Raw genomic sequence first — 57027 nt, forward strand, 5'->3', positions numbered from 1 at the left:
CAGGGACAGCGTGACCGCAAGTTTCGGCGGCAGGAACAGCCGGTCGCCGTTGAGCGTGAAGCGGACATGGCCGTAAGGGCCGAGCTCGGAGATCAGGAGGTCGCGAATGTCGCAGCCGGCCTTGTCGATCCGTGAGATCAAATCGTCGGTCGCGGCAAGCGACCGCAGCCGCGGATCGATCCGGGCCCAGATCTGCGGCTGATCGTGCAGCACCTGATGCAGCACGGCATGCACCGTCGACAGCTTGTTCTTCAGCCGGTGCTGGAGCTCGTCGACCAGCAGCTTGCGGTAGTCTTCTTCCTCGATCAGGCGTCTGGAAATCCGCCGCTGCTCGACGAGGAGCGAGCGATAGTGCTCGACGCCCCAGATGGTGAGCGCGCAGACCGCCCAATAGAGCGCCAGCAGGGCGAATCGCGCGTTATCGGCAAAGGCATCGCCGAAATTCACGACGACGCCGAGCACGCCGCCCACCAGCGCCGTGATGATGCCGATGCGGAAGCCGCCGAACGCGGCTGCAAAGAACACGGCCGGGAAATACGGCGTGAAATAGACGTCGGGCCGCACATGGGCGAGGGCCCAGCGCGCCAGCGTCGCAACCAGCAGGCAGGCGACCGCAAACGCAAGGCTCAGGCCGAGCGACGGCGGTGCCACGCCCTGCCAGCCCTTGCGGAATTCGTCGATCAGCTTCCCCATGCGCAGTCCGGTCGCGATATCCGTTCGACAATCGAGCGATCGCCAGGAATGTTACGCATGTCGCCGGCCCCAAGCAAAGCTTGCCTTGTCGGAAGCCGGCAGGAATAGTGCCTGCCGCGGCGCCGACCGTCGCGGCGCCGTCGTCGATCGGTGTCCGCCATTTGGCGTCAAGGGGTTCGAAAACAGGGACATTCCATGGGCAGGCTGGATGGCAAGGTCGCGGTGATCACGGGCGCGACGAGCGGGATCGGGTTGCGGACCGCAGAAGTCTTCGTTGCCGAAGGTGCCAAAATTGTGATCGCGGGCCGGCGCATACCGGAAGGCGAGGCCCTGGCGAGCAGCTCGGGGCGAATTGCGTCTTCCGCCAGACGGATGTGACGGCCGAAGCGCAGATGCAGGCGCTGATCGCGCTCGCGGTGGACAAATTCGGCCGCATCGACTGCCTGTTCAACAATGCCGGCGGTCCGGCGCAGACCGGCGGCATCGAAGGCCTCGAGGTCGAGCGCTTTGACGCGGCGATGGCGACCCTGCTGCGCAGCGTCATGCTCGGCATGAAGCACGCCGCGCCGCACATGAAGAAGCAGGGATTTGGCAGCATCATCAACAATGGCAGCATCGCCGGCCGTCTTGCCGGCTTCTCGTCATCGATGGTCTATGGTGCAGCCAAAGCGGCGGTGATCCATCTCACCAAATGCGTGGCGATGGAGCTCGGCGAATCCAACGTCCGCGTCAACTCGATCTCGCCCGGCGCCATCGCGACCGGCATTTTCGGCAAGGCGCTCGGGCTTTCGACCGACGCGGCGGAGAAGACGCCGGCCGTGATGCGCGAGGTCTACAAGACCGCGCAGCCGATCCCGCGCGCCGGCCTTCCCGATGACATCGCCCATGCTGCGGTGTTCCTGGCCAGCGACGAATCCAGCTTCATCAACGGCCATGACCTCGTCATCGACGGCGCGATGACCGGCGGCCGCAACTGGAGCCAGCAGCAGCAGGGCTACGTGGCCTTGCGCAAGGCGTTCGATCAGGGGGCCGGGTAGTTTTCGTCATTGCGAGGAGCGAAGCGACGAAGCATTCCGCAGAGGAAGTCAGGATTGCTTCGCATCGCTCGCAATGACGACTGCGATGCTCAAACCGCCTTCACCCGCACCCGCAATCCGTCGCGCGGCTTGGGGATCGGCCACATCTGCCAGTCGGGCTTGTAACCCGGCTCCAGCGATACCTCGATGTTCTGCAGGAAGTGCCGCGCGAAGCATTTGGCCTGCATGTAGGCGAAGTGCAGGCCGAGGCACATATGCGCGCCGCCGCCGAACGGCACCCAGGCGAAGCGGTGGCGGTTGCGCTGGGCCTCTTCGGTGAAGCGCAGAGGATCGAAGCGGTCCGGCTCCGGCCAGATCTCCTTCATGTGGTGGGTGTAGAGCGGATTGACGCCGATCGCGGTGCCGGCCGGAATCGAAAAACCCTTGAAGCTGAAATCGCGCATAGCGCGGCGCGGCATCGAGGGCACCGGCGGCTTGATCCGCAGCGCTTCCTTGAACGCCATCTCCGACAGCGGCATCTTTTCGAGATCGTCGAAGCTGCTTGGCGCGTCAGGGGCGAGCCCCAGCGCCATGACTTCCGCGCGAAGCTTGTCCTGCCAGCCGGGATTTGCCGCGAGTTCGCCAATGAACGACGTCAGCGACGAGGTCAGCGTGTCGTGCGCCGCCATCATCAGGAAGCTCATGTGGTCGATGATGTCCTGTTCCGAGAGCAGCGCGCCGTCCTCGTGGGTTGCGCGGCAGAGCTGCGAGAACAGATCATCACCGCCGAGATTGCCGCGTCGCAGCGGAATCTGCTCGCGGAAATAAGCCACGATGCGCTTGCGTCCCCTGACGCCGGCCGCCATCTGCGTGCCGGGCAGCGGTCGGCGGATCGGGGCGACGGCAGCGGCGACCATGTCGATGAAGGCCCGGTTGATCTCGTCGACCTCCGGCCCGATATCGGCGCCGATAAAGGACGCGGCGGCGAGATCGAGCGTGAGCTGCTTCATCGCCGGATAAAGCTGCATCTCGCCGGGCTTGGCCTTCCACTGCGCGACGCGGGCGGCGATGCCGCGGTCGAGATCGCTCAGATACGACTTCATCGGGCCGGACTTGAATGCGACCGACAGCGCCTTGCGGTGCAGCCGGTGCTCCTCGAAATCCAGCAGCATCAATCCCCGCGGAAACAACAGGCCGAGCACCTTGTTCCAGCCATGGGTCGAGGAGAACAGCTTTTGCTGGTCGAACAGCACGAGCTCGTTGGCCTCGGGGCCGAGCAGCACGATATTGGTCTCGCCGAAGAAATGCGTGCGATAGACGAGGCCGTATTTGGCGCCGTTCGCCTCGATATGCCCTTTGGGGTCCGCGAGCACCTGGAAGGTCTTGCCGATGATCGGCCAGCCTTCGTCGCCGGGGATGTGGGTCAGCTCGTTGCGCTTGGGCGGAGTGAAGCCGTGCGCAGGGGCGGCCACATTCTGCATCGACATGACGATTGCTCCGGTTGGCTGGACCCGGCCAACATAACACAATCCAGCTGCGATGACTCCGCGCCTACCGCTTCGCCGCTTCCTTCTGCAAATCCGGCGCATTGACGGCCGGAATCGCAACGCGGCCGGCGCCGGTCACCTTCAGCGCCTCGGCGGCCTTTTCGTTTTCCATAATCTTGGCCATCACGGCCTGTCCCGCGCGCTCGAAGATCGCGCGGTTCTCGATCACGAATTTTTGCGACTTGCGCAAGCCGTCGATGTAGCCGTTGATCTCGGGCACCACGTAGCGCGCGACCATGTCCCAGCTCCGGCGCGTGTTCTCCGGATTGGCCCAGTCGTGCACGAAGCCGATGACGGCGCCGATTCCGCCGGAGACCTGCATCACGTTCTTGATCATCTTGACGAGGTCGTCGGGCGTGCCGATGACGGAGGCCGCGCCGTCGACGAAAGCGGTCTTGTCCACGGCCTCGTCGGGTGAGGCGAACGCGGTGAGCCCGGGCCGTTGCAGCGTGCCGACATTATATTCATTGTGCCAGCGCATTAGGCCGGGGCCGGCCTCGCGGCGCGCCTGCTCGCGGGTCTCGGCGATGTGCCAGGTCAGCAGCACGCGCCAGTTCGCGCGATCGACTTTGGTGCCGTGCTTTTTCGCCGCGTCCTCGGCGAACTGCCATTGCTGCTGCAGCGACATCAGCCCCTGCGTCGTCATCGAACCCAGCGAAATGATGCCGATCCCGTATTTTCCGGCGAGCGTCATGCCGGAGGGCGAGATCTGCGAGGCCACGACGAACGGCATCTCCTCCTGCAGCGGCAGGAGCTGCAGCGCAGCGTCGTTCATGGTGAACCAGTCGCTCTTCGCCGTGACGCGCTCGCCGTCGAAGAGGCGGCGGATCACGCCGATCGCCTCGTCCTGGCGGTCGCGCTGCGTCATCGGATCGATGCCGAGCGTATGCGCGTCGGAGGCGAGCGCGCCGGGGCCTGAGCCGAAGATGGCGCGGCCGCCGGTCATGTGGTCGAGCTGCACCATGCGCTGCGCGACGTTGTAGGGATGGTGGTAGGGCAGCGACACCACGCCGGTGCCGAGCTTGATCCGCTTGGTGCGCTCGCCGGCGGCCGCCAGGAACATCTCCGGCGAGGCGATCATCTCCCAGCCGGAGGAATGATGCTCGCCGCACCAAAACTCGTCATAACCGAGGCTATCTAACTGCTCGACCAGGTCGAGATCGCGCCGGAACTGGAGCATCGGATGCTCCCCGATCGGATGATGCGGGGCAAGGAAGGCTCCGAACTTCAGGCGCGCCATGGCGTTCTCTCCGGCTTACATTTTTTTGTTTGTGGCGCGAAGCTACGTGCTGGAGACAGCGAACGCAATCGCGCGATGTCCCGCGCGGCGGAATGCAGCCATGCGTATGTCGTCTTCCTCTCCCGGCACGCTGAGAGAGGCGGAACGCGCGAGGATCCTACCTTCGAGGTAATCGCGGCGCCGCATGCGGTCTGAGATGATCGGCAAGGACATCCGAGGATCACGCGCCGATGCATCAAACCGTCACAAAGCAGGTCGACACGTCGCGTCGCTGGTGGGTGCTGGCGATCGTCGTGGCCGCCCAGTTCATGTTCGGCGTCGATGCCTTCGTGGTCAACGTCGCCATTCCGACCATCGCGGTCGAGTTGAAGGCGTCGCCGGCTCAGATCGAATCCGTCATCGCGATCTACCTGATCGCCTATGCCACGCTGGTCGTCACCGGCGGCCGGCTTGGCGACATTCACGGCACCAGGAACGTGTTCCTGGCTGGCCTGCTCGGTTTCACCCTGACGTCGCTGTGGTGCGGACTGGCGCGATCCGGTTCGGAGTTGATCGTCGCGCGGTTGACGCAGGGTGCCTCCGCCGCGCTGATGGTGCCGCAGGTGCTGGCGACGCTGCATCTCCTGTTCACCGACGAACAGCGCAACCGCGCCTTCGCCATCTACGGCATTGTGCTGGGGCTCGCGGGTGCCGCGGGCTTTCTGCTCGGCGGTCTCCTGGTCACGATCGATCTCGCCGGCACCGGCTGGCGCTCGGTGTTCTTCGTCAATGTGCCGTGCGGTCTCGTGATCGCGGTGGCGGCCTGGCGCATCATGCCCTCGGCACCGCATCGCGCCGACACGCGGCTTGACATCACGGGCAGCATCGTCCTGTTCGCCGGATTGCTGTGCATGATCGGTCCGCTGCTGCTGGGTCACGATGTCGGCTGGGCACCGTGGCTGTGGCTGGTGATGGCGGTCGGCGCCGCGATCCTCCTGGCGTTCCCGAAGCTGGAGCATGCGGTGGCACGCGCCGGCGGCATGCCGCTGATTGATCTCTCGCTGCTGGCGGACGCCGCTTTCCTGCGCGGCCTTGGCGCGGCGTTCTTTTTCTTCTCCGCCAATCTCTCGTTCTATCTGGTCATGACGCTGTTCATGCAGCGAGGGCTGAAAATCCCGCCGCTCGCGGCCGGCATGGCCTTCATTCCGCTCGCGCTCGCTTTCGTCGTGGCCTCGCGCCATAGTGGCGCACGGGCGCGCCATCGCGGCACCAGGGTCTTGATCGAAGGCTGCGCGCTTCAGATCGCGGGCCTCGCGGCCCTTGCGCTGGTCGCGTTCTCTGTCGACGCGCCGTCCGCGCTCCTGCTCGCGCTCACCATGATCGTGTTCGGCTACGGTCAGGGGCTGGTGATGGCGCCGCTCTCCGGCGCGGTGCTCTCGACGGTGAAGCCTGTGGCCGCCGGTTCTGCCTCCGGCATGTACGGCACCACGGCGCAAGTCGGAAATGCGGCCGGAGTGGCCGCAATCGGCGCCATGTTTTTCGCCGTCGAAGCGGTGCAATCAGCGCGCGCAGGATTTCTCGTCTCGCTCGCACTGTTCGCAACATTAATCATGATCTGCGCCGCATTCCTGGCGTGGATGCGCCGGGTATCTGCACGAAGTTGAGGCATTGCGGTTAATGCGTGCTGATTTCTGCAGGCTTTCCTGAGATTTAGCACCTCATCGACAGCACACGGTCTTTTTATTTTGCGCTGCAGCAACTATTTGGTTTGGGTGGACGTTGAACGTCGCCTGCTAGGAGCTGCCGTGTCGTTAACCAGAAATGTCGATCTCTTGAGACGTCTGCCAAAGCTGGACGGATTGCGCTTCGCCGAGTTTGGCCGGAGCGCCGATGCGTCCAGTCCGTTGCAAGAGGTCACGGGCTTCGGCGACAATCCCGGCAATCTGCGCCTGTTCGCGTTCGTGCCGCCGCAACTGCAGAAGCCGCGCGCGCTCGTCGTCGTGCTGCACGGCTGCGGCCAGACGGCGGCAAGCTACGACCTCGGTGCCGGATGGTCGACGCTCGCCGAGCACTACGGCTTCGCGCTGTTGATGCCCGAGCAGCAGCGCATCAACAACAGCAACACCTGCTTTAACTGGTTCAATCCGGAAGACACGGCGCGGGACAGTGGCGAGGCCTGTTCGATTCGCGAGATGATCGCGCATATGACGGAAACGCATCGCGTCGATCCCAAGCGCATCTTCATCACGGGCCTGTCGGCCGGCGGCGGCATGACGTCGGTGATGCTCGCGACCTACCCTGAAGTCTTCGCGGCCGGTGCGGTGATCGCGGGACTTCCCTACGGCATCGCGACCAATCTGCGCGAGGCGCTCGACGGGATGTTTCATTCCCCGGTGCGGCCGGCGCGTGAACTTGGCGATCTGGTGCGGCGGGCCTCGAATCATCGCGGGCCCTGGCCGAGGATCTCGGTGTGGCACGGCAGCGCCGATCGCACCGTCAATCCCGGCAATGCCAATGAGATCGTCAAGCAATGGCTCGACCTGCACGATCTGCCCGAGGCGCCGATGGCGGAAACTGACATCGACGGCTATCCGCGCCAGGCCTGGTGGAACAAGGACGGCGAGACGCTCGTCGAGTCCTACGCCATCACCGACATGGCCCACGGCACGCCGCTCGGCCTTGCCGACAACGACCAGCGCTATGGCGTGGAAGGCGCGTTCCTGATCGAGGCCGGCATCTCCTCGTCCTATCACATCGCCAAATTCTTCGGCCTCACCGGCTGGATTCCCGACGCTGCGAAGAAGGCGGAGGCAAAGCCGACGCCGGCCCGCTCGCCCGCGCCGCATCTGGCGCGCTCGATCCGCGCCGCGATCGCCGAAGAGCCGGCCGAACCGAAGCGCGAGGAGGCCCGCGGCTTCGATCTCGGCCAGATCATTACGCGCGCGCTCACGGCCGCGGGATTGATGAAGTAACTCAGGCCGTCGCGCCGATAAGGCAGGAGTTTTGTGCCCGTCGTCGCTGCGATCCGCGAATGGGGTGACCGCAACCTGAGCCAGCCCGCGGCGTTCGCAGACGCCGCGGAATAGGCGCTCACATCTCGCCGGTGATGAACGGATTTGTCATCCGCTCCTGGCCGATGCTCGAGCCGGCGCCATGGCCGCAGATGAAGCCGACATCGTCGCCGAGCGGCAGCAGCTTGGTCTTGATCGAGTCGATCAGCGTCGCGTGACTGCCGCCGGGCAGATCGGTGCGACCGACCGAGCCCGCGAACAGGACGTCGCCGACATGGGCGAAGCGCAAGTCCTTGTTGAAGAACACCACGCTGCCGGGCGAGTGGCCGGGGCAATGATAGATCTCGAACTGGAGATCGCCGATGGCCACGCTGTCGCCTTCGTCGAGCCAGCGGTCCGGCTCGAAATTGCGCACCCCCGTCATGCCGAAGCGCGCGCCGCTCTCGACCACGTTGTCGAGCAGGAATTTGTCCGCGACGTGCGGGCCCTCGATCGGCACCTTCAGCGCGTCGCGCAGTTCGGCCGCGCCGCCGACATGGTCGATATGGCCGTGGGTGAGCCAGATCTTCTCCACGGTGACGCCGGTCTGCTTGATGGCGTCCAGGATCTTCGGCACGTCGCCGCCGGGATCGATCACCACGGCCTTCTTGGAAGGCTCGTCCCAGATGATGGTGCAATTCTGCTCGAACAGCGTCACGGGGACGATGATCGCGCCTGCCTTCGCGCTGGCCTCAGCTTGTGTCTCGTTTTGCTCGGTCATGGCGCCACAATGCCGATTTTTGCCATGCCGCCAAGCAAAAGATTTCTCCCCGGGGCCTGGGAACAACCGCAGACATCGTCACACGGCCGTCCCAATTCGCCTGCTGGTTTGAACCGGAGCGCTCCTTCCGCGTTCTCCCGCGCAACAAGCAGTTTTGGATGGATTTCCCGCATGGCTCAGGGCGGCAGCGATTGGTGGCGCGACGGCATCTTCTATCAGGTCTATCCGCGCTCCTTTCAGGATTCAAACGGCGACGGTGTCGGCGATCTCGCCGGCATTTTGCAGCGGCTACCTTATGTGAAATCGCTCGGCGTCGACGCGATCTGGCTGTCGCCGATCTTCCCCTCGCCGATGGCCGATTTCGGCTACGACATCTCCGACTACACGGGCATCGAGCCGCTGTTCGGCACGATGGCGGATTTCGATGCGCTTCTCGCCGCCGCGCACGACAACGGCCTTAAGCTGATCCTCGACCTCGTGCCGAACCACACCTCGGACCAGCATCCCTGGTTCGTCGAGAGCCGTTCCTCGCGCGACAATCCCAAACGCGACTGGTACATCTGGCGCGACCCGGACGAGGGTGGCGGCGTGCCGAATAATTGGCTGTCCGAGTTCGGCGGCAGCGCGTGGCAGTTCGACGAGACCACCGGCCAATACTACTATCACGCCTTCCTCGCCCAGCAGCCGGATCTCAACTGGCGCAATCCCGATGTCCGCGCGGCAATCTACGACGTGATGCGGTTCTGGCTGGAGAAAGGCGTCGACGGCTTTCGCGTCGACGTGATCTGGCATCTGATCAAGGACGCCGAGTTCCGCGACAACCCGCCCAATCCGCATTATGCCGAGGGCCGGCCGCCGAACGAAAAGATAATGACGCAATATTCCACCGACCAGCCGGAGGTGCACGACGTCATCGCCGAGATGCGCCGCGTCACGGATGCCTATGATGCCCGCGTCCTGATCGGCGAGATCTATCTGCCGCTGCATCGCCTCATGGCCTATTACGGCAACGATCTCACCGGCGCGCAGATGCCGTTCAACTTCGCGCTGCTCTCGACCTTCTGGAGCGCGCGCTCGATCGAGAAAATCGTCGAGGATTACGAGAAGGCGCTGCCGAAGGGCGCCTGGCCGAACTGGGTGCTCGGCAATCATGACCGTCCACGCGTCGCAAGCCGCGTCGGGCCGGAGCAGGCCCGCGTCGCCGCCATGCTGCTGCTGACGCTGCGCGGCACGCCGACGCTCTACTATGGCGACGAGATCGGCATGCATCAGCTCGCGATCGCGCCCGAGGACGTGCGCGACCCCTTCGAGAAGAACGTGCCCGGCATCGGTGTCGGCCGCGACGGCTGCCGCACACCGATGCAGTGGGATTCTTCCAACTTCGCCGGCTTCTCGGACGTCAGGCCATGGCTGCCGCTGCCGGAGGATCACATCCGCAACAACGTCGTCGATCTCGAGGCCGATTCACGTTCGATCCTGACGCTCTATAAGCGTCTGATCGCGTTGCGGCAGGGCTGTCCGCCGCTGGTCGCGGGCGACTATCATCCGCTTGCCGCGCAAGGCGATCTCCTGATCTATCGCCGCGAGGCCGAGGGCAGGGCGGTGACCGTGGTGCTCAATCTCGGCCCTGAGCCGATCGCGGTCACCACCAGCGCGATCAGGTTCGGCAGCGAGATTCTGCTGTCGACATTCCTGGATCGCGAGCGAGAGCGGATCGAAGGCGTGCTGGATCTGCGCGGCAACGAGGGCGTGATCATCACGCCACCCTGACCGTCGTCCTGGACAAGCGAAGCGCAGATCCAGGACCCATTGCCCCAGGGAGTGGTTTGACGAAGATTCGTGGTGATAGCTTCGTACAACAATCACCTATTGGGGTAATGGGTCCTGGCTTTCGCCAGGACGACAACGGAGTGCGTGGTCGCACTGACTACCCCGGATGCTTGTTCCCTCGCACCGTCCCGTCGATATCGCTCCGCTTCAACAGATAGTCCAATCCGCCGACGCGGTACCAGCGATAGCCATAGGGCTCCAGCACGACGCGGTGCTGGCCGCGCTTGTCGGCGTGGCTGTGGTCCTCCGCGAGCAGATTGATCAGGTGCGCGCCGGCCTCGCCTGGCAGCCCCGCCGAGAACGCGATCTCGCGCGGCTTCTCGTCGAGATTGTGCACGAACAGCACGGAATTGTTGCGCCAGTCATAGCGCATGATGAACACGGCGGGATCGCGCGTCGCGATGATCGAAAAATCGCCCCAGCCGATCTCCGGCACCTCCTTGCGCATGCGGACGATGCGCTCGGTCCAGTTCAGCATCGAGTTCGGATCGCGCCGCTGCTTGGCGACGTTGACGTGCGGATAGCCGTACGGTCCTTCGTCGATGACGGGCAAGGCCGGCTTGTCGCTGGTGGTGAAGCCGCCATGCGGCTCCGTCGACCATTGCATCGGCGTGCGCGCGCAATTGCGCTCGGGGAGCGAAAGATCATCGCCCATCGCGATCTCGTCGCCGTAGCGGATCACGGGCGTTCCCGGCAGCGTGCACATCAGGCTGTAGGCGAGCTCAAGCCGCCGGCGGTCGCCACCCAGCATCGGTGCCAGGCGGCGGCGAATGCCGCGGTCGTAGAGCTGCATGTCCTTGTCGGGACCTAAGCGCTTGAAAACAAGGTCGCGCTGCGCCTTGGTCAATCGCCCGAGATCGAGCTCGTCGTGATTGCGCAGGAACAGGCCCCATTGCGCCGAGGCGGGTCGCGGCTTGGTCGCCTTCAGCGCTTTCCCCAGCGGGCGGGAATCGGACGAGGCCAGCGCATAGAACAGATGCTGGTTGACCTGGAAATTGAACATCATATGCATGCGGTCGGCATCACGGCCGAAATATTCCATGTCCGTCTTCGGCAGCACGTTGGCCTCGGCGAGGATGATGGCATCGCCCTGCCGCCATTGCAGGAATTCACGGAACGTCCGCAGCATGTCGTATTGTTCGGCCGGCTTTTTCACTTTGGCGCCTTTGGTCGCGATGACGAAAGGCACGGCATCCATCCGAAAGCCTGAGACGCCGAGTTGGATCCAGAAGCCCATGATCTTCAAAATCTCGGTCTGCACGCGCGGGTTCGAGGTGTTGAGGTCGGGCTGGAAATCGTAGAAGCGGTGGAAGTACCAGGCGCCGGCTTCCTTGTCGCGCGTCCATGTCGATTTCTGAACGCCGGGAAAGACCATGCCCTGATTGGCGTTGGCCGGCTTCTTGTCGGACCAGACATACCAATCGCGGTAGGGCGAATTCCTGTCGCTCCGCGCCGCCTTGAACCAGGGATGCTGGTCGGAGGTGTGGTTGACGACGAGATCGATGATGACGCGAATGCCGCGTTGCTTGCAGCCATGAGTGAACTCGACGAAATCGCCGAGCGTGCCGTAGCGGGCATCGACGCTGTAATAATCCGCGACATCGTAGCCGTCGTCGCGGCCGGGCGAGGTCTGGAACGGCATCAGCCAGATCGTGGTGATGCCGAGGCCGTGCAGATAATCGAGCCGGCGCAACAGGCCCTTGAAATCGCCGATGCCATCGCCGTTGGCATCCATATAGGTGCCGACGGACAGGCAATAGATGATGGCGTTCTTGTACCAGAGATCGTCGATCATGCGCGCGCAGCCTCGGTGGTTCCGCCGAGGTGCGGCGGCTGCGTGATAAGTGTTAAGAGCGAGAGCGGTTCCGTACCCCGCCGTCGTCCTGGACAAGCGAAGCGCAGATCCAGGACCGAATACCACAGGCCGAAATTTGACGAGGACTGGTGGTGATCCCCTCGTGCACCAACGATCCCTTGGGGTCATGGTCCTGGCTCCCGTGCGCAATTGCGCACTAGGCCAGGACGACGACGGAGGAATCGGCTATCCTCCCCCGATGGACAACACCGCCCGCATTGCCCTCGTACCGCCGCCGGACCGCCGACAATCCGAGACGGCGCTGGCGATCGCGCGCGGGACGGCGCGGTTGCTGCGCTCGCTCGGCTTCACCTGCATCAGCGAATTGCCGCTGCCCTCGGGGCGACGCGCCGATCTCGTCGCGCTGAACGAACGCGGCGAGGTCTGGATCGTCGAGATCAAATCGTCGGTGGAGGATTTGCGCGCCGATCAGAAATGGCACGAATACCGGGCGCATTGCGACCGGCTGTTCTTCGCCTTCACGCAGGACCTGCCTTGCGAGATCTTTCCGCAAGATACCGGCTTGATCATCGCGGATGCCTATGGTGCGCACCTGCAATGCGAGGCGCCCGAGCACAAGCTCGCTGCGGCCACGCGCAAGCAGATGACGGTGCGGTTCGCCATGGCGGCGGCGTTGCGGATCAACCGGCTGGTCGATCCGCAGGGGCATGCGGAGTTTTGGGAATAGCGGCGCCGCGAGCGCGATGCCGTAGGGTGGGCAAAGCGGAGCGTGCCCACCATCCAGGTCAAAGATTGAAGCAGACATGGTGGGCACGGCGCTTTGCGCCTTTGCCCACCCTACGGCACCGTTATCGCGGCGCGCGCTTGGCCAAAATCCGCTGCAACGTGCGCCGATGCATGTTGAGCCTGCGTGCCGTCTCCGAGACGTTGCGGTTGCACATCTCGTAAATGCGCTGGATGTGTTCCCAGCGCACGCGGTCGGCCGACATCGGGTTCGCCGGCAACTCGGACTTGTCCGAGCCGGTCGACAGCAGCGCCGCGACGACGTCGTCGGCGTCCGCGGGTTTCGAGAGATAATCGACCGCGCCCATCTTCACCGCGGTGACGGCGGTGGCGATGTTGCCATAGCCGGTCAGCACGATCGCGCGGGCGTCGGGGCGCTTCTTCTTCAGCGCCGAGACCACGTCGAGACCGTTGCCATCACCGAGCCGCAGATCGACCACGGCGAATGCCGGCGCCGCCTTGCCGATCTGCGCCAGACCGTCCGAGACGGTGTCGCATGACGTCACCGCAAAGCCGCGCGTTTCCATGGCGCGCGACAGCCGCTCCAGAAACGGCTTGTCGTCCTCCACGATCAGCAGCGAGCGGTCGGTCTGTTCGTTCAGTTCGGCGATGGCGTTCAAGGTTTCGTCCTCTCTCCAGCGCGTCTACATATGGCGGCGCAATCGGGCGGTGCCAAGGGCGCCAATGGTCGATCGGCCCCGTTGTGCGACGCAAGGTCGCGGCTATCCTATTGTTTCTTCGAAGGTCTCGATAGCCTCAAAACGGTCTCGCGGCCACGTGATCTGGACCACTGCGCCATGGTCGGGAAAGGTCCGGTTGGTAAACGAGACCTTGGCGCCGGTGCGCTCCAGCAAGGTGCGCGCGATGAACACGCCGAGCCCGAGGCCGCCGCCTTCGTCCTTGCTGCGCCGCCGCGACAAATAGGGCTCGCCGATCCGGTTCAGGATGTCAGGCGGAATGCCGGGACCATCGTCGGAGATCACGAGCTCGATTGTGTCCTTGTTCCACCACGCATTCACCTCGACGGTGGTGCGGGCGAAATCGACCGCGTTCTCGACGATATTGCCGACGCCGTAGAGGATCGCCGGATTGCGCGAGCCGACCGGTTCGGCCACGATGGCGACGGCGATGCGCACCTTGATATCGACGCCGAAATCGCGGTGCGGCGCCACCACCTCCTCGATCAGCTCCGACAGCTTCATGCGGTCGAACGGCGCGCCGGTGGAGGAGAGCTGGGTGATCTTGCTCAATATGTCGCGGCAACGCTGCGTCTGCTCGCGCAGGGTCTTCAGGTCGGCGGCAAAGTTCGGCTCCTTCACCGTCTTCTCCAGCTCGCGCGAGATCAGGAAGATCGTCGCGAGGGGCGTGCCGAGCTCGTGCGCTGCGGCTGCGGCCAGGCCGTCGAGCTGGGTCAGATGCTGCTCGCGCGTCAGCACCAGCTCGGTCGCGGCCAGCGCGTCGGCGAGCTTGCGCGCCTCCTCGGTGACCTGGAACGAGTAGAGGCTGGTGACGCCGATCGCGAGCGCGATCGAGAGCCAGACGCCGACGAGATAGATCGGCGGCAGCACCAGCGGATCATCAGAATCCCAGGGCAGCGGCAGATGGAAGAAGAACAGGACCGAGGCGCAGGCGACAGCCAGCACGCCGAGGCCGAAGGTGAAGCGGGCCGGCAGCGCCGTCGCGGAGATCAGCACGGGCGCGAGGAACAGGAACGAGAACGGGTTCTGGAGTCCGCCGGTGAAGAACAGGAGACCCGCCAGCTCCACGATGTTGAGCGCGAGCAGTCCGGCCGCCTGCATCGGCTCCAGCCGCTGCAGCGGATTGGACACGGTCTGGAGCGCCAGATTGAGCGCCGCCGACAGGGCGATGATGCTGACGCAGGGAACGATCTCGACATTGAATTCCAGCCCCTGCGCCACGATGAAGATCGCGGCGAGCTGGCCGAGCACCGCGAGCCAGCGCAGTCGCAGGATCGTATCCAGGCGGATATGCCGCTGCGCGGGGCGAAAGTCGGAAGCGGCAAGTTCGGTCATTTCGGCCAATGGGGCGGTGCCTTCTCGATCACAAGCGCGCGGCTCACGGAACCGCCGGATTACAAGCCTTGCGCTCTCCGCTGCAATAGCAGAAGAACGCCCAGCATGACGGAGAATGACAAGGCTTCAAGCTGGCCGACTGTCGCGGATCGCAGCCTCTCCGCGGCAATCGCGGTCGATCACCTGGTCAAGGTCTACAAGCAGACCCGCGCCGTCGACGACATCTCCTTTTCGCTTCCGCGCGGCAGCATCACGGGGCTGCTGGGCGGCAACGGCGCCGGCAAGACCACGACCATCGCGACGATCATGGGCCTCGTGCTGCCGACCTCCGGCCGCGTGCAGGTGCTCGGGCATCGGATGCCGGAGGACAGCGCGTCCGTGCTGGGTCGGATGAACTTCGAGAGCCCCTATGTCGACATGCCGATGCGGCTCACGGTGCGTCAGAACCTCACGGTGTTCGGCAAGCTCTATGCGGTGAAGAACCTCTCCGATCGCATCGCTGAGCTCGCCGACGATCTCGATCTCACCGAGTTCATCGACCGCGCCAACGGCAAGCTCTCCGCAGGACAAAAGACGCGCGTTGCGCTTGCCAAGGCGCTGATCAACCAGCCCGAGCTGCTGTTGCTGGACGAGCCGACCGCCTCGCTCGATCCCGACACCGCCGACTGGGTGCGGGGGCATCTGGAGCGTTATCGCATGGCGAACAACGCCACCATCCTCTTGGCGTCGCACAACATGCTCGAGGTCGAGCGGCTCTGCGATCGCGTCATCATCATGAAGCGCGGCCGTATCGAGGACGACGATACGCCCGAAGCCATCATGGCCCGCTACAACCGCACCACGCTGGAAGAGGTGTTTCTGGACGTCGCGCGCGGAAGGGTGAACGGCGCGCAGGAGGTGGCACGATGAGCCAGGCCGTATGTTGCGACCGTAGCCCGGGTGAGCGAAGCGATACCCGGGAACGCCGCCAGCAAGGTCCCGGATATCGCTTCGCTCATTCGGGCTACGCGGTGCCGCAATGACCGAACTCTCCCTCCACCGCGGCATCTCCGTCCACCGCATTGGCGCGATGATCCTGCGCTATTGGTACCTGTTGCTGTCGTCCTGGCCGCGGCTGCTCGAGCTGCTCTACTGGCCGGCGCTGCAGGTCATCACCTGGGGCTTTCTGCAGCTTTACATCGCGCAGAATGCCAACTTCTTCGCGCGTGCCGGCGGCACCCTGATCGGCGCCGTCATTCTCTGGGACATCCTGTTTCGCGGGCAGCTCGGCTTTTCGATCTCGTTCCTGGAAGAGATGTGGGCGCGCAACCTCGGCAATCTCATGATGAGCCCGTTGAAGCCGATCGAATTTCTGCTGTCCCTGATGATCATGAGCCTGATCCGGCTCGCGATCGGCGTCATCCCCATGACGCTGCTCGCGTTATTCCTGTTTCACTTCAATGTTTATGCGCTCGGCGTGCCGCTGATCGCGTTCTTCTGCAATCTGATCTTCACGAGCTGGTCGGTCGGCATTTTCGTCTCCGGACTGGTGCTGCGAAACGGCCTCGGCGCCGAGAGCATCGTCTGGACCTTGATGTTCGGCATCATGCCGCTCGCCTGCGTCTACTATCCCGTCAGCGTGCTGCCGGTCTGGTTGCAATACATCGCCTGGACGCTGCCGCCGACCTACGTGTTCGAAGGGATGCGCGCGCTGCTGATCGAAAACACCTTCAGGACCGATCTGATGCTGAGCGCGTTGGCCATCAACGCGGTGCTGTTGCTTGCATCTTTTGGGGCATTCCTTGCCCTTTTGCGCAGCGCCAGGATGCAGGGCTCGCTGCTGTCAGGCGGCGAATAACGTCACTTTCTCGTGGATTCTGCCCGGTTTGGGCACCTCGGCCACGTAGATGTACGGAACCATGCATTGACGCAATATTACGCATTCGGCAGTATGCTGCGATGCGAAGAGGAATATAGCGATGCCGATTGGTGAGTTTGGCGGCGCGCCGCCCCTGGTGGCCGAAGGCAGTCCTGTCCTGACGACGCCGATGTACTGGATGTACGAGATGGGGCAAGCCTCTCTCAATCCGGCGCGTGCGATCACGGACGCGACCAAGCTCCTGTTTCAGAATCCGCTGAACCCCTGGGCACGCACCGAGGTTGGCAAGTCCGTTGCCGCGGCCTGCGAATTGTTCGAACGCACCACCCGCCGCTACGGCAAGCCGGAATGGGGCCTCAACGACACCGAGGTCAACGGCATCCGCGTTCCCGTCGAGGTCCGCTCGGTCTGGGAAAAGCCGTTCTGCCGCCTGCTCTACTTCGATCGCAAGTTCGCCCGTCCACTGCGCAGTCCGCATCCACGCGTGCTGATCGTCGCTCCGATGTCCGGCCATTACGCGACGCTCCTCCGCGGTACCGTCGAGGCTTTCCTGCCGGCGCATGAGGTCTACATCACCGATTGGGCCGATGCCCGCATGGTGCCGCTCAGCGACGGCCGCTTCGATCTTGACGACTACATCGACTACGTCATCGAGATGCTGCATGTCCTCGGCGGCAACACGCATGTGCTGGCGGTGTGCCAGCCCTCGGTTCCCGTCGTCGCTGCCGTTTCGATTATGGAAGCGCTACGCGATCCCTTTGTGCCGACCTCGATGACGCTGATGGGCGGCCCGATCGACACCCGGCGCAATCCGACTGCGGTGAACAACCTGGCCCAGGAGCGCGGCATCGACTGGTTCCGCAACCACGTCATCACCAAGGTGCCGTTCCCGCATCCGGGTATGATGCGCGACGTCTATCCGGGCTTCTTGCAGCTCAACGGCTTCATCAGCATGAATCTCGACCGGCATATGGATGCCCACAAGCAGCTATTCGCCAACCTGGTGAAGGGCGACGGCGACCTCGTCGACAAGCATCGTGACTTCTACGACGAATATCTCGCGGTGATGGATCTCTCCGCCGAGTATTACCTGCAGACCGTCGACACCGTGTTCGTGAAGCATTCGCTGCCGAAGGGCGAGATGACCCATCGTGGAACACGCGTCGATCCCTCCAAGGTCACGCGCGTCGCGTTGATGACCGTCGAAGGCGAGAACGACGACATCTCCGGCATCGGTCAGACCGAAGCAACGCACACATTGTGCAGCTCGATTCCCGATCACCGCCGCGTTCATTATGTCCAGAAGGGCGTCGGACATTACGGCGTGTTCAATGGCTCGCGCTTCAAATCGGAAATCGTGCCGCGCATCCACGACTTCATGGTCTCGGCGGCGAATCCGAGCTCATTGCAGGCTCTCGCGGCCGAATAATCGCGTTTTTCGGCTTTCCCGCTGAAAATCGACGCCCTGTCGGAGGCTCCGACAGGGGCGAGTTCCCGCTAGATTCGCGGTATTTAGGTAGCTTTGTAGGAGTGAGTCCAACCTCACCCCTTGGGGGTGCCACATGCGCCGAACGGGGGCGAAAAAAGCCGGTTCCAACCCCAGTCTGTAGGGTCTCCCGGACGCCAGACCCCTGTATATTGGGCAAATGATTTGTTTTTGCGCCGAGCGCTTTCCCTGGCGGCGGTTATGGCAGAATCCGGGCGCTCTCCTGCCCCCCGGACTGACAGACATGGCCACTCGCGCACTCCTCTATCGGCGGCCCCACGAGCCGAAGACCCTCCTGATCACCCATGGATCGCAATATTTTGCGATTCGACTGCGCCGGCATCGCCGCGCGCGCCGTTACACGCTCAGAATTCATCCGAGCGATCGCGAAGCCATCCTCACCATGCCGCCGCGCGGCACGCTCGCCGAAGCAAAAGACTTCGCGCAGCGCCACGGCGCGTGGATCGCGGCACGTCTCGGCCGTTTGCCGAAGGCCGCGCCGTTCCAGCCTGGCACAGTCATACCACTTCGCGGCACGGCCCATCGCATCGTTCATCGCGCCGGCACGCGCGGTACGGTGTGGACGGAAGTGCGCGACAGCGGGGAGCGCATTCTCTGCGTCGCCGGCGGCGTCGAGCATGCGGACCGTCGCATCAGCGACTTCCTCAAGCGCGAGGCTCGCCGCGACCTTCAGCGTGCGGCGGAATCCTATGCCGCCGAGCTCGGCGTCAAGGTCAAGCGGCTCTCGATCCGCGATCAATCCAGTCGTTGGGGCTCCTGCACCTCGGCTGGCTCGCTGTCGTTCTCCTGGCGCCTGATCCTCGCGCCGCCCTACGTGCTCGACTATCTCGCCGCCCACGAGGTCGCCCATCTCGTTGAGATGAACCACTCGGCGCGGTTCTGGCGCGTCTGCGGCAAGGTCTGCCCGTCGATGGAGCGCGCCAAGAAGTGGCTCGATACGTACGGCAACGACCTGCACCGCTACGGGGTCGAGGATTAGGCCCTCGCTGCCAACCTCCATCTGACGCTGTCATCGCCCGGCTCGACCGGGCGATCCAGTGTTCCGAGGCGGTTGTTATTGAACCGAGAGGCCGCGGCGTACTGGATTCCCGCGTTCGCGGGAATGACAGTTGAGAATGCAGCGACGTCCGCGCGTACTCAATTCATCCCTCTGCTCAGGCGCTGACATCCGCGCTTGTCCCCGGCTGCGTGCGCGAGGCGAGATAGGATGACTGCAATTGCACGCCGGCCTTCTGGCCCTCGGCCAGCATCGCCTGGAAGGCTGCGTCGAGTTGATCGCGGCTATAGGTTGCGGAGCTGCTTTCACGCGGGGTCCATTGCGATTGCGTGATCGCGGTGGAAGCTTTTTCAACGGTGCCACCGAGCCGCTCGGCGTATCTGTCGGCCCGCCACTGCGCCAGATCTGGTCCACTCAGATCGGGTGGATCCTCCAGCTTGCCGATCTTTCCAGCCGCCTCGTTGGTCATCGTTGAGGACCCGCCATTGTACAGGGTGGCGACCACCTTGCCGTCGACCTTCACCTGAGCATAGGTGTTCTCAGTGGCATCGTCCGAGACGACCGACTGAGTTGCGCTCGTGTCATGGGTCATCAGCCAGTTCGTTGCCATGAGGTCGCGCAGGTGAGGATTGTCCGCCGCCGATATCGACTTGGCGCCTGTCAGGGGCTTGACCTGCGAGACGTCAATCCGAAAGCCGTCGGTCGCAGCATCAGTCGCATCCGGTCCCGCCGGCTGAAGACTCGATGTCCTATTCGAAGCGGACGTTGATGCGGGTCGCAGATGAGGCAACGCCGCGCTGGATACACCCGACATCATGGAACGCTCTCCGATACTTGCTCAACCTGTGAGAGCAAATCCCGGGCCGCCGACCGGAGCTTGAAGAGACTGGTGTTTTTGCGTTCCGGGAGCTGCGGGGATCGGCCGATTTTGCCATGGTAGGCAGGACTTGCCGAAGACGACACCGGTGGCGAACCGGGAGAGCCGAGATAGCGGCCGCGTTCGGGATGATGGCGGAACGGTTCTGTTTTGCCCGAGGTGTCAAATGGCTTTGCTGTCAGAATCAGTCGTCTTGCGACTCACGCAAGCCGTTGATTTCGTTATCCTCGGCTACTGTGCATGGGGTTGTTTTCGCTTGTTTTTGTTTTGAGGTCACCCGGACCTCAGGTCGGCGCTAGCGATTCCCGCCGAACAGCCGGTCCATCAGCCAGCCATCGAGTCCTGCGGCTGCCTCCGGTCGCGCATTGGCGCGCGTGGGGGGTGGGCGATAGCCGCCGTTGCTGGCCGGTGCGGGTCCGGGCGCTGCCGCTGTTGGCGGCGACACCTGCGACGTCGCCTGCGCCAGGTTCGACAGGCCCCAGCCCCCTGGAGAGCTCGGCAAGGCTGCTACCGGCACGCCCTCGTGCGCTGTGCGCATGAAGCGCGACCAGACTTCGACCGGCAAGCCGCCGCCGGTGGCCTTCTTGGTCGGCGAGTTGTCGTCATTGCCGAGCCACACGCCGGTGACGAGGTTGGCGGTGTAGCCGATGAACCAGGCGTCGCGGTAGTCCTGGCTGGTGCCGGTCTTGCCGGCCGCTGGCCAGCCCGGGATCTCCGCCTTCTTGGCGGTGCCGCTGATCAGCGTTTCCCGCATCATCGCGTTCATCATGCCGACATAGCGCGGGTCGACCACCTGGTTGTGCTCGTCCGCCTGGCGCATGTAGAGCAGCTTGCCACTGAGCGTCCTGATCCGCGTGACGACATGCGGCGTCGCCGTGAAGCCGCCATTGGCGAAGGGTGCATAGGCGCCGACCAGCTCGACCATCGAGACTTCGGAGGTGCCGAGCGCGATCGAGGCGTTGGGCTCGAGTTTCGAGGAGATGCCGAGCCGGTGCGCGGTGCGCACCACGTTCTTCGGCCCGACCTCGAGGCCGAGGCGAATGGCGACCGTGTTGAGCGACATCGCGAGCGCCTGGGTCAGCGTCACCGCGCCGAAATATTCGTGGGTGTAGTTCTCAGGCCTCCAGCCCTTGACCTCGATCGGCGCGTCCTGGCGGACCGTGTCGGGCGTCAGCCCCTGCTCGAGCGCGGTCAGGTACACGAACGGCTTGAACGAGGAGCCCGGCTGGCGCCTGGCGGTGACCGCGCGGTTGTACTGGCTCTCGGAATAGTTCCGCCCGCCCACCATGGCGCGAACCGCGCCGTCGGGCGTCATCGCCACCAGTGCGCCCTGGCTGACATTGAATTTCACGCTCTTGGCCGCGAGCTCGTCGATGATGGCGGCTTCCGCCACGCTCTGGAGCTTCGGATCGATCGTGGTCTCGACCTTGATGCTCTCGTCGATCTGGCCGACCAGATCGTCCAGCACCTCGCCGATCCAGTCGGCGACGTAATTGACCGTGCCGGCGCCGACCGGCTTCACATTGTAGGAGGGTTGGCCGATCGAGGCCTGCGCCTGCGCTTCGGTGATGAATTTGGCATCCGCCATCGCAGTGAGCACGATTTTCGCGCGCGCTTCTGCGCCCTCGGGGTTGCGGTTAGGCGCGAGCCGCGAGGGCGATTTGACGAGACCGGCCAGCATCGCCGCTTCCGCGACGGTGACGTTCTTGGCCGATTTGCCGAAATAGCGCTGCGCGGCGGCCTCGACGCCGTAGGCGCCGGAGCCGAAATAGACGCGGTTGAGATAGAGCTCCAAGATCTCGTTCTTGGAATGCTTGCGCTCCAGCCAGATCGCGAGCTCCGCTTCCTGCAGCTTGCGCGCCATGGTGCGCTCCTGGGTCAGGAACAGGTTTTTCGCCAATTGCTGCGTCAGCGTCGAGCCGCCCTGCGACACGCCGCGATGGAGCACGTTGGTGACGAGCGCGCGCAGGATGCCCACGGGATCGATGCCGAAATGCGAATAGAAGCGTCGATCCTCGATGGCGATGAACGCCTTGGGCAGATATTGCGGCAGATCCTTCAGCGAGACGTTGGCGCCGGCCATCTCGCCGCGTTGCGCCAGCATGCTGCCGTCCATGCCGACGATCTGGATCGTCGGCGGCCGCTTGGGGATTTCCAGCGACTGGATCGGCGGCAGATGAGCGCCGACATAGATCACGACGCCGATCACGGCGATCGCGCCCCACAGGCCCAGCACCGCGCCCCAATAGACCAGGCGGCCGAGGCTCGCGCCGATGCGTGACTTGGATCGGCGCTTGGCACTGCCGCGGCCGGCTGGCGCCTTCCGCTCGCGCGGCGGCTCGTCGCCGGCATCCTCGCTCTTGCGCTTGGCAGATGATTTCGTTGATTTCTTCGGCTTCTCATCGCCGCCAGGAATGCGGTCGGCCGCGGTCAGGCGCAGATCGGCGAGTGCCGCAGGCAAGCCGAACAACGGCTCCTTCCGCCCACCCTTTTTCTTTCCCAACCCCATACGCAAACGCCCGGTCAGCCCGCCCCGCCGCACGCTAGCGGTCGCTGTTTAAGGCCCGGTTACCCAGAGCTTAACGCGCGATTAGGAGGTGCGGCATTCGCTGGCCGCAGTTCCGCTGGGAGGTCGGCAGAGCTAGGATCGCCGGCATAAAAGAAAAGGAAACTCAGATGGGCCACATCGATCCAACCAAGGAGATTTTCGCGCAGTTCCGGGACAACGACCGTCCCGGCCCGATCCACATGCTCAACCTGGTGCGCTTACGCAAGGAGGCAGCCTATCCAGATGGCCGCAAGGCGAGCGGCGCGGAAGCCTATGCGGCCTATGGCCGCGAGAGCGGCCCGGTGTTCGAACGCCTCGGCGGCCGCATCGTCTGGCAAGGCAAATTCGAGTTGATGCTGATCGGCCCCGAGACTGAGCGCTGGGACCATTGCTTCATCGCCGAATACCCAAGCGTCGCCGCGTTCGTCGAGATGATCCGCGATCCCGTCTATCGCGAAGCGGTTAAGCACAGGCAGGCCGCCGTGGAGGATTCACGGCTCATTCGGCACGCGGTGCTGCCGGTGGGCAAGAACTTTGGCGAGGTGCCGGCCTGAGCGGCGTCGGCGGAACTCCCTCCTCAAGGTGGATGGCCGGGCTTGACTCGGCCATCCACGCCTCACCTGCTTGCTCCGAGAAAACTAACCCGCCGGACCCGCATCTTCCAGGAGCGGGCCGAACAGCTCCCAGCGTTCGCCGTTGAACTTCATCATCTGAAGCTGCTTGTTGACGCGGTAGTCGGTCGCCGAGGTGTTGGCCTTGATGCCGGGCAGGGCGATATCGCTGGTCACGTCCTTCAGCGAAGCCGCCTGCTTCATGACGTTTTCGCGCGTCAGGTTGTCGCCGCACTGCTGCAGCACGTGGGCCAAAAGCTGGGCGGTACCGTAGCCGTAGGTATTGAAGTTCGAATCCTTGTCGCCGTCCGGATAGTACTTCGCCATGAAGTCGAAATACTTCTTCAGGCCGGCATCGTCCTTCCAGGTCGGATCGAGCGGATCCTTGCCGTAATTGACGCTGATCACGCCCTTGGCGGCGTCGAGACCGGCAGGCTTCATCACCGCGCCGACCGAGGTGGCGTTGATGTCGACGATCTGCACCGGCTTCCAGCCGATCTCGCCGATCTTCTTGATCGCCTGCGCCGCTTGCTTCGGCGTGCTGGCGCTGAAGAACAGATCGGCGCCGGCATCCTTGATCTTGAGGATCTGCGAATCGACGGTCGGGTCCGAGACTTCGTAGGAGGACTCGTTGACGATCATCTTGGCGGCCTTGTCGCCGAGCCCGGCCTTGATGCCGTTCAGATAGTCCTTGCCGAGATCATCGTTCTGATAGAGCACGCCGACTTTGGCGTTTGGATATTCCTTCAGGATGTACTGGCCGTAGATGCGGCCCTCGACGAAATAGTTAGGGTTGTAGCCCATCGTCCACGGAAAGTTCTTCGGGTCCGTGAACTTCGAGGCGCCGGTGGCCGCGAACAGCTGCGGCACTTTCTTGGAGTTGAGATATTTTTGCACGGCCGCATTCGATGGCGTGCCGATGATCTGGAAGGTCAAGAGCACCTCGTCGCTCTCGACCAGCTTGCGCATCTGCTCCACTGCTTTTGGCGGCGAGTAAGCGTCGTCATACTGGATCAGATTGATCTTGCGGCCGTTGATGCCGCCCTGGTCGTTGATCATCTTGAAATAGGCGGCCTGGGTCTTGCCGATCGACGCGTAGGCCGATGCCGGTCCCGAGAACGGCACGGTCTGGCCGACTTTGATCTCGGTATCGCTGGCCCCCGGATCATATTTCTTCTGGGCATTGGCCGCCGAGACCGATAGCGCCAGGGTCAGCGCCGTTGCCGTGGCCAGATGCAGCATTCCATTCCTCATTCGCATTTCCTCAATGTTTGTTGCCGGTGATCAATCAGGTGCGCCTGTGCGCACCTGATGTCACCGCTGACGGCGATAGTGGATGAGGCGTTGTTGCAACGCAAGTTTGGGCGTGCGCCCGCAGTTCGTAGCATGCGCGGCTGCGCAGCAGGTTTGTAAGGTGGGCAGCGCCGGCGGATGCGCGAAGTGCAGTCCGCCGGGCGTAACCCGCCCTATGAGATATCCGAGAGGCTAACCCGCTGGACCCGCATCCTCCATGATCGGGCCGAACAGCTCCCAGCGTTCGCCGTTGAACTTCATCATCTGCATCTGCTTGTTGACGCGGTAGTCGTTCGGCCCGGTGTTGATCTTGATGCCGGGTAGCGCGAAGCTCGGGGTGAAGTCCTTGATGTTAGCGACCTGCTTCATCACGTTCTCACGCGACAGGTCGTCGCCGCACTGTTTCAGCACCTGCGTCAGCAATTCGGCGACTGAATAAGCATAGGTGTTGACGGTATTGAGCTTGTCCCCTTCGGGGAAATACTTGTCCATGAAGGCAAAGAACGCTTTCACGCCCGGATCGTCCTTCCACTGCGGATCGCCGGGCTCCTTGCCGTATTGGGTGGAGATGATGCCCTTGGAGATGTCGAGACCGGCCGGCTTCAACGTCGCCGAGATCGGGCTCGCGTTGATGTCGAGAATGTGCACCGGCGTCCAGCCGAGCTCGGCGACCTTCTTGATCGCCTGCGCCGCGAATTTGGGTGTCGAGGCATCATAGAAAAGATCGGCGCCCAACGACTTCAGTTTGACCACCTGCGAGTCCACCGTCGGATCGGTGACCTCGTAGGACACCTCGCCGACGATCATGCTGGCGGCCTTGTCGCCGAGACCGCTCTTGAGGCCGGCGAGATAGTCGCGGCCCATGTCGTCGTTCTGGTAGAGCACGCCGATCTTGGCGTTCGGATGCTCCTTGAGGATGTACTTGGCGTAGATGCGTCCCTCGGACACGTAGTTGGGATTATAGGCGATGGTCCAGGGATAGTTCTGCGGATCGTTGAAGCGCGCGGCGCCGGTCGAGGCCAGCAGTTGCGGGATCTTCTTGCCGTTGAGATATTTTTGCACGGCAGCGTTCGCGGCCGTGCCGATGATCTGGAAGGTGAACAGCACCTCGTCGCCTTCGACGAGCTTGCGCACCTGCTCGACCGTCTTCGGCGGCGAATAGGCGTCGTCATACTGGATCAGATTGATCTTGCGGCCGTTGATGCCGCCCTGATCGTTGATCATCTTGAAGTAGGCGGCCTGGGTCTTGCCGATATTGGCGTAGACGGAATAGGGCCCGGAGAACGGCACGGTCTGGCCGATCTTGATCTCGGTGTCGCTCGCGCCGGTGTCGTATTTCTTCTGGGCGAGAGCTTGGTTGGCGGAGAACGTGAAGGCGAGCGCCGCCGTGGCGGTGATGAAGGCTCTGCGATTGCTCATGTGGGCTTGTTCCTCCTGACGGAATTTCCGACCGACGGTCTTGTCCCGTTGATTGCCAACGGTCGCCATCGCTGTCGGAGATTGTGGAGGAACGGCAGGCGCCGCGCAAGGATCGCGGTGCCGCGCTATGGCATCTCAGGTCAGGAACAAGGCCAACAGCGCGAGCGCCGCCGGCAGCGCCTGCACGATCAGGATCCGCGTGCTGACGGTCGCCGCGCCATAAGCGCCGGCCACGATCACGCAGAGCAGGAAGAACGCCTTGATCTGGAACGCGAAGGCCGGATTGCCGTGCACCAGCCCCCAGACCAGGCCGGCGGCCAGGAAACCGTTATAGAGTCCCTGGTTCGCGGCCAGCACCTTGGTGATCGCTGCCTTCTCCGGCGTGTTGCGGAAAACCTTCAAGCCCTGCGGCTTGTCCCAGAGCAACATCTCCAGGATCAGGAAGTAAGCGTGCAGTGCGGCGACCAGCGCCACCAGGATATTCGCGATCCAGATCAAGTTGAGCTCCCCCAGCGTCAGCTTTCGGGTGGACGCTAGCACGGCTGGCGTGGCAAGTGCGATGGCGTGTTTCGATGCAATGGTGCCGCAATGCCCGCGCGACCGACCAAACCGCCTGTAAGCTTCGGCCTCGATCGGCTGGCGACGCCGATCGGGATCGCGCTGCTGATCACCGACGCTGAGGGCGCCTTGCGCGCGCTCGACTGGGAGGATTACGAGCACCGCATGCGCGAGCTCTTGCGCCTGCATTACGGTCTGGTGGACCTGAGTGACCAGCCCGCGCCCGCGGCCATGCGGACTGCGCTGTCGGACTATTTCGACGGCGATCTCGGCCAGCTCTCAGACATCGCCTGGCGCATCGCCGGCACGCCGTTCCAGCAGAAGGTCTGGAATGCATTGGCGCAAATCCCTGCCGGCACCACAATGAGTTACGGCGCGCTCGCCGCAAGGATCGACACGCCCAAAGCCATTCGCGCCGTCGGCCATGCCAACGGCTCCAATCCGATCAGCGTGGTGCTGCCGTGCCACCGCCTGATCGGCGCCGATGGTTCTCTGGTGAAGTATGGCGGCGGCCTCGAGCGCAAGCGCTGGCTGCTGCGGCATGAAGGCGTGGCGGTCTAAGCGCCTGTTTGACAACGGTTGAGCGATTGGCGGCGGCCGGCGATGGGCCGTCGAGCGAGCCTTCGGCCGCTCTCCCCCGCCGTGACCGAATCCATCAGACGTTCGACGTCATTACTTTCTGCACGATCTTCCAAGTCCCGTTCACCTTCAAGCACGACAACAGGTCTGTGAAGTAACGCGGCGGGATGCGCAATTTCACCTTCAAAAGCGCGAGCTCTCCTTCAACATCCGTCGACAGGATCTGATCGTCTCGCTCGAAGCCCTGTTGCTTTGGAGCTTTCATGTCGCGGACCGCTGCCAGCCAGGTCGCAATCGGCGTCACGCCCACGTTGCCGTCCTCGGCGACCTTCGTCACGGAACTCAAGGGGTGAAATATGGATGCAAATTTCTCGGCATCCATTTCATAGGCAGCATCGAAATAGGTTTGCGCAAGGGAGTGCAAGGCGGGAACGTCCGTATTCATTGTCATCCTCAAAGCCGTTACACCGGGCATTCATGCGGCCCGGCCCGGCCAGCCGTGCCGAGCGTCAGCCTGGCGCCCCGTGCAGAAAAGCACCGTAGGTCGTCGAATTGCGGGTGGGAGCCTACGGCATAGTTGTTTATGAAGCCAGCCGACTTGCACGGCATGGGCTTATGATCGATATTCATAGACGATGACAAACGAATTGAACGAGCTCGCGACGTTCGCAATCGTGGCCAGTGAACGAAGCTTTACGCGCGCTGCGATAAAGCTGGGTGTGTCTCAGTCTGCCTTGAGTCACACAATCCGGAGGCTTGAGCAACGGCTTGAGCTGCAGCTGCTCGCTCGAACAACCAAGAGCGTTGCGCCAACCGCTGCGGGGGCAGCTCTTTTGGAAGACTTGTCTCCGGCGCTTGAGCAAATTCGTCACGCCCTCGACAAGGCCCGAAGTGTTCGGCAGCGACCCGAAGGTCGTCTCCGAATCGTAATGTCACGATCAGCTGCCGTGATGGTGTTGTTGCCGCGGTTGAGAGCTTTCGCTGAGTCCTGCCCGGACATCGTTCTGGACGTTGTTACCGTCACTGGCCCCGTGGACCTTGTTGCAGGCGAGTTCGATGCCGGTATCCAGCTTGGCGAGTACATTCAAAAGGATATGATCGCGGTTCGCCTCACGCCCGAACTGCGATTGGCGGTAGTGGGCTCGCCAAGCTATTTCGCTTCACGAAGCATCCCCAAGAAACCAAAGGATCTGAACGATCATCGGTGCATTACGCTGCGTCTTGCGGGTGGACCATATCGGTGGGAGTTTCAGCAGGGACGAAAGTCGGTCACGATCAACGTGAACGGCCCACTCATCATTGACGATACCCACCTGGTGATCCAGGCGGCGCTCGCCGGGGTTGGTGTGGGACTCGCTTATGAAGAGCAGGTCGCCGAATATGTTGCGAAGCGCCGCCTTGTCCGGGTGCTGGAGGATTGGACTCCGCCAATTCCGGGCTTCTTCATGTATTATCCCAGTCGTCGGCATCAACCGGCGACGCTGTCTGCGCTGGTGAACGCGCTGCGATTCTCCGAACAAAAGTCGGCGCGATGATTCAGCGGGGAATGACGAGAGAAGTCAGGCCGCTGGCTGAACCGCCTTGTCGCCGGCCATCACGTGGGTCAGCGCGCTCTTGATCGCGGCCTGACGTGTCGGCGCGCTGATCTGTGCGCCCAGGAGATCGGTGACGTAGAACACGTCGCGCGCGCGCTCGCCGAAGGTCGCGACATGGGCCGAGGCGATGTTGAGGTTGAGCTTCGAGATCGCGGTGGTCAGCTCGTAGAGCAGCCCGGGGCGGTCGAGGCCGGACATTTCGATCACTGTGTAGCGGTCGGACCATTGGTTGTTGATGGTCACTTCCGGCTCGATCACGAACGGCCGCGCCTTGCCGCGCACGGTGCGCCGGGCCACCACTTCGGGCAGACGCAGCTTGCCTTCCAGCACGTCCTCGATCATCTCGCCGATGCGTGTGGCGCGCCGTCCCTCGTCCTCGTCGCGGTCGTATTCCCTGGAAATCGAGATGGTGTCGAGCGCGCGACCGTCGGTCGTGGTGTAGATCTGGGCATCGACGATGTTGGCACCGGCCGAGGCACAGGCGCCTGCGATGATCGACAGCAGCCAGGGATGGTCGGCGGCGAAGATGGTCAGCTCGGTGACGCCACGCACCTCGTCGAAGCCGACATTGATCGCGAGCTTGTGGCCCGCCTGCTCGCTGGCACGGACGAAGCGCGCGTGGCGGATCTTGCGCGGCAGCTCGACCTTGAGCCAATAGGCCGGATAGTGCCGGGCGATATAGGCGTCGAGCTCTTCCGCCGGCCATTCCGCGAAGGCGTTACGGAATTCGGCATACGCGGCCGTGAGCCGCTTGCCGCGGTCTACCTCCGAGAAGCCACCCGTCAGCACCGGTTCGGTCTCGTAGTACAGCGAGCGCAAGAGCTGCGCCTTCCAGCCGTTCCACACGCCTGGGCCGACGCCGCGGATGTCGGCGGTGGTCAGGATCGTCAAGAGCTTCATCTGCTCGACCGACTGCACCACGGCGGCGAAATTCTCGATGGTCTTGCGGTCGGAGAGATCGCGCGACTGTGCGACCGTGGACATCGTCAGATGCTCCTCGATCAGCCAGGCCACGAGCTCGGTGTCGGCCGGACTGAAGCCGAGCCGCGGGCAGAGCCGTCGCGCCACCTTGGCGCCGGCGATCGAGTGATCCTCGGGCCGGCCCTTGGCGACGTCGTGCAGCAGCGTCGCAATGTAGATCACGGAGCGATGCTCCGGCCGGATCTTGCGCATCAGGTCGCTCGCCACCGCGAATTCCTCGATGCCGCCGCGTTCGATGTCCTGGAGGAACCCGACGCAGCGGATCAAATGCTCGTCGACGGTGTAGTGATGATACATGTTGAACTGCATCATCGAGACGATCTTGCCGAAGGCACGGATGAAATGGCCGAGCACGCCGGTCTCGTTCATCCGCCGCAGCACGATTTCCGCGTTGTCGGATGTCAGGATCTCCATCAACAGCCGGTTGGCTTCGGGATTCTCGCGCATCTGCGCGTTGATCAGGCCGAGCGAACGCGTCACGTCGCGCATCGCGTCCGGGTGGAAGGCGAGATTGTTCTTCTGCGCCAGACGGAAGATGCGGATCAAATTGACCGGATCATGCTTGAACACGTCGGGCGCGGCGACGTTGATGCGGTTGTTGTCGACGATGAAGTCGTCGCTGTCGGGCACTCGCCGCTTCACCGCGGTGGGGCGCAGCCGCGCCATCATCCGGCTCAGCACCGGCGCGGGCTTGGCCTGCTGGTCCTCGAGCTTGGCGCAGAGGATGGCGGTGAGGTTGCCGACTTCCTTGGCGACCAGGAAGTAGTGCTTCATGAAGCGTTCGACGTCCTGCATGCCGGGATGCGAGGTGTAGCCGAGCCGGACGGCGATCTCGCGCTGGAGGTCGAAGGAGAGGCGCTCTTCAGGGCGACCGGAGTAAAAGTGAAGATTGCAGCGCACCGACCAGAGGAAGTCGGCGCAGCGGCGGAAGGTGCGGTATTCCTGCGCGTCGAACACGCCGCGGTCGACCAGTTCGTCGGTGTCGCTCACGCGGTAGACGTACTTCGCGATCCAGAACAGCGTGTGCAGGTCGCGGAGCGCACCCTTGCCGTCCTTGACGTTGGGTTCGACCAGATAACGCGATTGGCCGCCGCGGCGATGCCGCTCCTCACGCTCGGCGAGTTTCGCGGTGACGAACTCGGACGCGGTGCCTTGCACGACCTCTTTGTCGAAGCGGGCAACCAGCTCGTCATAGAGCGGCCGGTCTCCGGTAAGGAAGCGCGTCTCCAGGATCGCGGTGCGGATGGTCATGTCGCCGCGCGCCTGCCGGATCGACTCGTCGACCGAGCGCGTGGCGTGACCGACCTTCAGCCCCATGTCCCAGAGGCAATAGAGAATGGCCTCGGCGACCTGCTCGCCCCAGGCGGTCTGCTTGTAGGGCAGGATGAAGAGCAGATCGATGTCGGACTCGGGGGCCATCAGGCCGCGGCCATAGCCGCCGGTCGCCACCACTGCCATGCGCTCGGCACCGCTCGGAATCGGCGAGCGGTAGAGATGGCGGGTCGCGGCCGAATACAGGATGCGGATGATCTCGTCCTGCACGTGGCACAGTCGCTCGGCGCAGCGCCGGCCGTGACGGTCCTTCAGCAGGATCGTCTGTGCCGCAGCGCGCGAGGCAATCAGCTCGGCCTTGAGCAGTTGCGCCATGGCCGTGCGGAACGCGTCCTCGCGTCCCTGGTGCTTCTCGGCAAGCGCATCGACCGCGGCGGTGATCCGCGCGGTGTCGAAGCGATCGTCCACCTCGGCCTTGTGTTCAGTCGCGACGCTGTCCATGTCTCACCGGATATAAGAGGCGGCCGGCGCTGTCACCCGCCATTCTCTCGCAATAGTCGTTCCATGCTGGAAAGGTGCGGCTTTGGGCAAAGCTGTTCTCAGCCGGCGCGCTTTCGAGGGATGGATTTTCTCGTTGATTTCTAGATCTAACTCATTGAAAAACAATGAAGTTTTGAGGAGGTCGGGCATGACCAGGATTACACGACGCATACTGTTGGCGGGAGCGGTCGCTCTTGCCATGTCCCCCGCGGCGCGGGCGGCGGATCCGCTCAAGGAAATCCGTATCGACTGGGCGACCTATAATCCGGTGTCGATGGTCCTGAAGCAGAAGGGGCTCCTGGAAAAGGAGTTCGCCAAGGACGGCATCACCGTCACCTGGGTGCAGTCGGCCGGCTCCAACAAGGCGCTCGAATTCCTCAATGCGGGCTCGATCGACTTCGGCTCGACCGCGGGCTCGGCGGCGCTGGTCGCGCGTATCAACGGCAACCCGATCAAGTCGATCTACGTCTATTCGCGTCCCGAATGGACGGCGTTGGTGACATCAAAGGATTCCAAGATTGCTAATGTCGCCGATCTCAAGGGCAAGCGGGTCGCGGTGACGCGCGGCACCGATCCGCACATCTTCCTGGTGCGCGCATTGCTTGGCGCAGGTCTCACCGAAAAGGACATCACGCCGGTGCTGCTCCAGCACGCCGACGGCAAGACCGCGCTGATCCGCGGCGACGTCGATGCGTGGGCCGGGCTCGATCCGATGATGGCGCAGGCCGAGGTCGAGGACGGCGCGAAACTGTTCTATCGCAAGGCCGACGCCAACACTTGGGGCATCCTCAATGTGCGCGAGCAGTTTTTGAAAGACTATCCGGACGCCGCCCGCCGCGTGCTCGCGGTGTACGAAGAGGCGCGCAAATATTCGCTCGCGAATTACGACGAGCTCAAGAAGACCTTCATCGCCGTGACCAAGCTGCCGGAGCCTGTCGTCGACAAGCAACTCAAGGAGCGCACCGAGCTGACGCACAGCCGCATCGGCGCGCCCCAGCGCGAATCGATCCTCGCCGCGGGCCTCGCCCTGCAACAGGCCGGCGTCGTCGACGCCAAGGTCGATGTGAAGGCGACGCTGGATGCGTTGATCGACGATCAGGTCCCGCTGCCGACGAATTAAAGGCAGGCGGGCGGCAAACTCGGTCGTCGTCCCGGGGCGCGAAGCGAGCCCGGGACCCATAACCACAGGAAGTGGTTTGGCGCCAAAGGGGCAACTCCGAGTCACCGTAGCCACGCCTTCCCGTGGTTAGGGGTCCCGGATCTGCGCTCCGCTTCGCTGCGCTTGTCCGGGACGACGCCGAGAATGCCGCGCGCCCTTGCAATCTCGCACAGGACGCGCTTCCTACCGGCCATGATCTCTGACGCGCCAGTCCTGCAACAGACTACGGAACCGGCCGAAAGCGCCGCCACGCCTTCGTGGTTGTCGCGTTATGCGCGTCCATTGCTGGGTGTGTTGCTGCCGCTGACCCTCGCGCTTGGCTGGGAACTCCTGGTCTGGCGCGGCTGGTCCAACGGCCGGCTGGTGCCGCCGCCCTCGCGCGTGTTCGCCACCATTGTTGATCTTGCCCGCTCTGGCGAGTTGATCCGTCACATCGCCGCAACGCTGTGGCGTGTCGGCCTTGGCTTTGCGTTCGGCGTGGTCGCGGGGACCTTGCTCGGCGCCATATCCGGCTATTGGTCGCTGGCGCGGCGGCTGCTCGACCCGACCGTGCAGGCGCTGCGCGCGATCCCGTCGCTGGCCTGGGTGCCGCTGTTCATCCTCTGGCTCGGCATCTTCGAGACCTCGAAGATCGCGCTGATCGCAGTCGGCGTGTTCTTTCCGGTCTATCTCGGCGTGATGGGCGCGATCCTCATCGTCGATCGCAAGATCGTCGAGGTCGGTCGCACATTCCGTCTCTCCGGGCCTGCCATGATCCGCCGTATCCTGCTGCCCGCGGTGCTGCCGGCCTATGTCGTGTCCTTGCGCGTCGGTCTTGGTCTGGGCTGGATGTTCGTGGTGGCGGCCGAGCTGATCGGCGCGTCCGAAGGCCTCGGCTATCTCCTGCTCGACGGCCAGCAGCTCGGCAAGCCCGCGCAGATCCTCGCCGCCATCGTGATCTTCGCGATCCTCGGCAAGCTCACGGATTGGTTGATCGAGATCGCGGCTGCGCCCTTCCTGCGCTGGCAGGACGCCTTTGGGCGTACAACGGGAGCATAAGGCGATGCTGGCGCTCGACCGGGTCAGCAAGACCTATCCCAACGGCGTGCAGGCGCTGGCGCGCTTCTCCGCCGAGATCAGGCAAGGCGAGATCGTCGCCATCATTGGCGGCTCGGGCTGCGGCAAGTCCACGCTGCTGCGCGCCATCGCGGGCCTCGACCGCGCAAGCTCGGGCACGGTGACGCTCGACAACGAGGCGATCGCCTCGCCGCATGCCAAGATCGGCATCATCTTCCAGGAGCCGCGGCTGCTGCCCTGGCTCAGCGTCGCCGACAATATCGGCTTTGGTCTTGCCGATGGGCCCGCCACCGAGCGGCGTGAAAAGGTGGCGCGTGCGCTCGAGCGTGTCGGGCTCGCCGAGAAAGCGGAGGCCTGGCCGCGCGAGCTCTCGGGCGGGCAGGCACAGCGCGTCGCGATTGCCCGCGCACTGGTGCCGCAGCCCGAGGTGCTCTTGCTCGACGAACCGTTCTCGGCGCTCGATGCCTTCACCCGCAGGGACCTCCAGGATCATCTGCTCGATCTCTGGGCCGACACGCGGCCGACGCTCATCCTCGTCACCCATGACGTCGACGAGGCCGTGGTGCTGGCTGACCGCGTGCTGGTGATGCGGCCGCGGCCGGGCCGGCTGTTCGACCAGATCGAGATCAACCTGGGCAGGCCACGCGACCGCAATTCGCCGCTGTTCGAGAATTTCAAGCGAAGTGTGCTGACGTCACTCGACCGTTCGCTCGACCGCAACGTGCCCGACCGTGACGCAACCCAGGGTCCCGGTCAGGCCATGTGGTGGTGACAATTTCGCTCCGAGCCGGTACATCGCAAGCCGGTACTTCGTAGAGACGATTTTCCCGGGAGAGACAAAATGGACGCCGCAGCACTGCGCCAGATGCAGGCCCCGATCAAGGAGCGCTACAAGACCGACCCCAAGACCGCGATGATCACGTTGAGGGCCAAGGGCTCGACCGACAGCGAGGGCATCGCCTGCAAGGTCGAGACCGGCCGCGCCATCGCAATGGCCGGCCTGCATCCCGCAACCGGCGGCTCCGGCCTCGAGCTCTGCTCGGGCGACATGCTACTCGAGGCGCTGGTCGCCTGCGCCGGCGTCACGCTGAAATCGGTCGCGACCGCGATCGAGGTACCCTTGAAGACCGGCAACGTCTACGCCGAGGGCGATCTCGATTTCCGCGGCACGCTCGGCGTCGACAAGGAGACGCCGGTCGGCTTCGCCGAGATACGTCTGCGCTTCGACGTCGATACTGATGCGCCGCAAGACAAGCTCGACCTGCTGCTCAAGCTCACCGAGCGCTACTGCGTGGTCTATCAGACCATCAAGAACGGCCCGAAGGTCTCGGTGTCGATGCAGCGGATGTAGCGAGCGAAGGCCGCTCGCCCAACAATTCGTGTCGTCTCGGCGAAGCGCGGGACGACAAAAGAAAAAAATGTCCCCCGAGCTCCACCTCATCCTCATCCTCGTTCTGCGCATGATGGTCGCGGCGGCGTTCGTCGTGACGGCGTCGATCATCACCGAGCGTTCAGGGCCGGTGATCGGCGCGCTGGTCGCGACCTTGCCGGTTTCGGCCGGACCATCCTACGTCTTCCTCGCGCTCGACCACGATGCCGCCTTCATCGCGCAGGGCGCGCTGTCGAGCTTGCCGGTCAATGCCGCGACGATCTTCATGTGTCTCACCTATGTGGTGCTGGCGCAGCGGCGCAGCCTTCTGGTGAGTTGCGGAAGCGCGGTCGCGGTCTGGATCGTGTTCGCCTCGATCATCAAGCAGTTCGACTGGCCGCTCACCGCCGGGCTCGCCGCCAATCTGATCGCGTTCGGCATCTGTATTCCGCTGCTCGCGGGCTATCGCCATGTAAAGATGCCGCTGGTGACGCGGCGCTGGTATGACGTGCCGATGCGGGCCGCGCTGGTCGCGACCCTCGTCGCAATCGTCGTCTCGACCTCGGGCTGGGTCGGTCCCCGGATCAGCGGCATCATCGCGCTGTATCCGGTGGTGTTTTCCAGCATCATGGTGATCCTGCATCCGCGAATCGGCGGTCCGCCGACCGCCGCGGTGCTGGCCAATTCGGCCTGGGGGCTGCTCGGATTCGGAATGGCGATCGCGGTGTTGCACGTGGCGGTGGCGTGGTTCGGCTCCGCCGTCGGTCTTGGGCTTGCACTCGCCACCTGCATTGTTTGGAATCTGACGCTGTGGGGGATCGGGCGGCGTACGCAGCACAAGGCGCGGCAAGCGCCGTGACACTACGGACATGCGGCGCGGCGTCGCCGGATACTTCCGTAGCAAAACTCGCCATGACCGATCGCGAGACGCTTTCCTTCAAACTCCTGAAGGACCAAGCATTCAAGTGACAGCGCCGACCGAGCAGCGTGTAAGGCCTACCGTCGTGCAGCTTTAGGCTGCTCTGTCGGCGATCGCTTTTCCCAGAATTCGTTAGCACTTTATTCGAATCTTATGGGTACTGAATCATCTTGCGTATCCGCCTTGGTCTTCGCAACGCGAGTTTTACCGGCGGAATTCGATTGGAATTCAGCGCGTGTGCCGCGCCGTCACGTCACCTGATCCCGTCTCGCAATTTAATGATTTTGGAGATTCAATGATGTTTGGCCGCAAGTCCCGCAACGACGCGGATGCTAAGCTCGCCGCCATCGGCCGCTCGCAGGCCATGATCGAGTTTGCCATGGACGGCACGATTCTGAGCGCCAACCAGAATTTCTTGAACGCCCTCGGCTATTCCCTCGACGAAATCAAGGGAAAGAAGCACGCCATGTTCATGCCGGCCGACCAGCGCGACGGCGCCGAGTACAAGGCGTTCTGGGCTGCATTGAACCGCGGCGAGTATCAGGCAAGCGAGTTCAAGCGGATCGCGAAGGGCGGCCGTGAGATCTGGATCGAAGCATCCTACAATCCGGTGCTCGACGGCAACGGCAAGACGGTGATGGTCGCCAAGATTGCGACCGAAATCACCGAGAAGAAGATCCGGAGCATGACGGAGTCTTCGAAGATCGCCGCTATCGGCCGCGCCCAGGCCGTGATCGAGTTCAAGCTCGACGGCACCATCGTCACGGCCAACGAGAATTTCTGCAACGCGCTTGGCTATTCGCTGACCGAGATCCAGGGCAAGCATCACAGCCTCTTCATGCCCCAGGCCGAGCGCGACGGCGCGGCCTATCGCGAGTTCTGGGCCAAGCTCAACCGCGGCGAATACCAGGCTGGCGAGTTCAAGCGCATCGGCAAGGGCGGCCGCGAGGTCTGGATTCTCGCCTCCTACAATCCGCTACTCGATGAGAACGGCAAGCCCTTCGGCGTCGCCAAGTTCGCGACCGACGTCACGGCGGAGAAGCTGAAGAATGCCGTCCTTGCGGGCCAGATCACGGCGATCGAGAAGGCGCAGGCGGTGATCGAGTTCAACATGGACGGCACGATCATCACCGCCAACGCCAATTTCCTCGGCGCCCTCGGCTATTCGCTGGCTGAGATCAAGGGCAAGCACCACAGCATGTTTGTCGAGCCCTCGGAGCGCGATGGCAATGGCTATCGCGAGTTCTGGGCGGCGCTCAACCGCGGCCAGTATCAGGCGGCCGAATACAAGCGCATCGGCAAGGGCGGCAGGGAGGTCTATATCCAGGCCTCCTACAATCCGATCATGGATCTCAACGGCAAGCCGTTCAAGGTCGTGAAATATGCGACCGACGTCACGAAACAGGTGCTGGTCCGCATGGGCAACGAGCGCGTCCGCGGCATGATGGAATCGGTCGCCGCCGGATCGGAAGAGCTGAACGCCTCGGTGCGGGAGATTTCCGAGGCCATGACCAAATCGCGCGAGACGGCGATGAGCGCGGTGGAGCAGGTCGCGTCCGCTGATGCCCAGGCCCAGCGCCTCACTGAAGCGGCGCTGGCGATGAGCGGGATCGTCGAGCTCATCAACAACATCACCGGGCAGATCAACCTCCTGGCACTCAACGCCACCATCGAATCCGCCCGCGCCGGTGAAGCCGGTCGGGGTTTTGCGGTGGTGGCCTCGGAGGTCAAGAGCCTCGCCAACCAAGCCAAGCAGGCCACTGACAAGATCGGCGCTGAGATCGGTAGCCTCAACGGCATCTCTGGAGACGTCGTCACCGCCCTGGCTTCGATCAAGACGGCCATCAGCAACGTCAGCGAATATGTGACGTCGACGGCCGCGGCAATCGAAGAGCAGAGCACGGTGACCAACGAGATGTCGACCAGCATGCAGCGCGCCGCAGCGGAAGTGGCGGCGATCGCGGCGAGGGCGTAGCGTTCAGAAGCATAGGGTGGGTTAGCGAAGCGTAACCCACCACTTCTCGCGCGCTGACAAAGGTGGTGGGTTACGCCTTCGGCTCACCCACCCTGCGGCACCGTCACTGCTTCGGCAGCTTGGCCTTCAACGCATACAGCGCATCGAGCGCTTCGCGTGGCGACATCTCGTCCGGATGCAGCGCCTTCACCGCGTCCATCAGCAGTTCGGCCTCGCTCGGCGGTGTGACTTCTGCGGCGGCGCGCGAGGGCACTGCGAACAGCGGCAGATCGTCAGCAAGCGCGCGCGCGGTCTGGCCGCGGTCCTGGGCTTCCAGCTTCGCCAGTACCGATTTGGCGCGCGTGATCACGGCCGGCGGCAGGCCCGCGAGCTTGGCGACCTGGATTCCGTAAGAGCGATCGGCCGAACCCGGCAACACCTCGTGCAGGAACACGACATTGCCCTGCCATTCCTTCACCCGCACGGTCGCGTTGAACATCCGCGGCAGCTTGGCGGAGAGCGCCGTCAGCTCGTGGTAATGCGTCGCGAACAGCGTGCGGCAGCGGTTGCTCTCGTGCAGGTGCTCGATTGCGGCCCAGGCGATCGAGAGGCCGTCGAAGGTCGCGGTGCCGCGGCCGATTTCATCAAGGATCACGAGCGCGCGCTCGCCGGCCTGGTTGAGGATGGCAGCGGTCTCGACCATCTCGACCATGAAGGTGGAACGGCCGCGGGCGAGATCGTCGGCGGCGCCGACACGCGAGAACAGGCGGTCGATGATGCCGATCCGCGCGCGTGTCGCCGGCACGAAACTTCCGATCTGGGCGAGCAACGCAATCAGCGCGTTCTGGCGCAGGAAGGTCGACTTACCCGCCATGTTCGGACCGGTCAGCAACCAGAGCTGGCCGGATTTTTGCGCAGGGCCCGGCGAGAGATCGCAGGCATTGGCGATGAACGGCTGGCCATTGCGCTTCAAGGCCTGCTCGACCACGGGATGGCGGCCCGCCTCGATCGCAAAGCCGAGAGACGAGTCCACCTCGGGCCGCACATAGTTCTGGTCGATCGCCAGCTTGGCAAGCGACGTCGCGACGTCGAGCAGCGCAAAGGCGTGAGCGGCGGCGCGCAGTTCCTCGCTGATGGCCAAAGCCTTGGCGCAGAGCCGCTCGAAAATCTCGAGCTCGAGCCCGAGTGCGCGGTCGCCGGCATTGGCGATCTTGGCTTCGATCTCCCCGAGCTCGGAGGTGGTGAAGCGGACCTGGCCGGCCAGCGTCTGGCGGTGGATGAAGGTTGCGTTTAGCGGCGCCGACATCAGCTTGTCGCCGTGCTGCGCGGTGACCTCGACGAAATAGCCGAGCACGTTGTTGTGCCGGATCTTGAGCCCCTTCACACCCGTGTTGTCGGCGTAGCGCGCCTGCATCGAGGCCACCACCAGGCGCGAGGCGTCGCGCAGATTTCGCGTTTCGTCCAGCGCAGGCTCATAGCCCTGGCGAACGAACCCGCCGTCGCGCTTGATCAGCGGCAGTTGATCGTCGAGCGCCCTGGCGAATTCCGCCGCGAGCTCGCGCGATGGCTTTTGCAGCGCCGCCATCACGACGGCGATCTCCTGCGGCGGCTGGTCGAGTTCGTCAAGCCGCGTCAGCACCTGGTCGGCGGCGATGATGCCATCGCGCAGGCCGGCGAGGTCACGCGGACCGCCGCGGCCGACGGATATACGGGCCAGCGCCCGCGACATGTCCGGGGCGCCGCGCAGGATGCTGCGGATGTCCTCGCGCGCGGCCGAGTCGGCAACGAAGCTGCCGACGGCATCGAGCCGCCGCGCAATCGCCGCCGCATCGGTCAGCGGCGCGGCAAGCCGCTGCGCCAGCAGGCGCGAGCCGGCCGAGGTCACCGTGCAGTCGATCGCGTCGAGCAGCGAGCCGCGGCGTTCGCCGGCGAGTGTCCGCGTCAGTTCGAGATTGGCGCGGGTGGCGGGATCGATCGCCATGGTCGCGCCCGAGGCTTCGCGCGCGGGCGGCGACAGCGGCGGATGTTTGCCGACCTGGGTGCGGTCAACATAGGTGACGGCGGCGGCGGCGGCAGTGGCTTCCAGCCGCGTGAGCTGGGACAGTCCGTCCATGGTCGCGACGGCAAAATAGTCGCACAGCCGCTTCTCGGCAGTGGCGCCGTCGAAGACGTCGCGGGTCAGCGGCGTCACCGCCGGCAGCTCGCGCAGGGTCTGTCCGAGCTCGCTGTCGTTATAGAGCGCGTCGGTGACGATCACCTCGTTCGGATTGATCCGTGCCAGCGTGGCGGCGAGTTCGCCGCCCGAACATTCCGTCACCGTGAATTCGGCGGTCGAGATGTCGATCCAGGCGAGGCCAAAGCGGTCACCGCCCGCCGATGAGCGCGCGCGCGCGAGCGCCAGCAGGTAATTGTTGGCGCGCGCATCGAGCAGCGTGTCCTCGGTCAGCGTGCCCGGCGTGACCAGGCGCACCACGCCGCGGCGCACGACGCTCTTGTTGCCGCGTGCTTTCGCCGCCGCGGGATCCTCGGTCTGCTCGCACACCGCGACCCGGTGCCCGGCGGTGATCAGCCGGTGCAAATAGTCCTCGGAGCGCTCGACTGGCACGCCGCACATCGGGATATCGGCGCCTTGATGCTTGCCGCGCTTGGTCAGGACGATGCCGAGTGTCCTGGAGGCGATCTCGGCGTCCTCAAAGAACAGCTCGTAAAAGTCGCCCATCCGGTAGAACAGCAGAAGGCCCTGATGTGCCGCCTTGATTTCAAGGTACTGTTCCATCATCGGCGTGACGCGCGCGGCAGCTTCCGCCTGCGGCGCGGGCGTATCGTCGGGAGGCGGTGCAGGGATCGGTTGTTGCATTGTCATGGGCGGCGCAACCTACAAAATTTCGCCCCGCGCTCCTATCGCTTTGGGCGGAGAGGGGAGGTTTTCCACGTTGTCCGCACCGCGGCATGCGCAACTCGCGTGCACACCCGTCGGAACACGCGCGTATCGGTCAATTGACCTGCCGCGGGCGCCCTCCTAAAACTCCGTCGACATTGAAGAATTTAGGCCGGATCGCGGCATTCAGGGAGAACAACCATGCGTGACGTCTTTATCTGCGATGCCGTGCGGACCCCGATCGGCCGTTTTGGCGGGTCGCTCGCCAAGGTGCGTGCCGACGACCTGGCGGCGGCCCCGATCAAGGCGCTGATGGCCAAGCACCCCAATCTCGATTGGGCACAGGTTGACGAGGTCTTCTTCGGCTGTGCCAACCAGGCCGGCGAGGACAACCGCAACGTGGCACGCATGGCGCTCCTGCTTGCGGGCCTGCCGGATTCCGTTCCAGGCCAGACCCTGAACCGGCTCTGTGCCTCCGGTCTCGATGCGGTCGGTGCGGCCGGCCGCGCTATCCGTTCCGGCGAGATCGAGCTTGCGATTGCCGGCGGCGTCGAATCCATGACGCGCGCGCCCTTCGTGATGGGCAAGGCGCAGGAAGCGTTCTCGCGCTCGGCTGAGATCTTCGACACCACGATCGGCTGGCGCTTCATCAATCCGCTGCTGAAGGCGCAGTATGGCGTCGACGCGATGCCCGAGACCGGCGAGAACGTCGCCGAGGAATTCCAGGTCTCGCGCGCGGATCAGGACGCCTTCGCGATCCGCTCGCAGCAGCGCGCGGGCGCCGCGATTGCGGCCGGCTATTTCGCCGAAGAAATCACCCCGATCACCATTCCCGGCGGCAAGGCCGGCCCTGTCACCGTCGACAAGGACGAGCATCCGCGTCCCGAGACCACGCTGGAAGCCCTGACGAAGCTCAGGCCGATCGTGCGCAATCCCGGCACGGTGACCGCGGGCAACGCCTCCGGCGTCAATGACGGCGCCGCCGCGATGATCCTGGCGTCCGAGGCTGCGGTGAAGAAGCACGGCCTGACGCCGCGCGCGCGCATCCTCGGCCTCGCCTCCGCCGGCGTGCCGCCGCGCATCATGGGCATCGGCCCGGTGCCGGCCACCCGCAAGCTGATGGAACGTCTCGGCAAGAAAATCGGCGATTTCGACCTGATCGAGCTCAACGAAGCCTTTGCCTCGCAGGGTATCGCCTGCATGCGCCAGCTCGGCGTTGCCGACGATGCCGATTTCGTCAATCCGCATGGCGGCGCGATTGCGCTCGGTCATCCCCTCGGCATGAGTGGCGCGCGCCTCGCGCTCACCGCGGTGCACGGCATGGAGAAGCGCGGCGGCAAACTCGCGCTCGCCACCATGTGCGTCGGCGTTGGCCAGGGCGTTGCGGTCGCCATCGAGAAGCTGAACTGACGGGACGCGCAGCGTGCCGTCATCCCGGAGCCGGGTGCCCCAGACTCGTCATGCCCGGGCTTGTCCCGCCTGCGAGGCCGAAGCCTCTTCGGCGAGGCGAAGGCCCGGGCATCCACGTTCTTGGTGCCGCGAGAAGAAGGTCGTGGATGGCCGGGACAAGCCCGGCCATGACGCAAGGTGAGGGAGCATCCCATGATCATCGCGCGCGAGCAGGACGTCACGGCCGCGGCCTTGGCGGTGATGGAGCAGACATCCGATCCACGGCTACGCCAGATCATGGTCTCCCTGGTCAAGCATCTGCACGGTTTTGTTCGCGACGTTCGCCTGACCGAGAAGGAATTCCGCGACGCCACGGCTGTTATCGCCGAACTCGGCAAGCTCTCGACCGACACGCATAATGAGGTCGTGCTGATGGCAGGCTCGCTCGGCGTCTCGCCGCTGGTGTGCCTGCTGAATAATGGCGATGAGGGCAACACGGAGACCGACCAGTCGCTGCTCGGACCATTCTGGCGGCTGAACTCGCCGCGGGTGGAAAATGGCGGATCGATCGTCCGCTCCGAGACCCCAGGCGCGCCGCTGTTCGTCAACGGCCGCGTCGTGGACAAGGACGGCCGTCCCGTCGCCGGCGCCGAGGTCGACGTCTGGCACGCGTCGCCGGTTGGTCTCTATGAAAACCAGGACCCCGAGCAGGCCGACATGAACCTGCGCGGCAAGTTTACGACCGACCAGGACGGAGCCTTCTCGTTCCGCTCCGTGATGATGGTCGGCTATCCCATTCCGACCGACGGCGTGGTCGGCCGCCTCCTGGAGGCGCAGAAGCGGCATCCCTATCGTCCCGCGCACCTGCACGCGTTGGTCTTCAAGCCCGGATTCAAGGTGCTGATCTCGCAGGTCTACGACCCCGCCGACCCGCATATCGATAGTGACGTGCAGTTCGGCGTGACCAAAGCGCTGATGGGCAAGTTCCTGCGCCATGACACGCCACATCCGACCGAGCGCGACGTCGCGACGCCCTGGTATTCGCTGGACCATGTCTATCGGCTCGAAGCCGGCGAGGCCGTCCTGCCGCGTCCGCCGATCAAATAGGGCTCAAAGCCGCTTCCCCCAATTAGTTATATCCTATAATGATTGGCGGAAGCGTTGACCGGTCGGAAAAGGGCCGGGGAGGAGTTCGCCAATGACATTCATCTATCCCGTCGACAGCAACACGGCGCATCCGCTGCCGCTGTCGCCCGAGTACAAAAGCTCGGTCAAGCGTGCGCCGAACAAACCCTTGATCCCGATGCGCCATACGCTGTCGGAGCTGACCGGCCCGGTCTACGGCCACGAGACCGTTCGCGAGGGCGACAATGATCTCACCACCCAACACACCGGCGAGCCGCTCGGGGAACGCATTATTGTGCACGGCCATGTGCGCGACGAGGACGGCCGCGGCGTGCCGAACTCGCTGGTCGAGATCTGGCAGGCCAATTCCTGCGGCCGTTACGTTCACGTCCGCGACCAGCATCCGGCTCCGCTCGATCCGAACTTTACGGGCGCCGGCCGCACCGTGAGCGACGTCTCCGGTTACTACCGCTTTGTCACCATCAAGCCTGGCGCCTATCCCTGGGGCAACCATCATAACGCCTGGCGTCCCGCACACATCCATCTCTCTGTGTTCGGCCATTCCTTCGTCACGCGTCTCGTGACGCAGATGTACTTCCCGGCCGATCCGCTGTTCCCGTTCGATCCGATCTTCAATTCGGTGCCGGACGAGAAGGCGCGGGCGCGGATGGTGTCGTCATTTGATCTCGAGAACACCCAGCCCGAATGGGCGCTGTGTTACCGCTTTGACATCGTGCTGCGCGGCAAGAACGCCACCCCTATGGAGAACCATTAAGTGCAGGACAATGGGATCACGCCGTCGCAGACCGTCGGCCCGTTCTTCAAATACGGCCTGACGCCGACCGGCGAGTATGCCTGGAATGATGCGTTCACCAACTCGACGCTGACGCCCGACGTCACCGGCGATCGCGTCCGGATCGAGGGCCGCGTGTTCGACGGCGACGGAGTCGTTGTGCCCGATGCCATGCTGGAGATCTGGCAGGCCGACGCGCAGGGGCGCTTCGCGGATCCGCAGGACAAGCGCGCGCTGCCGAATGCGAGCTTCCGCGGCTTTGCCCGTTGCGGCACCGACAAGGACGGCAATTATTCCTTTGAAACCATCAAGCCGGGCGTGGTGCCCGATCCCGACGGCAAGCCGCAGGCACCGCATGTCCTGCTTGCGGTGTTTGGTCGCGGCATGCTGCGGCATCTCTATACCCGCATCTATTTCAGTGACGAGGCCGGCAATGCCGCCGATCCCGTGCTGGCGGTGGTGCCTGCCGACCGTCGCGCCACGCTGACGGCCGTGCGCGAGGCCGGCAAGCCGGTGTACCGGCTCGACCTGCGGCTCCAGGGCGACAACGAAACGGTATTTTTCGACGTGTGACCCCCAGCGCCGTCCCGGACAGGCGGAGCGCCGATCCGGGACGACAGCGGAGGACGGGCCCAAGCTTCGCTGCCCGAAACTGTTGACCTGACGCCATTTCCCGTATTTTTCCGGAGTTCGCGCGATGCAATTTCCGCGCGATGCAATCCCGTGTTTACCGTAATCCTTTAGGGTCCGTGGGATTCAGCGCGGCCCATTGGATTTTTCCATGAAAATTCGTCTTTCGCTTTCTTCCGCAATCATTGCTTTCGGCATCGTTCTGGCCATCGGCTTTACCGCCGTGGTCTCGACCAGCCTCTACGCCTTGAAAGAGCTCAAGGTCGGCGGTCCGCTCTATTCTGATATCAAGCTCGGAAACGATCTCATCGCCGACATCCTGCCGCCGCCGGAATATGTGATCGAGGCCTACCTCGAGGCCACGCTCGCCATGCGCGAGCCCGACCAGCTGGCGGCCCATGCCGAACGCCTGGCCCAGCTCCGCAAGGATTACGACGAGCGCAAGGCATTCTGGGTCACCTCCAGCCTCTCGGCCGACCTGAAGACGACCCTGGTGTCGAAATCCGACGCCGAGGTGCAGAAGTTCTGGAAGCTGTTGTCCGACCAGCTCCTCCCCGCCCTCAAGGCCAAGGATACGGCCGTCTCCGAGCGGGCCTACGCGCAGCTCAAGGAGGCCTATACCGCGCATCGCGCCGTCATCGACAGCATCGTCGAGAGCGCCAACAAGCAGAATGCCGACATGGAGAAGCTGGCTGCGGACCGCGACAGCTCGATGCTCTACATCCTCCTCGGCGTCTCCGCCGCCGTCCTCGCCTTCATTGCGGCGGGCCTGCTCGGCGTCGCCTTCGGCGTGATGCGCCCGATCGTGCGCATGACCAGCGCGATGCAAAAGCTCGCGACCGGCGATCTCGCCGCCGACATTCCTTTCGCGCACCGGCAGGACGAGGTCGGCTCGATGGCGGGTGCGCTCTTGGTGTTCAAGCAGTCCGCGGTCGAGAATTTCCGCCTGCGCGAGGAGCAGTTGCAGAAGGAGCAGGAGGCGACGCTCGCCAAGCGTGAGGCCCTGCATCAGATGGCCGAAACCGTCGAGCGCGAGACCGGCCGCTCGGTCGACACCGCAAGCGCGGCGACGCAAGGCGTGGAGCGTGCCGCCTCCAGTCTGTCCGAGATCGCAAGGTCGCTCTCGACACAATCGCAGGCGGTCGCAGCCGCCTCCACCCAGGCCCTCGGCAGCTCGCAGACCGTCTCGGCCGCAGCTGAAGAACTCAGTGCTTCGATCCGCGAGATCGCAACCCAGGTCGCGCGGACCAGCACGGTTACAAAATCGGCGGTCGCCGGTCGGGAACAGGCGCGCTCGACCATCCAGACGCTGGCTGGATCGGTGAAGAAGATCGCCGAGGTCTCCGACCTCATCGGCGGCATCGCCGGCCAGACCAATCTGCTGGCACTCAACGCCACGATCGAGGCGGCGCGCGCCGGGGAGGCCGGCCGTGGCTTCGCGGTGGTGGCCGCCGAAGTGAAATCCCTCTCCGACCAGACCGCCAAATCCACGGAGGAGATCGCGCGGCTGATCGCCGAGATCCAGGCCTCGACGCAAGCCGCCGTCGACGCCGTCGAAACCATGGGAGGCCACATCGTCGAGATCGACGGCGTCGCCACCTCGGTTGCCGCCGCGATGGAAGAGCAGGACGCCGCGACCCGCGAGATCACGCGGTCGATTTCCGAATCGACTTCCGCGGCGAAGGAGGTCTCGGCCAAGATCGGTGATGTCAGCCGCGACGCCGCCTCCGTGAACGAGCGCGCCGCGGAGGTCAGGCAGGCGATCGCCGGCATGGCGGCCAATCTCGAGCAGCTCCGGTCGATTGTCGTCAGGACCGTGCGTGACTCGACCGCTGCGGCTTGAGCCGGGCGGCTGATGCCGCTGGCGCCCGGCAGCGCGGTTGTACAGAATGGAGCAACGCGACGGGGGTCGGGCGCGCATGAAAGATACACGATTGCCGGCGGTGGCGGACGCGGCAAATCTAACCGCGGCGCTGCGCAAGGCTGGCGCACTGGACGCCGGTGCCGTGCGCGAGGTCAAGGTCCTGCATGAGCGCGATACGGTCGTGTCGCATATCACCCGACTCGGCCTGCGCTATGTCGGGGAATCCGCCGGCTCGCCGCAGTCACTGATTCTCAAGACGCCCCATGCCGCGTTTGCCAAGCCGCTGGCGAATGCCGGTCGCCATGAGGTGGCCTACTACACACAGCTTGCACCCAGAACGCCCGAGCTGCTGGTGCCGCGCTGCTTTGACGGGAATTTCGACGAGGAGAGCCTCGCCTGGCATCTCCTGCTTGAGGATCTCACTGATAGTCACGAGATAGCGACCCAATGGCCGCTGCCGCCATCGCGCGCTCAGGCGATGGCCATCGTCGCCGCGCTCGCGCGCTGGCACGCGGCGTGGTGGGACCATGCTGGTCTCGGCGAGACCGTCGGGGTCTGGGCGAGCACCGACGATACGGCGGGGCATGTGGAAACGTTCGCATCCCATTACGACCGATTTGCTGATCAGCTCGGCGATCGTCTCAGTGAAGAGCGCCGCACGCTCTACCGCCGCTTCATCGATCGGTCCGACAGGATGTCACTGCGCTACCATTCGCATCGCCACCTCACCATCACCCATGGCGATGCCCACATCTGGAATTTTCTGCTGCCGCGCGCCGGCGTGTCCGACACTGTCCGCATCTTCGACTTCGACTTGTGGGACATCAACGTGTCGACTCACGACCTCGCCTACATGATGGCGCTGCACTGGTATCCGGAACGCCGGCAGGCGTTCGAACGCCTTCTGCTCAATCATTACCACGACACGCTGATGGCGCACGGTGTCAGCGGCTATACGCGCGGCGCGCTCGACCAGGACTATCGGCGGTCGGTGCTGTGGCACATCACCAAGCCAGTCTGGCAGTGGAGCATCAACATCCCACCGGTGATCTGGTGGAATAATCTGGAGCGGGTGATGATGGCGGTCGAGGATCTGGGCTGCGAGGAGATTTTGGGGTAGAGGCGCGCAACATCATCGGTGTCGTCCCGGCGAAGGCATCACTCCATCACCGCATGTTCCGGCGCCGCCGCCTGCTTGCGCAGGGTGGCCTTGGTCGAGCCGATCAGCAGGGCGAGCGGGATGGTGCAGAGGATGAAGAACATCACCAGCTCGTAGTCGTGCGCGAAGGCGATGATCTGCGCCTGCACGCTGACCATGCGATCGGCCATGGCGCGACCGGCGTCGGTGGAGAGATTGATCATGCCGCTGACGCTGGGCATCTGGAGCGCATGGTTGAACGGGTTGATGTGTTCGGACAGGATCGCGTAGGTCCGCCGCGTGCCTTGTGTCAGCTGGGCGATGACGACGGAAATGCCCACCGAGCTCGCGACGTTGCGCATCAGGGTCAACATCGCGGTGCCGTCGGTGCGCAGCTCATTCGACAAGGTCAGGAATGCCACCGTCGAAAGCGGCACGAAGACGAGGCCGAAGCCGAAGCCCTGGATCACGCTGACGGTCACGATCTCCGGCACCTGGGTCAAATCGGTCCAGCCGGTCATCTGGAACAGCGAGCCCGCGGTCAGCGTCAGGCCGGTGATGATCAGTGTGCGGGCTTCGATGTAACGCATCATGCGGCCGACCAGCATCATGGCGAAGAAGGTGCCGAAGCCGCGGCTCGCCAGCAGCAGGCCCGCGGTGATGATGGGATAGCCGATCACGTTCTGCATATAGGGGGAGGCCAGCGCCATGGTCGAGAACAGCACGAGGCCCATCACGACCATGAACACGCAGCCGGTGACGAAATTGCGGTCCTTGAAGAGCCCGAAGCGGATGAACGGTGTCGAGGTCGTGAAGGAATGCGCGATGAAGAAGTAGAAGGCGACGGCCGAGACGATGAACTCCGCAAGGATCTCACCCGATTCGAGCCAGCCCAATTGCTCGCCGCGGTCGAGCGCGAGCTGAAGCGACCCGATCGCGACCGCCAGCGCCGCGAAGCCGAACCAGTCGAACTTGAGACTGAGATCCTTCCGGGTCTCGTCCATGAAGATGATCAGCCCGATCACGGTGATGGCGCCGAACGGCAAATTGACGAAGAACACCCAGTGCCAGGAATAAGTCTCGGTCAGCCAGGCGCCGAGCGAGGGACCCATGATCGGCCCCATCATCACGCCCATGCCCCAGATCGACATCGCCTTGGCGCGTTCCTGGAGCGTGTAATAGTCGAGCATCACCGATTGCGACAACGGCACCAGGGCCGCGCCGAACACGCCCTGCAGCAGGCGGAACAGCACCATCTGGTTGATGTCCTGCGCAAGCCCGCACAGCACCGATGCCATGGTGAAGCCGGCCGAGCAGATGATGAAGATGCGCTTGCGGCCGAAGCGGTTGGCGATCCAGCCCACCGGTGCCGTCATGATCGCGGCGGCGACGATGTAGGAGGTCAGCACCCAGTTGATCTGGTCCTGCGAAGCCGACAGCGTACCCTGCATGTAGGGCAGGGCGACGTTGGCGATGGTGGTGTCCAGCGCCTGCATGATCGTTGCCGTCATGGCGCAGATTGTCACCATGTTCCGGCGCAGGCCGGGAACCATCAAATGGGCATTGGGGCCGGACATCGGGTCAGTCCCTGTCTCAGTCTTTGTCCGAATCTTTGTCTTGGCTCGCGGTCGCCGACAGCCCGAGCAGGCCGGCAAGCGAGCGCTGGTGGCCGGTGTCGATGGTGGCGTAGACGCTCATGCCGGCCTTCAGCTTGCGCACGTATTTGTCGGTCTCGTCGAAATAGATGCGGATCGGCACGCGCTGCACCACCTTGACGAAATTGCCACTGGCGTTCTGCGGCGGCAGGATCGCGAATTGCGCGCCAGTGCCGGGCGAGAGCGAGCCGATCTTGCCCTTGAAGATATGGTTCGGGAACGCGTCGACCTCGAGCGTGACCGGCTGTCCTTCGGTGACGTAGGTGAGGTCGCTCTCCTTCGGATTGGCGTCGACCCAGGGATGGGCCACGTCGATGATGGAGAACACCGGCGTGCCGGCGGCGACGTAGCGGCCGAGCTGGATCTGCTCGACCTGTGTTGCCACGCCATCCATCGGCGCGCGCAGCACGGTGTGGTCGAGGTTGCGCTGGGCATCGTCCAGCTTGGCTTTCGCCTGCGCGTAGGCGGGGAATTGCTCCAGCGGCAACTCGGGATTCCCCAGCAATTGGGTCCTGGCGTTGGAGAGTTGCTGCTTGATGTATTGCGCCTGCGCGCCGGCGGTAACCAGTGCATTGGACGCGTTGTCGAGATCGAGCTGCGAGCCGTAATTGTTCTTCACCAGCGACTGCTTGCGTTCGACGTCGCGCTGCTTCAGGTCCATGCCCTGCTGGGCAAGATTGAGCATGTCACCGTAGATCTTGATGTTGGCAACAAGATTGTCATAGGTGATGCGGGCTTGGGCGAGTTGCGCTTTGGCTTCTTCCAACGCATGACGGAACGGAGCGGGGTCGATCTCGAACAACTCGTCGCCGTGCTTGACGACCTGACCTTCCTTGACGACGACCTTCTGGATTTTGCCGGAGATATCAGGGGTCACCAGCACTTTCTGCGCGCCGACATAGGCGTCATCAGTGCCGACGTAACGGCCGCCATTGAGATAGAAGGTGAAGCCGGCAACCGCGACGACGAGCGGCAGCACAATCAGGAGCAGCACGCGGCGATAGCGGCGCAGGCCCGCCACCAGGCGGCGGCGCGGATCGGTGCCGGCTTTCTTGGTGGGCTTGCCGCCGTCGATTTTCTGCTCGGGCTGGAACTTGAGAACCTGATCAGCCATAGCGTTGCTCCTTACGCGCTTGTTCCGCTCCGCTGCTCTGGATCGCGGACCGCACGTTTTCCTTGATTGTTTCGAGTTGGGTGAGGAGGCGATGGGCGTCCGCCGGAGTGATGCCGTCGAGCGCGTTGGCCGTGAGCTCGGACTTCAGCCCGCTCATCCGCCCGAGCAACTGCCGCCCAGCCTTCTTCAGGTACAGCCGCTTGACGCGGCGATCCGAAGGATCGTTGCGTCGCTCGATCCAGTCGCTGTCACAGAGTTTGTCGATCAGGCGCGTCAGCGTGATCGGCTGCACCTCGAGAAGCTCGGCAAGCTCCGACTGCTTCATGCCTTCGCTGCGCTCGACCTTGGCCAGCACCGCCCATTGCGCGCGGGTGATGCCGAAGCGCGAGGCTTCCTTGTCGGCATAGACCCGGAGCAGGCGGTAGAGCTCGGCGAGTGTAAACAGGAAATTCTGGTCCACGGGTCCGGGGCTCATGAGCTTGGTCTCCAATAAGCTTGGAATATAATAAGCAAGCTTATGATTATTTCACGGCGGGTTTGCGGGACGCTGTCCCGCAGGCCGAGCATGGCTGCTGGCCGCATCGCCGGTCCTGCTTTGGGTTCCCCTTTCGAAATGCTAGAACGCCGGTCGCATGACCCTTGCAAGACCGGCATTTCCCGCGCCCGACCACGATCACGGCCGCTGCACCGCGGATGCGCTGGCGCATGCCGAGGCCGTCTGCGGAGAGCGCGCGCAGAAATTCACGCCTATACGCCGCCATGTGCTGGGGGCGCTGCTCTCGAGCCACCGGCCGCTCGGCGCCTATGAGGTGATCGACGAGCTGGCGAAATCGATGCAGCGGCCGGCGCCGATCACGGTCTATCGTGCTCTCGATTTCCTGATGGCCAACGGTCTCGTGCACCGGATCGAAAGCCGCAACGCCTATCTCGCCTGCGCCGCTCACGATCACGACGCGACTTCTGCGGTGACGTTCCTGATCTGCGAGCGCTGTGGCCTGGTCGGTGAGATTCCGTCGGCTTCCTTCGTCAGGGACCTCAACGCCGCCGCGCGCAGCTCAGGCTTCGCTCCCAAATTGTCGGTGGTGGAAATCACGGGCGTTTGTGCGCATTGTCAGAAAGCCGCATAGAGCAACAACGGCGCAAAGCCGGTTTTTAGGAAGAAATGTCCTCACCTCAAGCCATACCGTCCGCCGGTCGTCCCCTCAGTGCCGGCGCCATCGCCCTGATGCTCATGCTGTGCCTGACCTGGGGGTTCAACCAGATCGCCGTGAAGCTGGTGCTGCCGGACATTCCGCCGATGCTTCAGGCCACGTTCCGCTCGATGGGCGCGCTGCCGGTGCTGTTCATCATCGGCAGCTTGCGCGGCGTTAAATTCTTCGAGCGCGACGGCACCTGGAAGCCCGGCGTGATCGCCGGACTGATGTTCGGCATCGAGTTCGTGCTGATCTTCCAGGGCCTGCGCTTCACGCCGGCGTCGCGGGCGGTCGTGTTCCTCTACACCGCGCCGTTCTTCGTCGCGCTCGGCTCCTACCAAGTGCTCGGCGAGCGACTTGGTGGGACCCAATGGCTGGGGCTCGCCATCAGCTTTGCTGGTGTCGCGCTCGCGATCGGCGTGCCGCAGCCCAACGTCGATTCGCATGTTCTGCTCGGCGATCTCATGATCGTCGGCGGCGCGGCGCTGTGGGCGGCGACCACGCTGGTTGCCAAGGGCACGCGGCTGCGCTTCGCGGCGCCCGAGAAGGCGCTGGGCTATCAGGTCGCGACCTCGATCCCGATCCTGGGGCTGGCCGCCTGGCTCTTCGGGGAGACCATCCCCCACACCCCGTCGCCGCTGTCGCTGGGCCTGATGGCCTTCCAGGCGATCTGGGTCGTGGGAACCACGTTCACGCTTTGGTTCGCGCTGGTAAAGACCTATTCGGCCAGCAAATTGTCGGCTTTTACCTTCATCACCCCTTTGTTTGGCGTGGTGGGTAGCTATTTCATCATGCACGACACGCTGAACCTGACATTCGGGGCTGCCGCCGTCCTTGTCATTGCTGGGCTTTTTCTGGTTAACCGTCCCAGTCAATCCGCTGCGGCGCCGCGCGATGCATTGCTGAACGTCACCAAAACCTGATATTTGGACGCCATGAACAAGCTCGAAAAAACCATCGATTCCGACGTTGCGGGCCCCGCGCCCCGGCACAAGACTACCCAGGTCAAGGTCGGCGACGTTGCCGTCGGCGGCGGTGCCCCGATCGTCGTGCAGTCAATGACCAACACCGACACCGCCGATATCGACGGCACCATTGCCCAGGTCGCAGCGCTCGCCCGCGCGGGCTCCGAAATGGTCCGCATCACCGTGGACCGCGAGGAGGCCGCCGCTGCCGTCCCGCACATCCGCGACGGCCTGCTCAAGCGCGGCATCACCACGCCGCTGATCGGCGACTTTCACTATATCGGCCACAAGCTGCTCGCCGCCTATCCGGCCTGCGCCGAGGCGCTCGCCAAATATCGCATCAATCCCGGCAATGTCGGCTTCAAGGACAAGCGCGACACCCAGTTCGCCGACATCATCGAGATCGCCAACAAGAACAACAAGCCGGTGCGCATCGGCGCCAATTGGGGCTCGCTCGACCAGGAGCTCTTGACCAAGCTGATGGACGAGAACGCCGCCTCCCCCGATCCGCGCGACGTGCGCGCGGTGACGCGCGAGGCCATGGTGCAATCCGCGCTGCTCTCGGCCGCGCGCGCCGAGGAACTCGGCATGCCGAAGAATCGCATCATCCTCTCGGCCAAAGTCTCGGCCGTGCAGGATCTGATCGCGGTCTATCAGGATCTCGCCAGCCGTTCCGACTACGCGATCCATCTCGGCCTGACCGAGGCCGGCATGGGCACCAAGGGCATCGTGGCGTCCTCGGCCGCGCTCGGCATCCTGTTGCAGCAGGGCATCGGCGACACCATCCGCATCTCGCTGACGCCGGAGCCCGGCGGCGACCGCACCCGCGAGGTGCAGGTCGGCCAGGAGCTCTTGCAGACCATGGGTTTCCGCACATTCGTGCCGCTGGTTGCGGCGTGCCCCGGCTGTGGCCGCACCACCTCGACCACATTCCAGGAACTGGCCAGCTCGATCCAAGGTTTCATCCGCGACGAGATGCCGACCTGGAAGACGAAATATCCCGGCGTGGAAGAGCTCAACGTCGCGGTGATGGGCTGCATCGTCAACGGCCCCGGCGAATCCAAGCACGCCAATATCGGCATCTCGCTGCCGGGCACGGGCGAGGCGCCGGCTGCCCCGGTGTTCGTCGACGGCAAGAAGTTCCGCACCCTGCGCGGCCCGACCATCTCCGCCGACTTCAAAGCACTCGTGATCGACTACATCGAGCAGCGCTACGGCCAGGGCGCCAAGGTGCCGGTGACCGCGGCGGAATAGTTCTGCTCCAGATCAGGAATCGTAGGGCGGGTTAGCGAAAGCGTAACCCGCCTTATTTTTGCAGGCGCGAAGTGGCGGGTTACGCTTCGCTAAGCCGCCCTACATTGCTACGATGCTCCCAAGCAAGAATGCATCGGGAGACACGCCATGAGCTCACTCGCCGGCAAGCAGGGCCCGCGCTATCGCCACGCGACGGACGACGGCGCGCCTTACGAGACCATCGCGGTCGAAAAGCTGACCCCGATCATCGGCGCGGAAATCTCGGGCGTCGACATCGGCAAGCTCGTCTCCGACGATGCGCGCTCCAACCGGCAGATGGACGAGGTCCACCGCGCGCTTGCCGAAAACCTCGTCATCTTCTTCCGCGACCAGCACATCACGCCACAACAGCATCTCGCCTTCGGCCGCAAGTTCGGTGAGCTGCATTTCCATCCCGCCGCGCCGCATGAGGATGAAGACCCGGCCCTGATGAAGATCTATGCGGATGCGAATTCGCCGCGGGCCAATGGCGAGGGCTGGCATTCCGACGTGTCCTGCGATCACGAGCCGCCGATGGGCTCGATCCTCTACATCAAGCAGTGCCCGCCGCGCGGCGGCGACACGCTGTTCGCCAACATGTATGCGGCCTACGAGGCGCTGTCGGACCGGATGAAGGCCTATCTCGACGGGCTGACTGCGTTGCATGACGGCGAGCCGATCTATCGCGGGCTCTACGCCAATTACGGCGTCGCCGACCGCCCGTCCTATCCGAGTGCCGAGCATCCCGTGGTGCGCACGCATCCGGTCACAGGCAAGAAGGCGCTCTACGTCAACCGCGGCTTCACCCGCCACATCAACGGCATCCCGCGCGACGAGAGCGAGGCGATGCTTGCCTATCTCTACCAGCACGCCGAGAATCCGCTGTTCCAGTGCCGCTTTCGCTGGACAGAGAATGCCATCGCCTTCTGGGACAACCGCTGCACCCAGCACCGCGCGATGTGGGATTACTGGCCGCACACGCGCTCCGGCACGCGCGTGACGGTGAAGGGGGAGCGGCCGGTTTAACCGGCCTGCGCGCCGCGTTCCGCGTTGACGTCTTCCCGCGTCCGCGCCAATCTTGCCGGCAACAACGACCGTCGGGAGGATTTTCCATGCTCCGCGCCGAGGACAACAAATTCCTGACCGAGTCGGGCTCTGGTACGGGCATGGGCGAATTGTTGCGCCGGTTCTGGATTCCTGTGCTGCTGTCCGAAGAACTCCCTGAACCCGACGGCGAGCCGAAGAAGATCATCGTTCTCGGCGAGGAGCTGCTCGCCTTCCGCGATACGCGCGGCGTTGTCGGAATCATCGATCAATACTGCCCGCATCGCGGCGCCAATCTCTGGCTCGGGCGCAACGAGGAATGCGGCATCCGCTGTGTCTATCACGGCTGGAAGTTCGACACCGACGGCCGCTGCGTCGACATGCCGACCTCCTATCCCGACCTCAACGCCAAGGATCTCATCCGCATCAAATCCTATCCGGCGCGCGAATGGGGCGAGATGATCTGGGCCTATATGGGTCCCGCGGATGCGATGCCCGAGCTGCCCGATCTCGAAATGGCACTGCTGCCGGCCTCGCACCGCTATGTCAGCAAGAAATGGCAGGACTGCAACTGGGTGCAGGCGCTGGAAGGCTCGATCGACACCGCGCATTTCACCTTCGCCCATCTCTCCTTCGACAAGGAGGAGAACGAGATCCTGGACATCAAGAAGCATTTCGTGAATCCGATCGCGCGGATGTCGAGCGATCACATGCGCTGGATCGCGGAGGATCCGCGCCCTGTGATCAAGATCGCCGCGCACGCAGCGGGCCTCACCATCGCCGGCGGGCGGCTCACCGGCGGCGACAACATCTACTGGCGCATTGCGCAATTTCTGATGCCGTTCCACGCCTATGCCCCGAGCGCGATGCCGGGTGAGAACATCTTTGGGCAGACTTTCGTGCCCGTCACCGACACCAATTGCTGGATCTACACCTATGCCTGGAATCCGGAACGGCCGCTGACGCAAGCCGAGCGCGACGTCTTTGACCGCGGCAACGGCGTGATCGCGGAGGTTGGCGACAATTACGTGCCGCTGCGCCACAAGGGCAACGACTATCTGATCGACCGCAAGATGCAGAAGACCAGGAGCTACACCGGCATCAAGGGCGTCTCCGAACAGGATGCGGCCGTGCAGGACAGCCAGGGCCCGATCGCCGACCGCACCCGCGAGCATCTCGGTCCGACCGATCTCGGTATCATGCATTTCCGGAAAGTCGTGATGGAGCTGGCGCGGGCGCTTCAGCAGGGCGAGCCGCCGCCGCAGGCCGCGCATCAGGATCGCTATGCCGTGCGCTCGGGTGCCTGCGTCACCAGCAAGGCCAAGGACCTTTCCGCGGTGATGCTGGAGCGTTTCGGTGACGTCACAGGCTTTGTCGGCCGGCCGCGAACAGCGGCAGCGGAGTAGTACTTGGGACAGCCGCGCAGCATCATCGCAAGTCTCGTCTCGACGCTGGTCGCGTCGATCTTGCTATGGTCGCTGGCGCCTGCAGACTCTGGTCATGCTGCTATCGCGCGGAAAATCGCGAAACCCAAGCCGCCGCACGCGCCGGTCAAGTGTGAGCTGTCGAAATTCCGGATCCTCGTGGATGTCGGGCACACCCCGGACTCCTACGGCGCGTTGAGCGCGCGCAACGACACGGAGTTCGGCTTCAACTTCCGGCTTGCAAGTCTGATTACGGCGAGGCTCAAGGCCGAAGGCTTTGCCGCGACCCGGTTGCTCGTCACGGACGGCAAGGCGCGGCCGAGCCTGTTCAAGCGCGTCAGCACCGCGAATGACGCCCGGGCCGATCTCTTCCTGTCGATCCATCACGATTCGGTGCCGGACAAGCTGCTCGGGAGCTGGGAGTTCGACGGCGCGAACAGCTATTTCAGCGACCGCTTTTCGGGCCACTCTCTGTTCGTGTCGCAGCGGAATCCGCACTTCGCCGCCAGCCTGATGCTGGCCCGGATGATCGGCAGGCAGCTGAAGCAGCAGGACCTGCACTATGCCAGCCAGTACACCCTGCCGGTGATGGGCCGCTACCGGCGCCAATTGCTCGACAAGGATGTCGGCGTCTACCGCTATGACGGGCTCGTTGTGCTCTCGCAGACCCGCAGCGCCGCAGTGCTGCTCGAAGCGGGCTCCATCATCAACCGCGACGAGGAGATGGCGATGAACTCCCCGGA

At 64.0% G+C, this 57027-nt stretch carries 47 protein-coding genes and 1 pseudogene (2 of these 48 only partly in view); 30 read left to right on the forward strand and 18 right to left on the reverse strand.

From position 1 onward, the window contains the following. On the reverse strand, positions 1–693 hold the 5' portion of the coding sequence (locus tag ACFQX9_RS08610) for a sensor histidine kinase (protein ID WP_085349750.1). 273 nt of this gene lie to the left of the window's left edge; the window shows 693 of its 966 coding nt (coding positions 1–693); its start codon is at positions 691–693; the stop codon falls past the left edge of the window. Between the two features lie 195 nt (positions 694–888). Here ACFQX9_RS08610 and ACFQX9_RS08615 point away from each other — a divergent pair. Further along, positions 889–1730, forward strand: a pseudogene (locus ACFQX9_RS08615) (SDR family NAD(P)-dependent oxidoreductase). 89 nt (positions 1731–1819) lie between these two features. Here ACFQX9_RS08615 and ACFQX9_RS08620 read toward each other — a convergent pair. Further along, positions 1820–3196, reverse strand: a complete 1377-nt coding sequence (locus ACFQX9_RS08620) for a cytochrome P450 (protein WP_094183357.1) — start codon at positions 3194–3196, stop codon at positions 1820–1822. A 64-nt stretch (positions 3197–3260) separates the two neighbouring features. Further along, the gene (locus ACFQX9_RS08625; RefSeq protein WP_204513084.1) at positions 3261–4496 is read right to left on the reverse strand and encodes an LLM class flavin-dependent oxidoreductase; all 1236 of its coding nucleotides are present in this window, start codon (positions 4494–4496) and stop codon (positions 3261–3263) included. Positions 4497–4726: 230 nt separating this feature from the next. Here ACFQX9_RS08625 and ACFQX9_RS08630 point away from each other — a divergent pair, with 230 nt between their 5' ends. Both ACFQX9_RS08630 and ACFQX9_RS08635 read left to right on the forward strand, forming a co-directional pair. After that, positions 4727–6139, forward strand: a complete 1413-nt coding sequence (locus ACFQX9_RS08630) for an MFS transporter (RefSeq protein WP_204513085.1) — start codon at positions 4727–4729, stop codon at positions 6137–6139. 141 nt (positions 6140–6280) lie between these two features. Then, positions 6281–7447 (forward strand): PHB depolymerase family esterase, encoded by a 1167-nt coding sequence (locus ACFQX9_RS08635; RefSeq protein ID WP_204513086.1) that lies wholly within the window; start codon positions 6281–6283, stop codon positions 7445–7447. A gap of 118 nt (positions 7448–7565) precedes the next feature. Here ACFQX9_RS08635 and ACFQX9_RS08640 read toward each other — a convergent pair whose 3' ends face one another. Continuing rightward, on the reverse strand, positions 7566–8246 hold the full coding sequence (locus ACFQX9_RS08640; protein WP_085361953.1) for an MBL fold metallo-hydrolase: 681 nt from the start codon (positions 8244–8246) through the stop codon (positions 7566–7568). Positions 8247–8417: 171 nt separating this feature from the next. Here ACFQX9_RS08640 and ACFQX9_RS08645 point away from each other — a divergent pair, with 171 nt between their 5' ends. Further along, positions 8418–10016, forward strand: a complete 1599-nt coding sequence (locus ACFQX9_RS08645; RefSeq protein WP_377787777.1) for an alpha-amylase family glycosyl hydrolase — start codon at positions 8418–8420, stop codon at positions 10014–10016. Between the two features lie 157 nt (positions 10017–10173). On the opposite strand, the gene ACFQX9_RS08650 is transcribed toward ACFQX9_RS08645, so the two are convergent. Then, positions 10174–11871 carry an alpha-amylase family protein gene (locus tag ACFQX9_RS08650; RefSeq protein WP_377787780.1) on the reverse strand — a complete coding sequence of 566 codons (1698 nt, stop codon included), beginning with the start codon at positions 11869–11871 and terminating at the stop codon, positions 10174–10176. Positions 11872–12130: 259 nt separating this feature from the next. Between ACFQX9_RS08650 and ACFQX9_RS08655 the strand changes: the two genes are divergently transcribed. Next, the gene (locus tag ACFQX9_RS08655; protein WP_018455876.1) at positions 12131–12619 is read left to right on the forward strand and encodes an MmcB family DNA repair protein; all 489 of its coding nucleotides are present in this window, start codon (positions 12131–12133) and stop codon (positions 12617–12619) included. A gap of 121 nt (positions 12620–12740) precedes the next feature. Here the strand turns inward: ACFQX9_RS08655 and ACFQX9_RS08660 are convergent, their stop codons facing one another. Continuing rightward, entirely contained in the window at positions 12741–13295 is a 555-nt protein-coding gene (locus ACFQX9_RS08660) for an ActR/PrrA/RegA family redox response regulator transcription factor (RefSeq protein WP_007598178.1), read from the reverse strand. A 102-nt stretch (positions 13296–13397) separates the two neighbouring features. After that, a complete protein-coding gene (locus ACFQX9_RS08665; protein WP_018455877.1) occupies positions 13398–14708 on the reverse strand; it encodes an ActS/PrrB/RegB family redox-sensitive histidine kinase in 1311 nt (436 codons plus the stop codon). Between the two features lie 105 nt (positions 14709–14813). Between ACFQX9_RS08665 and ACFQX9_RS08670 the strand changes: the two genes are divergently transcribed. The 4 genes from ACFQX9_RS08670 to ACFQX9_RS08685 all read left to right on the forward strand — a co-directional run bounded on the left by ACFQX9_RS08670 (position 14814) and on the right by ACFQX9_RS08685 (position 19052). Next, positions 14814–15617: an ABC transporter ATP-binding protein gene (locus ACFQX9_RS08670; protein WP_085349757.1), complete on the forward strand. Its 804-nt coding sequence runs from the start codon at positions 14814–14816 to the stop codon at positions 15615–15617. A 109-nt stretch (positions 15618–15726) separates the two neighbouring features. Further along, positions 15727–16545 (forward strand): ABC transporter permease, encoded by an 819-nt coding sequence (locus ACFQX9_RS08675; protein WP_018455879.1) that lies wholly within the window; start codon positions 15727–15729, stop codon positions 16543–16545. Positions 16546–16666: 121 nt separating this feature from the next. Beyond that, entirely contained in the window at positions 16667–17995 is a 1329-nt protein-coding gene (locus ACFQX9_RS08680) for a polyhydroxyalkanoate depolymerase (RefSeq protein ID WP_018455880.1), read from the forward strand. Positions 17996–18212: 217 nt separating this feature from the next. Further along, positions 18213–19052, forward strand: a complete 840-nt coding sequence (locus ACFQX9_RS08685) for a M48 family metallopeptidase (RefSeq protein WP_026233044.1) — start codon at positions 18213–18215, stop codon at positions 19050–19052. Between the two features lie 175 nt (positions 19053–19227). On the opposite strand, the gene ACFQX9_RS08690 is transcribed toward ACFQX9_RS08685, so the two are convergent. Next, on the reverse strand, positions 19228–19887 hold the full coding sequence (locus ACFQX9_RS08690) for a hypothetical protein (protein WP_085361949.1): 660 nt from the start codon (positions 19885–19887) through the stop codon (positions 19228–19230). Between the two features lie 355 nt (positions 19888–20242). Beyond that, complete coding sequence (locus ACFQX9_RS08695) at positions 20243–22456, reverse strand: transglycosylase domain-containing protein (RefSeq protein WP_085349760.1); 2214 nt, start codon at positions 22454–22456, stop codon at positions 20243–20245. Positions 22457–22623: 167 nt separating this feature from the next. On the opposite strand from ACFQX9_RS08695, the gene ACFQX9_RS08700 reads away from it, so the two are divergent. Then, a complete protein-coding gene (locus ACFQX9_RS08700) occupies positions 22624–23049 on the forward strand; it encodes a DUF1330 domain-containing protein (protein WP_018455884.1) in 426 nt (141 codons plus the stop codon). Between the two features lie 84 nt (positions 23050–23133). Here ACFQX9_RS08700 and ACFQX9_RS08705 read toward each other — a convergent pair whose 3' ends face one another. The 3 genes from ACFQX9_RS08705 to ACFQX9_RS08715 all read right to left on the reverse strand — a co-directional run bounded on the left by ACFQX9_RS08705 (position 23134) and on the right by ACFQX9_RS08715 (position 26316). After that, complete coding sequence (locus tag ACFQX9_RS08705; protein WP_377787786.1) at positions 23134–24360, reverse strand: ABC transporter substrate-binding protein; 1227 nt, start codon at positions 24358–24360, stop codon at positions 23134–23136. Between the two features lie 231 nt (positions 24361–24591). After that, the gene (locus tag ACFQX9_RS08710) at positions 24592–25818 is read right to left on the reverse strand and encodes an ABC transporter substrate-binding protein (protein WP_377787789.1); all 1227 of its coding nucleotides are present in this window, start codon (positions 25816–25818) and stop codon (positions 24592–24594) included. A gap of 135 nt (positions 25819–25953) precedes the next feature. After that, a complete protein-coding gene (locus ACFQX9_RS08715) occupies positions 25954–26316 on the reverse strand; it encodes a DUF1304 domain-containing protein (RefSeq protein WP_231189569.1) in 363 nt (120 codons plus the stop codon). Positions 26317–26406: 90 nt separating this feature from the next. On the opposite strand from ACFQX9_RS08715, the gene ACFQX9_RS08720 reads away from it, so the two are divergent. Further along, entirely contained in the window at positions 26407–26937 is a 531-nt protein-coding gene (locus tag ACFQX9_RS08720) for a methylated-DNA--[protein]-cysteine S-methyltransferase (RefSeq protein WP_018455889.1), read from the forward strand. A gap of 94 nt (positions 26938–27031) precedes the next feature. Here the strand turns inward: ACFQX9_RS08720 and ACFQX9_RS08725 are convergent, their stop codons facing one another. Further along, the gene (locus tag ACFQX9_RS08725) at positions 27032–27400 is read right to left on the reverse strand and encodes a nuclear transport factor 2 family protein (protein WP_085349795.1); all 369 of its coding nucleotides are present in this window, start codon (positions 27398–27400) and stop codon (positions 27032–27034) included. Positions 27401–27590: 190 nt separating this feature from the next. Between ACFQX9_RS08725 and ACFQX9_RS08730 the strand changes: the two genes are divergently transcribed. After that, entirely contained in the window at positions 27591–28490 is a 900-nt protein-coding gene (locus ACFQX9_RS08730) for a LysR substrate-binding domain-containing protein (protein ID WP_377787791.1), read from the forward strand. A 24-nt stretch (positions 28491–28514) separates the two neighbouring features. Here ACFQX9_RS08730 and ACFQX9_RS08735 read toward each other — a convergent pair whose 3' ends face one another. Beyond that, the gene (locus ACFQX9_RS08735) at positions 28515–31304 is read right to left on the reverse strand and encodes a [protein-PII] uridylyltransferase (protein ID WP_085361945.1); all 2790 of its coding nucleotides are present in this window, start codon (positions 31302–31304) and stop codon (positions 28515–28517) included. 187 nt (positions 31305–31491) lie between these two features. Between ACFQX9_RS08735 and ACFQX9_RS08740 the strand changes: the two genes are divergently transcribed. From ACFQX9_RS08740 to ACFQX9_RS08765, 6 genes are all read left to right on the forward strand, one after another. Further along, complete coding sequence (locus ACFQX9_RS08740; protein WP_247295914.1) at positions 31492–32463, forward strand: aliphatic sulfonate ABC transporter substrate-binding protein; 972 nt, start codon at positions 31492–31494, stop codon at positions 32461–32463. Between the two features lie 231 nt (positions 32464–32694). Continuing rightward, positions 32695–33540 carry an ABC transporter permease gene (locus ACFQX9_RS08745; protein ID WP_377787878.1) on the forward strand — a complete coding sequence of 282 codons (846 nt, stop codon included), beginning with the start codon at positions 32695–32697 and terminating at the stop codon, positions 33538–33540. Positions 33541–33544: 4 nt separating this feature from the next. Beyond that, entirely contained in the window at positions 33545–34330 is a 786-nt protein-coding gene (locus tag ACFQX9_RS08750; protein ID WP_377787794.1) for an ABC transporter ATP-binding protein, read from the forward strand. 69 nt (positions 34331–34399) lie between these two features. Beyond that, complete coding sequence (locus ACFQX9_RS08755) at positions 34400–34909, forward strand: OsmC family protein (RefSeq protein WP_018455897.1); 510 nt, start codon at positions 34400–34402, stop codon at positions 34907–34909. Between the two features lie 67 nt (positions 34910–34976). Beyond that, entirely contained in the window at positions 34977–35786 is an 810-nt protein-coding gene (locus ACFQX9_RS08760) for a hypothetical protein (RefSeq protein ID WP_018455898.1), read from the forward strand. 358 nt (positions 35787–36144) lie between these two features. Continuing rightward, positions 36145–37821: a PAS domain-containing methyl-accepting chemotaxis protein gene (locus tag ACFQX9_RS08765; protein WP_204514044.1), complete on the forward strand. Its 1677-nt coding sequence runs from the start codon at positions 36145–36147 to the stop codon at positions 37819–37821. Positions 37822–37924: 103 nt separating this feature from the next. Here ACFQX9_RS08765 and mutS read toward each other — a convergent pair whose 3' ends face one another. After that, on the reverse strand, positions 37925–40663 hold the full coding sequence (mutS, locus tag ACFQX9_RS08770; protein ID WP_026233049.1) for a DNA mismatch repair protein MutS: 2739 nt from the start codon (positions 40661–40663) through the stop codon (positions 37925–37927). A 216-nt stretch (positions 40664–40879) separates the two neighbouring features. Here mutS and pcaF point away from each other — a divergent pair, with 216 nt between their 5' ends. The 6 genes from pcaF to ACFQX9_RS08800 all read left to right on the forward strand — a co-directional run bounded on the left by pcaF (position 40880) and on the right by ACFQX9_RS08800 (position 47599). After that, positions 40880–42088 carry a 3-oxoadipyl-CoA thiolase gene (pcaF, locus tag ACFQX9_RS08775; RefSeq protein ID WP_018455901.1) on the forward strand — a complete coding sequence of 403 codons (1209 nt, stop codon included), beginning with the start codon at positions 40880–40882 and terminating at the stop codon, positions 42086–42088. Between the two features lie 192 nt (positions 42089–42280). Then, a complete protein-coding gene (locus ACFQX9_RS08780; RefSeq protein ID WP_018455902.1) occupies positions 42281–43174 on the forward strand; it encodes a dioxygenase in 894 nt (297 codons plus the stop codon). 91 nt (positions 43175–43265) lie between these two features. After that, positions 43266–43967 carry a protocatechuate 3,4-dioxygenase subunit beta gene (gene pcaH / locus ACFQX9_RS08785; RefSeq protein ID WP_018455903.1) on the forward strand — a complete coding sequence of 234 codons (702 nt, stop codon included), beginning with the start codon at positions 43266–43268 and terminating at the stop codon, positions 43965–43967. Next, positions 43968–44558, forward strand: a complete 591-nt coding sequence (gene pcaG, locus ACFQX9_RS08790; protein ID WP_018455904.1) for a protocatechuate 3,4-dioxygenase subunit alpha — start codon at positions 43968–43970, stop codon at positions 44556–44558. 208 nt (positions 44559–44766) lie between these two features. Continuing rightward, positions 44767–46458, forward strand: a complete 1692-nt coding sequence (locus ACFQX9_RS08795) for a methyl-accepting chemotaxis protein (RefSeq protein ID WP_377787799.1) — start codon at positions 44767–44769, stop codon at positions 46456–46458. Between the two features lie 76 nt (positions 46459–46534). After that, positions 46535–47599, forward strand: coding sequence for a phosphotransferase (locus ACFQX9_RS08800; protein ID WP_377787802.1), 1065 nt, complete (start codon positions 46535–46537; stop codon positions 47597–47599). Between the two features lie 38 nt (positions 47600–47637). Here ACFQX9_RS08800 and ACFQX9_RS08805 read toward each other — a convergent pair whose 3' ends face one another. Genes ACFQX9_RS08805 through ACFQX9_RS08815 form a run of 3 tightly spaced genes read right to left on the reverse strand, consistent with a single transcriptional unit; the run spans position 47638 to position 50861 of the window. After that, positions 47638–49194, reverse strand: coding sequence for an MDR family MFS transporter (locus ACFQX9_RS08805; RefSeq protein ID WP_377787804.1), 1557 nt, complete (start codon positions 49192–49194; stop codon positions 47638–47640). Positions 49195–49210: 16 nt separating this feature from the next. After that, on the reverse strand, positions 49211–50386 hold the full coding sequence (locus tag ACFQX9_RS08810) for an HlyD family secretion protein (RefSeq protein WP_247475069.1): 1176 nt from the start codon (positions 50384–50386) through the stop codon (positions 49211–49213). Beyond that, the gene (locus ACFQX9_RS08815) at positions 50379–50861 is read right to left on the reverse strand and encodes a MarR family winged helix-turn-helix transcriptional regulator (RefSeq protein WP_026233050.1); all 483 of its coding nucleotides are present in this window, start codon (positions 50859–50861) and stop codon (positions 50379–50381) included. Before ACFQX9_RS08815 ends, ACFQX9_RS08810 begins: the two co-directional genes overlap by 8 nt. A gap of 157 nt (positions 50862–51018) precedes the next feature. Between ACFQX9_RS08815 and ACFQX9_RS08820 the strand changes: the two genes are divergently transcribed. From ACFQX9_RS08820 to ACFQX9_RS08845, 6 genes are all read left to right on the forward strand, one after another. Continuing rightward, entirely contained in the window at positions 51019–51513 is a 495-nt protein-coding gene (locus ACFQX9_RS08820) for a Fur family transcriptional regulator (protein ID WP_377787807.1), read from the forward strand. Positions 51514–51548: 35 nt separating this feature from the next. After that, positions 51549–52502 (forward strand): DMT family transporter, encoded by a 954-nt coding sequence (locus ACFQX9_RS08825; protein WP_007615962.1) that lies wholly within the window; start codon positions 51549–51551, stop codon positions 52500–52502. Between the two features lie 12 nt (positions 52503–52514). Beyond that, positions 52515–53798 (forward strand): flavodoxin-dependent (E)-4-hydroxy-3-methylbut-2-enyl-diphosphate synthase, encoded by a 1284-nt coding sequence (gene ispG, locus ACFQX9_RS08830; RefSeq protein WP_018455912.1) that lies wholly within the window; start codon positions 52515–52517, stop codon positions 53796–53798. A gap of 147 nt (positions 53799–53945) precedes the next feature. Then, positions 53946–54842, forward strand: a complete 897-nt coding sequence (locus tag ACFQX9_RS08835) for a TauD/TfdA family dioxygenase (RefSeq protein ID WP_204513101.1) — start codon at positions 53946–53948, stop codon at positions 54840–54842. Positions 54843–54928: 86 nt separating this feature from the next. Continuing rightward, entirely contained in the window at positions 54929–56266 is a 1338-nt protein-coding gene (locus ACFQX9_RS08840) for a Rieske 2Fe-2S domain-containing protein (protein ID WP_377787810.1), read from the forward strand. A 3-nt stretch (positions 56267–56269) separates the two neighbouring features. Continuing rightward, positions 56270–57027, forward strand: partial view of an N-acetylmuramoyl-L-alanine amidase gene (locus tag ACFQX9_RS08845; protein ID WP_018455915.1) — the 5' portion only. It continues 64 nt past the right edge of the window; 758 of the gene's 822 nt are visible here — the first part of the coding sequence; it begins with the start codon at positions 56270–56272; its stop codon lies beyond the right edge, outside the window.

Origin of the sequence: Bradyrhizobium sp. GCM10028915, assembly GCF_042666195.1 — a bacterium.
In the GTDB taxonomy this organism is placed as follows: Bacteria; Pseudomonadota; Alphaproteobacteria; order Rhizobiales; family Xanthobacteraceae; genus Bradyrhizobium; species Bradyrhizobium canariense_D.

Coding starts and splice junctions, on each gene's coding strand:
- mutS (WP_026233049.1), bottom strand. CDS start 40,663: ATGACAATGCAACAACCGATCCCTGCACCGCCTCCCGACGATACGCCC.
- ACFQX9_RS08820 (WP_377787807.1), top strand. CDS start 51,019: ATGACCCTTGCAAGACCGGCATTTCCCGCGCCCGACCACGATCACGGC.
- ACFQX9_RS08705 (WP_377787786.1), bottom strand. CDS start 24,360: ATGAGGAATGGAATGCTGCATCTGGCCACGGCAACGGCGCTGACCCTG.
- ACFQX9_RS08725 (WP_085349795.1), bottom strand. CDS start 27,400: ATGAATACGGACGTTCCCGCCTTGCACTCCCTTGCGCAAACCTATTTC.
- ACFQX9_RS08695 (WP_085349760.1), bottom strand. CDS start 22,456: ATGGGGTTGGGAAAGAAAAAGGGTGGGCGGAAGGAGCCGTTGTTCGGC.
- ACFQX9_RS08815 (WP_026233050.1), bottom strand. CDS start 50,861: ATGAGCCCCGGACCCGTGGACCAGAATTTCCTGTTTACACTCGCCGAG.
- pcaH (WP_018455903.1), top strand. CDS start 43,266: ATGACATTCATCTATCCCGTCGACAGCAACACGGCGCATCCGCTGCCG.
- ACFQX9_RS08740 (WP_247295914.1), top strand. CDS start 31,492: ATGACCAGGATTACACGACGCATACTGTTGGCGGGAGCGGTCGCTCTT.
- ACFQX9_RS08730 (WP_377787791.1), top strand. CDS start 27,591: ATGACAAACGAATTGAACGAGCTCGCGACGTTCGCAATCGTGGCCAGT.
- ACFQX9_RS08835 (WP_204513101.1), top strand. CDS start 53,946: ATGAGCTCACTCGCCGGCAAGCAGGGCCCGCGCTATCGCCACGCGACG.
- ACFQX9_RS08690 (WP_085361949.1), bottom strand. CDS start 19,887: ATGATGTCGGGTGTATCCAGCGCGGCGTTGCCTCATCTGCGACCCGCA.
- ACFQX9_RS08700 (WP_018455884.1), top strand. CDS start 22,624: ATGGGCCACATCGATCCAACCAAGGAGATTTTCGCGCAGTTCCGGGAC.
- ACFQX9_RS08640 (WP_085361953.1), bottom strand. CDS start 8,246: ATGACCGAGCAAAACGAGACACAAGCTGAGGCCAGCGCGAAGGCAGGC.
- ACFQX9_RS08710 (WP_377787789.1), bottom strand. CDS start 25,818: ATGAGCAATCGCAGAGCCTTCATCACCGCCACGGCGGCGCTCGCCTTC.
- ACFQX9_RS08745 (WP_377787878.1), top strand. CDS start 32,695: ATGATCTCTGACGCGCCAGTCCTGCAACAGACTACGGAACCGGCCGAA.
- ACFQX9_RS08720 (WP_018455889.1), top strand. CDS start 26,407: ATGCCCGCGCGACCGACCAAACCGCCTGTAAGCTTCGGCCTCGATCGG.
- ACFQX9_RS08755 (WP_018455897.1), top strand. CDS start 34,400: ATGGACGCCGCAGCACTGCGCCAGATGCAGGCCCCGATCAAGGAGCGC.
- ACFQX9_RS08685 (WP_026233044.1), top strand. CDS start 18,213: ATGATTTGTTTTTGCGCCGAGCGCTTTCCCTGGCGGCGGTTATGGCAG.
- ACFQX9_RS08840 (WP_377787810.1), top strand. CDS start 54,929: ATGCTCCGCGCCGAGGACAACAAATTCCTGACCGAGTCGGGCTCTGGT.
- ACFQX9_RS08665 (WP_018455877.1), bottom strand. CDS start 14,708: ATGACCGAACTTGCCGCTTCCGACTTTCGCCCCGCGCAGCGGCATATC.
- ACFQX9_RS08825 (WP_007615962.1), top strand. CDS start 51,549: ATGTCCTCACCTCAAGCCATACCGTCCGCCGGTCGTCCCCTCAGTGCC.
- ACFQX9_RS08780 (WP_018455902.1), top strand. CDS start 42,281: ATGATCATCGCGCGCGAGCAGGACGTCACGGCCGCGGCCTTGGCGGTG.
- ACFQX9_RS08675 (WP_018455879.1), top strand. CDS start 15,727: ATGACCGAACTCTCCCTCCACCGCGGCATCTCCGTCCACCGCATTGGC.
- ACFQX9_RS08750 (WP_377787794.1), top strand. CDS start 33,545: ATGCTGGCGCTCGACCGGGTCAGCAAGACCTATCCCAACGGCGTGCAG.
- ACFQX9_RS08620 (WP_094183357.1), bottom strand. CDS start 3,196: ATGTCGATGCAGAATGTGGCCGCCCCTGCGCACGGCTTCACTCCGCCC.
- ispG (WP_018455912.1), top strand. CDS start 52,515: ATGAACAAGCTCGAAAAAACCATCGATTCCGACGTTGCGGGCCCCGCG.
- ACFQX9_RS08630 (WP_204513085.1), top strand. CDS start 4,727: ATGCATCAAACCGTCACAAAGCAGGTCGACACGTCGCGTCGCTGGTGG.
- pcaF (WP_018455901.1), top strand. CDS start 40,880: ATGCGTGACGTCTTTATCTGCGATGCCGTGCGGACCCCGATCGGCCGT.
- ACFQX9_RS08805 (WP_377787804.1), bottom strand. CDS start 49,194: ATGTCCGGCCCCAATGCCCATTTGATGGTTCCCGGCCTGCGCCGGAAC.
- ACFQX9_RS08655 (WP_018455876.1), top strand. CDS start 12,131: ATGGACAACACCGCCCGCATTGCCCTCGTACCGCCGCCGGACCGCCGA.
- ACFQX9_RS08765 (WP_204514044.1), top strand. CDS start 36,145: ATGTTTGGCCGCAAGTCCCGCAACGACGCGGATGCTAAGCTCGCCGCC.
- ACFQX9_RS08645 (WP_377787777.1), top strand. CDS start 8,418: ATGGCTCAGGGCGGCAGCGATTGGTGGCGCGACGGCATCTTCTATCAG.
- ACFQX9_RS08810 (WP_247475069.1), bottom strand. CDS start 50,386: ATGGCTGATCAGGTTCTCAAGTTCCAGCCCGAGCAGAAAATCGACGGC.
- ACFQX9_RS08735 (WP_085361945.1), bottom strand. CDS start 31,304: ATGGACAGCGTCGCGACTGAACACAAGGCCGAGGTGGACGATCGCTTC.
- ACFQX9_RS08625 (WP_204513084.1), bottom strand. CDS start 4,496: ATGGCGCGCCTGAAGTTCGGAGCCTTCCTTGCCCCGCATCATCCGATC.
- ACFQX9_RS08795 (WP_377787799.1), top strand. CDS start 44,767: ATGAAAATTCGTCTTTCGCTTTCTTCCGCAATCATTGCTTTCGGCATC.
- ACFQX9_RS08650 (WP_377787780.1), bottom strand. CDS start 11,871: ATGATCGACGATCTCTGGTACAAGAACGCCATCATCTATTGCCTGTCC.
- ACFQX9_RS08670 (WP_085349757.1), top strand. CDS start 14,814: ATGACGGAGAATGACAAGGCTTCAAGCTGGCCGACTGTCGCGGATCGC.
- ACFQX9_RS08680 (WP_018455880.1), top strand. CDS start 16,667: ATGCCGATTGGTGAGTTTGGCGGCGCGCCGCCCCTGGTGGCCGAAGGC.
- ACFQX9_RS08760 (WP_018455898.1), top strand. CDS start 34,977: ATGTCCCCCGAGCTCCACCTCATCCTCATCCTCGTTCTGCGCATGATG.
- ACFQX9_RS08800 (WP_377787802.1), top strand. CDS start 46,535: ATGAAAGATACACGATTGCCGGCGGTGGCGGACGCGGCAAATCTAACC.